This window comes from Terrilactibacillus laevilacticus (assembly GCF_006517395.1).
Classification (GTDB): Bacteria; Bacillota; Bacilli; order Bacillales; family Sporolactobacillaceae; genus Terrilactibacillus; species Terrilactibacillus laevilacticus.
Map to the genome: position 1 here is coordinate 288,358 of NZ_VDCY01000002.1, position 57,671 is coordinate 346,028.

At 37.6% G+C, this 57,671-nt stretch carries 52 protein-coding genes and 2 pseudogenes (1 of these 54 running past the window's edge); 19 read left to right on the plus strand and 35 right to left on the minus strand.

What is annotated here, in order from left to right; genetic code table 11:
- Positions 1-329: 329 nt before the first annotated feature.
- The 4 genes from FG390_RS04345 to FG390_RS04360 all read left to right on the plus strand — a co-directional run bounded on the left by FG390_RS04345 (position 330) and on the right by FG390_RS04360 (position 6,394).
- Positions 330-1,949, plus strand: a complete 1,620-nt coding sequence (locus FG390_RS04345) for a PucR family transcriptional regulator (protein WP_141189810.1) — start codon at positions 330-332, stop codon at positions 1,947-1,949.
- Between the two features lie 472 nt (positions 1,950-2,421).
- Complete coding sequence (allC, locus tag FG390_RS04350; RefSeq protein WP_141189811.1) at positions 2,422-3,663, plus strand: allantoate deiminase; 1,242 nt, start codon at positions 2,422-2,424, stop codon at positions 3,661-3,663.
- Positions 3,664-3,743: 80 nt separating this feature from the next.
- Positions 3,744-4,985, plus strand: coding sequence for a pyridoxal-phosphate-dependent aminotransferase family protein (gene pucG / locus FG390_RS04355; protein WP_141189812.1), 1,242 nt, complete (start codon positions 3,744-3,746; stop codon positions 4,983-4,985).
- A gap of 44 nt (positions 4,986-5,029) precedes the next feature.
- Positions 5,030-6,394, plus strand: a complete 1,365-nt coding sequence (locus FG390_RS04360; RefSeq protein ID WP_141189813.1) for an allantoinase — start codon at positions 5,030-5,032, stop codon at positions 6,392-6,394.
- Between the two features lie 220 nt (positions 6,395-6,614).
- Here the strand turns inward: FG390_RS04360 and FG390_RS04365 are convergent, their stop codons facing one another.
- From FG390_RS04365 to FG390_RS04380, 4 genes are all read right to left on the minus strand, one after another.
- Positions 6,615-7,901: an aspartate aminotransferase type Ic gene (locus FG390_RS04365; RefSeq protein ID WP_141189814.1), complete on the minus strand. Its 1,287-nt coding sequence runs from the start codon at positions 7,899-7,901 to the stop codon at positions 6,615-6,617.
- 550 nt (positions 7,902-8,451) lie between these two features.
- The gene (locus FG390_RS04370) at positions 8,452-9,600 is read right to left on the minus strand and encodes an amidohydrolase (protein ID WP_141189920.1); all 1,149 of its coding nucleotides are present in this window, start codon (positions 9,598-9,600) and stop codon (positions 8,452-8,454) included.
- A 338-nt stretch (positions 9,601-9,938) separates the two neighbouring features.
- Positions 9,939-10,865 (minus strand): TerB family tellurite resistance protein, encoded by a 927-nt coding sequence (locus FG390_RS04375; protein ID WP_141189815.1) that lies wholly within the window; start codon positions 10,863-10,865, stop codon positions 9,939-9,941.
- A gap of 246 nt (positions 10,866-11,111) precedes the next feature.
- The gene (locus FG390_RS04380) at positions 11,112-11,366 is read right to left on the minus strand and encodes a DUF4190 domain-containing protein (protein WP_141189816.1); all 255 of its coding nucleotides are present in this window, start codon (positions 11,364-11,366) and stop codon (positions 11,112-11,114) included.
- 311 nt (positions 11,367-11,677) lie between these two features.
- On the opposite strand from FG390_RS04380, the gene FG390_RS04385 reads away from it, so the two are divergent.
- On the plus strand, positions 11,678-11,866 hold the full coding sequence (locus FG390_RS04385; RefSeq protein WP_141189817.1) for a hypothetical protein: 189 nt from the start codon (positions 11,678-11,680) through the stop codon (positions 11,864-11,866).
- A 97-nt stretch (positions 11,867-11,963) separates the two neighbouring features.
- Here the strand turns inward: FG390_RS04385 and FG390_RS04390 are convergent, their stop codons facing one another.
- The 8 genes from FG390_RS04390 to FG390_RS04425 all read right to left on the minus strand — a co-directional run bounded on the left by FG390_RS04390 (position 11,964) and on the right by FG390_RS04425 (position 20,134).
- Entirely contained in the window at positions 11,964-12,980 is a 1,017-nt protein-coding gene (locus tag FG390_RS04390) for a PTS sugar transporter subunit IIC (RefSeq protein WP_141189818.1), read from the minus strand.
- Positions 12,981-13,443: 463 nt separating this feature from the next.
- A complete protein-coding gene (locus FG390_RS04395) occupies positions 13,444-14,040 on the minus strand; it encodes a DNA-3-methyladenine glycosylase (RefSeq protein WP_141189819.1) in 597 nt (198 codons plus the stop codon).
- 98 nt (positions 14,041-14,138) lie between these two features.
- Positions 14,139-14,909, minus strand: a complete 771-nt coding sequence (locus FG390_RS04400; protein WP_141189820.1) for an ATP-binding cassette domain-containing protein — start codon at positions 14,907-14,909, stop codon at positions 14,139-14,141.
- Positions 14,906-15,868: an ABC transporter ATP-binding protein gene (locus FG390_RS04405; protein ID WP_141189821.1), complete on the minus strand. Its 963-nt coding sequence runs from the start codon at positions 15,866-15,868 to the stop codon at positions 14,906-14,908. Before FG390_RS04405 ends, FG390_RS04400 begins: the two co-directional genes overlap by 4 nt.
- A gap of 14 nt (positions 15,869-15,882) precedes the next feature.
- On the minus strand, positions 15,883-16,761 hold the full coding sequence (locus FG390_RS04410; RefSeq protein ID WP_141189822.1) for an ABC transporter permease: 879 nt from the start codon (positions 16,759-16,761) through the stop codon (positions 15,883-15,885).
- Positions 16,762-16,775: 14 nt separating this feature from the next.
- A complete protein-coding gene (locus FG390_RS04415; RefSeq protein WP_141189823.1) occupies positions 16,776-17,780 on the minus strand; it encodes an ABC transporter permease in 1,005 nt (334 codons plus the stop codon).
- Positions 17,781-17,799: 19 nt separating this feature from the next.
- Positions 17,800-19,374, minus strand: coding sequence for an ABC transporter substrate-binding protein (locus FG390_RS04420; RefSeq protein WP_246092680.1), 1,575 nt, complete (start codon positions 19,372-19,374; stop codon positions 17,800-17,802).
- A 70-nt stretch (positions 19,375-19,444) separates the two neighbouring features.
- Positions 19,445-20,134: a M15 family metallopeptidase gene (locus FG390_RS04425; RefSeq protein WP_246092681.1), complete on the minus strand. Its 690-nt coding sequence runs from the start codon at positions 20,132-20,134 to the stop codon at positions 19,445-19,447.
- Positions 20,135-20,357: 223 nt separating this feature from the next.
- Here FG390_RS04425 and FG390_RS04430 point away from each other — a divergent pair, with 223 nt between their 5' ends.
- Entirely contained in the window at positions 20,358-21,029 is a 672-nt protein-coding gene (locus FG390_RS04430; protein WP_141189824.1) for an SOS response-associated peptidase, read from the plus strand.
- Positions 21,030-21,388: 359 nt separating this feature from the next.
- On the plus strand, positions 21,389-22,522 hold the full coding sequence (locus FG390_RS04435; protein ID WP_141189825.1) for a zinc-dependent alcohol dehydrogenase: 1,134 nt from the start codon (positions 21,389-21,391) through the stop codon (positions 22,520-22,522).
- Positions 22,523-22,626: 104 nt separating this feature from the next.
- Here FG390_RS04435 and FG390_RS04440 read toward each other — a convergent pair whose 3' ends face one another.
- Positions 22,627-22,854, minus strand: a complete 228-nt coding sequence (locus FG390_RS04440) for a YdbC family protein (protein WP_141189826.1) — start codon at positions 22,852-22,854, stop codon at positions 22,627-22,629.
- Positions 22,855-23,049: 195 nt separating this feature from the next.
- On the opposite strand from FG390_RS04440, the gene FG390_RS04445 reads away from it, so the two are divergent.
- The 4 genes from FG390_RS04445 to FG390_RS04460 all read left to right on the plus strand — a co-directional run bounded on the left by FG390_RS04445 (position 23,050) and on the right by FG390_RS04460 (position 25,875).
- Positions 23,050-23,499, plus strand: a complete 450-nt coding sequence (locus FG390_RS04445; RefSeq protein WP_141189827.1) for a MarR family winged helix-turn-helix transcriptional regulator — start codon at positions 23,050-23,052, stop codon at positions 23,497-23,499.
- An 11-nt stretch (positions 23,500-23,510) separates the two neighbouring features.
- Entirely contained in the window at positions 23,511-24,731 is a 1,221-nt protein-coding gene (locus FG390_RS04450; RefSeq protein ID WP_141189828.1) for an MFS transporter, read from the plus strand.
- A gap of 490 nt (positions 24,732-25,221) precedes the next feature.
- Positions 25,222-25,473: an AbrB/MazE/SpoVT family DNA-binding domain-containing protein gene (locus FG390_RS04455; protein ID WP_181406372.1), complete on the plus strand. Its 252-nt coding sequence runs from the start codon at positions 25,222-25,224 to the stop codon at positions 25,471-25,473.
- A gap of 6 nt (positions 25,474-25,479) precedes the next feature.
- The gene (locus FG390_RS04460; RefSeq protein ID WP_141189830.1) at positions 25,480-25,875 is read left to right on the plus strand and encodes a type II toxin-antitoxin system death-on-curing family toxin; all 396 of its coding nucleotides are present in this window, start codon (positions 25,480-25,482) and stop codon (positions 25,873-25,875) included.
- 98 nt (positions 25,876-25,973) lie between these two features.
- Here the strand turns inward: FG390_RS04460 and FG390_RS04465 are convergent.
- Positions 25,974-26,522, minus strand: a pseudogene (locus FG390_RS04465) (MFS transporter); the annotation flags it as partial.
- A gap of 96 nt (positions 26,523-26,618) precedes the next feature.
- Between FG390_RS04465 and FG390_RS04470 the strand changes: the two are divergent.
- Positions 26,619-27,107 carry a tetratricopeptide repeat protein gene (locus FG390_RS04470; protein WP_141189831.1) on the plus strand — a complete coding sequence of 163 codons (489 nt, stop codon included), beginning with the start codon at positions 26,619-26,621 and terminating at the stop codon, positions 27,105-27,107.
- Positions 27,108-27,204: 97 nt separating this feature from the next.
- Here FG390_RS04470 and FG390_RS04475 read toward each other — a convergent pair whose 3' ends face one another.
- The 3 genes and pseudogenes from FG390_RS04475 to FG390_RS16200 form a co-directional block, all read right to left on the minus strand.
- On the minus strand, positions 27,205-27,843 hold the full coding sequence (locus FG390_RS04475; RefSeq protein ID WP_141189832.1) for a DUF421 domain-containing protein: 639 nt from the start codon (positions 27,841-27,843) through the stop codon (positions 27,205-27,207).
- A gap of 296 nt (positions 27,844-28,139) precedes the next feature.
- Entirely contained in the window at positions 28,140-28,391 is a 252-nt protein-coding gene (locus tag FG390_RS04480; protein WP_141189833.1) for a hypothetical protein, read from the minus strand.
- A 36-nt stretch (positions 28,392-28,427) separates the two neighbouring features.
- Positions 28,428-28,508 (minus strand): annotated as a pseudogene (locus FG390_RS16200) (helix-turn-helix domain-containing protein); the annotation flags it as partial.
- A 366-nt stretch (positions 28,509-28,874) separates the two neighbouring features.
- Between FG390_RS16200 and FG390_RS04490 the strand changes: the two are divergent.
- The 3 genes from FG390_RS04490 (at position 28,875) to dsdA (ending at position 31,923) form a co-directional block, all read left to right on the plus strand.
- Positions 28,875-29,234: a Lin0512 family protein gene (locus FG390_RS04490; protein WP_141189834.1), complete on the plus strand. Its 360-nt coding sequence runs from the start codon at positions 28,875-28,877 to the stop codon at positions 29,232-29,234.
- A gap of 32 nt (positions 29,235-29,266) precedes the next feature.
- Positions 29,267-30,469 carry an MFS transporter gene (gene niaP / locus FG390_RS04495; protein WP_141189835.1) on the plus strand — a complete coding sequence of 401 codons (1,203 nt, stop codon included), beginning with the start codon at positions 29,267-29,269 and terminating at the stop codon, positions 30,467-30,469.
- Between the two features lie 104 nt (positions 30,470-30,573).
- Positions 30,574-31,923, plus strand: coding sequence for a D-serine ammonia-lyase (gene dsdA / locus FG390_RS04500; protein ID WP_141189836.1), 1,350 nt, complete (start codon positions 30,574-30,576; stop codon positions 31,921-31,923).
- Between the two features lie 34 nt (positions 31,924-31,957).
- Here the strand turns inward: dsdA and FG390_RS04505 are convergent, their stop codons facing one another.
- The 4 genes from FG390_RS04505 to FG390_RS04520 form a co-directional block, all read right to left on the minus strand.
- Positions 31,958-33,370 (minus strand): MATE family efflux transporter, encoded by a 1,413-nt coding sequence (locus tag FG390_RS04505; RefSeq protein WP_141189837.1) that lies wholly within the window; start codon positions 33,368-33,370, stop codon positions 31,958-31,960.
- Positions 33,371-33,776: 406 nt separating this feature from the next.
- The gene (locus FG390_RS04510) at positions 33,777-35,399 is read right to left on the minus strand and encodes a sensor histidine kinase (protein WP_181406373.1); all 1,623 of its coding nucleotides are present in this window, start codon (positions 35,397-35,399) and stop codon (positions 33,777-33,779) included.
- Between the two features lie 245 nt (positions 35,400-35,644).
- The gene (locus FG390_RS04515; RefSeq protein ID WP_141189839.1) at positions 35,645-36,031 is read right to left on the minus strand and encodes a hypothetical protein; all 387 of its coding nucleotides are present in this window, start codon (positions 36,029-36,031) and stop codon (positions 35,645-35,647) included.
- On the minus strand, positions 36,009-36,701 hold the full coding sequence (locus FG390_RS04520) for a response regulator transcription factor (RefSeq protein WP_141189840.1): 693 nt from the start codon (positions 36,699-36,701) through the stop codon (positions 36,009-36,011). The genes FG390_RS04515 and FG390_RS04520 overlap by 23 nt, the downstream gene beginning before the upstream one ends.
- A 299-nt stretch (positions 36,702-37,000) precedes the next feature.
- Between FG390_RS04520 and FG390_RS04525 the strand changes: the two genes are divergently transcribed.
- From FG390_RS04525 to FG390_RS04540, 4 genes are all read left to right on the plus strand, one after another.
- Entirely contained in the window at positions 37,001-37,549 is a 549-nt protein-coding gene (locus FG390_RS04525; protein ID WP_141189841.1) for a biotin transporter BioY, read from the plus strand.
- Between the two features lie 83 nt (positions 37,550-37,632).
- The gene (gene bioB / locus FG390_RS04530) at positions 37,633-38,631 is read left to right on the plus strand and encodes a biotin synthase BioB (protein ID WP_141189842.1); all 999 of its coding nucleotides are present in this window, start codon (positions 37,633-37,635) and stop codon (positions 38,629-38,631) included.
- Positions 38,632-38,739: 108 nt separating this feature from the next.
- On the plus strand, positions 38,740-39,972 hold the full coding sequence (pepT, locus tag FG390_RS04535) for a peptidase T (protein ID WP_141189843.1): 1,233 nt from the start codon (positions 38,740-38,742) through the stop codon (positions 39,970-39,972).
- A 133-nt stretch (positions 39,973-40,105) separates the two neighbouring features.
- Entirely contained in the window at positions 40,106-41,215 is a 1,110-nt protein-coding gene (locus FG390_RS04540) for a 5-methyltetrahydropteroyltriglutamate--homocysteine S-methyltransferase (protein ID WP_141189844.1), read from the plus strand.
- Between the two features lie 120 nt (positions 41,216-41,335).
- Here the strand turns inward: FG390_RS04540 and FG390_RS04545 are convergent, their stop codons facing one another.
- From FG390_RS04545 to FG390_RS04610, 14 genes are all read right to left on the minus strand, one after another.
- On the minus strand, positions 41,336-42,325 hold the full coding sequence (locus FG390_RS04545) for a C-terminal binding protein (RefSeq protein ID WP_141189845.1): 990 nt from the start codon (positions 42,323-42,325) through the stop codon (positions 41,336-41,338).
- A 35-nt stretch (positions 42,326-42,360) separates the two neighbouring features.
- Complete coding sequence (hisC, locus tag FG390_RS04550; RefSeq protein WP_141189846.1) at positions 42,361-43,470, minus strand: histidinol-phosphate transaminase; 1,110 nt, start codon at positions 43,468-43,470, stop codon at positions 42,361-42,363.
- A 47-nt stretch (positions 43,471-43,517) separates the two neighbouring features.
- Complete coding sequence (locus FG390_RS04555; RefSeq protein WP_141189847.1) at positions 43,518-44,306, minus strand: ABC transporter ATP-binding protein; 789 nt, start codon at positions 44,304-44,306, stop codon at positions 43,518-43,520.
- A 3-nt stretch (positions 44,307-44,309) separates the two neighbouring features.
- Positions 44,310-45,179, minus strand: coding sequence for an ABC transporter permease (locus FG390_RS04560; RefSeq protein ID WP_258311552.1), 870 nt, complete (start codon positions 45,177-45,179; stop codon positions 44,310-44,312).
- Between the two features lie 108 nt (positions 45,180-45,287).
- Positions 45,288-46,298, minus strand: a complete 1,011-nt coding sequence (locus FG390_RS04565; protein ID WP_141189848.1) for an ABC transporter substrate-binding protein — start codon at positions 46,296-46,298, stop codon at positions 45,288-45,290.
- A 398-nt stretch (positions 46,299-46,696) separates the two neighbouring features.
- Positions 46,697-48,022 carry an amidohydrolase family protein gene (locus FG390_RS04570; protein ID WP_141189925.1) on the minus strand — a complete coding sequence of 442 codons (1,326 nt, stop codon included), beginning with the start codon at positions 48,020-48,022 and terminating at the stop codon, positions 46,697-46,699.
- Positions 48,022-49,296 (minus strand): Zn-dependent hydrolase, encoded by a 1,275-nt coding sequence (locus FG390_RS04575; protein WP_141189849.1) that lies wholly within the window; start codon positions 49,294-49,296, stop codon positions 48,022-48,024. The genes FG390_RS04570 and FG390_RS04575 overlap by 1 nt, the downstream gene beginning before the upstream one ends.
- Complete coding sequence (hutI, locus tag FG390_RS04580; protein ID WP_141189850.1) at positions 49,271-50,572, minus strand: imidazolonepropionase; 1,302 nt, start codon at positions 50,570-50,572, stop codon at positions 49,271-49,273. The genes FG390_RS04575 and hutI overlap by 26 nt, the downstream gene beginning before the upstream one ends.
- A gap of 7 nt (positions 50,573-50,579) precedes the next feature.
- Complete coding sequence (hutU, locus tag FG390_RS04585) at positions 50,580-52,610, minus strand: urocanate hydratase (protein ID WP_141189851.1); 2,031 nt, start codon at positions 52,608-52,610, stop codon at positions 50,580-50,582.
- A 53-nt stretch (positions 52,611-52,663) separates the two neighbouring features.
- Positions 52,664-54,178 carry a histidine ammonia-lyase gene (gene hutH / locus FG390_RS04590; protein ID WP_141189852.1) on the minus strand — a complete coding sequence of 505 codons (1,515 nt, stop codon included), beginning with the start codon at positions 54,176-54,178 and terminating at the stop codon, positions 52,664-52,666.
- A gap of 150 nt (positions 54,179-54,328) precedes the next feature.
- Complete coding sequence (gene hutP, locus FG390_RS04595) at positions 54,329-54,778, minus strand: histidine utilization transcription antiterminator HutP (protein WP_141189853.1); 450 nt, start codon at positions 54,776-54,778, stop codon at positions 54,329-54,331.
- 180 nt (positions 54,779-54,958) lie between these two features.
- Complete coding sequence (locus FG390_RS04600) at positions 54,959-55,384, minus strand: aconitase X swivel domain-containing protein (protein ID WP_141189854.1); 426 nt, start codon at positions 55,382-55,384, stop codon at positions 54,959-54,961.
- A complete protein-coding gene (locus tag FG390_RS04605) occupies positions 55,381-56,586 on the minus strand; it encodes an aconitase X catalytic domain-containing protein (protein ID WP_246092685.1) in 1,206 nt (401 codons plus the stop codon). Before FG390_RS04605 ends, FG390_RS04600 begins: the two co-directional genes overlap by 4 nt.
- Positions 56,587-56,984: 398 nt before the next feature.
- Positions 56,985-57,671 carry the 3' portion of an SDR family NAD(P)-dependent oxidoreductase gene (locus FG390_RS04610; protein ID WP_141189855.1) on the minus strand. It continues 84 nt past the right edge of the window, so the window shows 687 of its 771 coding nt (coding positions 85-771); the start codon falls outside the window, past its right edge — the gene reads right to left on this strand; the stop codon is at positions 56,985-56,987.

Sequence of the window (57,671 nt, forward strand, 5' to 3'; positions counted from 1 at the left end):
TCACGCTCCCTTCATTTAATTCAGTATATTCTGTATTATAAAATTATACATCTTTTCCTTTTGTTAATAAAGTGATAACTTCAATCGCAAGGATCTTACTGCTTACCTAAGCGGATAAATACATTATTATCTTTCATCAGAAGGATTTTTCTGTCGTTTTGACTTGCTCTCATAATTTTTACTTTTATATCTAGAGAGCTAAATAAATGGCGCTCTGTTATTAAGAATTTAACAGAAGAAGTGCCTGCTTTCATTGTGTTAATTTACAAAATTATCTTAAATTATTGTATAATATAACCTAACAATCTATTTTTTACTGAGGTGCTGAAATGAAAGTAGCCGATCTATTACATATTCCTGCTTTTAAAAACTTTGAAATTGTTGCGGGTAAAACAGGTTTGAACCGCGATATTAACAATATAAACATGATGGATGCCCCTGATATTATTGATTATTTAAAAAGCGATGATTTACTCGTAACGTCGGGTTATCATTTGCGAGGTGACCCACAGTTCTTTGTTCTTCTTGTCAAGAACATGGCTAGACTTGGATGTTCTGCTATTGGTATAAAAACCGAACGTTTCTTATATGGTATTCCACAAGAGGTATGCGAACTTGCAGACAAATTAAAATTCCCTATTATCAATATTCCTACGGAGATCCCACTCGTCGAAGTCGTCAATGAAACATTAAGTTTACTTCGAGATAATCGATTAAAAGAGTTAAAGTTTGCGATTGATGCTCACGAGCAATTTACGATTCATATTATGAATGGAAAAGGCGTTCAAAAGTTATTAGAGAATCTTTCAAATATTATAAAGCTGCCTCTGTTACTATTAGATCCCTATTTTAGACCTTTAATTCCAAAAAAACTAAGCGGTGAGAATCATAAAATTATTCAGTCCTGTGCATTAATAAAAAATGATTTCTTCTTAGAAACATCCAACTACACGTCGTTTTCATTAACTGATCCTCGCTGTACGTTGACTATTTTTCCAGTATATACAGCTGGTAATAAGCAATGTTACCTGATCGCTTTAGGTGAAATTTCGTATTTCGATCGTCTCCTCATCCTAACATTAGAACAAGCGGTTAATGTGATCGCCTTTGAACTAATGAAGGAAGACGCACTTAAACAGAATGATCGTAAAATAAAACAACTCTTTTTTATGAATTTAATTAATAATGCCTTCTCTTCCGAAAAAGAGATTACTCATCGAGCCAAAGAATTTCATTTAAAAACAGATCAAAAATATGTTTGCATCGCTGGCCAGCTCGACATGCCTGACCAAACATCTAGTTTTATTCAGTACCAAATGGAGACAAATACGATCTATGAATATATGGAAGATGAGGTCAACAGCTTTCCTTTTGCTTCTCATTTCTTTATCGAAGGGCAACAATGCATGATCTTATTAGAAATTGAAGATTCCGTCTCGCATAGTTATGAACAGGTATCTCCTTATCTTAATCAACTTCAAAATAAAATCCAGCACTTTTTCAACCAGTCCATATCATTTGGATTAAGTACGATTTGTCATCAACTCATGGACGTTCATGCGATTTACAAAGAAGCTTTAGATGCTCTTGATACCGGAAGACGAATGGGAAAAACAAACTTTATTGAGGGTTATGAGGTGAAAGATATTGCAGATATGCTTCGAATGATTCCTGTTGAGGATTTGAAAGCTTTCTACAAGAATACCCTTCAACACCTCTTTCAATATCCAAAAGATGAGGCCGAAACATTGCTGCATACCTTATTTGTTTTCTTGGAATCGCATTGTCAGATTTCCGAAACAGCAAAAAAACTTTTTGTTCATCGTAATACCGTTATTTATCGCTTAGAGAAATGTGAAACGGTTTTTGGCTGGGATCTTAAAGATCCAGATACGACTTTTCGATTGCGATTAGCCATGCGTATCAGACCGTTATTGAATCTTTCATGAATAAATTGAACAACACCACTAATAGAGGTTGTTCAAAAAGTCACCAAATGATAAGCTACGAGTCTCGGCGCCCGCTTGTTTTTCCGGTCCTCATGTAGCAAAAACCTACATTCCGGTCCTCAAAACAGCGCCGCCTTGATCTTCTTGCTTCTAATTTGTCACCTTTTTGAACACGCACTAATAAAGACCTGTACACATATTTTAGTTAAGCTATTTTCACAAACATTGTTGTTTTTGGTTTTTGTAGAAACGTGAAGCGTGGAAGAACAAATAAATTCCTCATGTTCTTAAAAGCCAAAAACATCTAGCCACAATCTATTAGAAAAATTTCTTTAGTTAAAATAACCAATCAAGTCCATATCATTTGTTATATCGCATAATGGCATTCCGTCTTTCCTCTGCTAAAATAAAGGCATTCACGATAATGGGGATATTCCATTATTTAAGTATGAATCAAAGAGGAGGCCGTGCAATGAAAGTAAAAACCCCTTATGCGATTCAAGATGAGCTCAGCAAGATGCTAGACTTTCTTGCCTCATTTGGTGCAACGGAAAACAATGGCGTCTCACGCCTTTTATATTCTTCACCATGGATACGTGCTCAGCAAGCCCTTAAAGAAGTGATGCATTCCTTTGGATTTCAGACACACTTCGATGACGTTGGCAATTTATTTGGCCGAATGGAAGGTACTGTTGAACGTGAACAAGTTATCCTGACAGGGTCACATATTGACAGTGTTATTGAAGGCGGAAAATATGATGGGGCTTATGGGATTGTGGCAAGTTTACTTGCTGCAAAGGAACTTTTTCAAAAGAATGGAAAACCTAAGAAAACCATTGAAGTTGTTTCCTTATGTGAAGAAGAAGGAAGTCGATTTCCTCTTTCCTTTTGGGGATCTGGAAGTATAACGGGAAAACATCATTTTGACGAAATACATTCTCTAACTGATGATGATGGCATCCCTTTCAAAAAAGCCATGGCAGCAGCAGGGTTTGGTCTTAATAACTATCCAAATCCTAGACGAAAGGATATCGCTTGTTTTCTAGAAGTTCACGTAGAACAAGGCATCATTCTTGAAAATAGTAGGCAAACTCTAGGTGTGGTTAGTCATATTGTCGGACAAAAACGATTTACGATTACGCTAACGGGACAAAGCAATCACGCAGGTACGACGCCTATGAATGCAAGAAAAGATGCGCTAGCAACCGCCTGTGATTTAATCCACCATTTGACGAATAAAGCAAAACAACAAAGTGATCTCGTCGCCACCGTGGGTAACATTCAAGTTAAACCCAATGTTGTTAATGTTGTTGCGGGTGAGGCGACGTTTACATTAGATGTTAGACATCATCAAAAAGAGACGTTAACGACTTTTTGTTCGGAAGTATTTGATTATTTCCATAAAACGACAGATGAGCAAAATATAAAATTGAACATTACGCAATGGATGGATGATGAACCTGTCAAAATGGATGAGACGCTCATGTCAAAAATGACTAAAATGATTAAAAAAGAAAAAATTCCATTTAGACAGATGGTGAGTGGTGCAGGTCATGATTCGCAGGTCTTTGGTACATTCTGTCCAACAGCCTTACTCTTTGTTCCAAGTCACCAAGGCATCAGTCATTCACCTAAAGAATATACAAAACCAGAAGATCTGGCTACGGGTGTAAACATTCTTACATCTTTCTTGTATGAACTCGCTTACACCTAATAGGTTATTAAATTCATAATCGATCTTCTCTAATTAGTCTATCAATCTATTCTGAGCTAAGAAGAAATGAGGTAAAACAAATGAATGAACTAAACACTCCCCTCCGAACGATTATGACGCCGGGACCAGTAGAGGTTGACCCCCGCGTCCTACGTGCCATGAGTACGCCTATTTTAGGTCAATTCGATCCAGAATTCACAAAAATCATGAATGAAAATATGGCTATGATCCGTGAGCTATACCAAACTAAAAACCACTGGGCTTATCCTATTGATGGAACCTCTCGTTCGGGTCTTGAAGCCGTCATAGCAAGTCTTATTCAACCTGGGGACAACGTTCTCATTCCCATTTTTGGACGGTTTGGACATCTATTCGCTGAGATCTGTGAACGCTATGGTGCCTTGATCCATACGATCGAATGCCCATGGGGAGAAGTATTTGATCCAGAAGACATCATATCTGAAATTGATCGGGTCAAACCAAAATTCGTGACGCTAGTCCATGGTGAAACATCAACAGGACGCATGCAGCCTTTAGAAAAAGTCGGCCATGCCTGCCGTGAACGTGATGTTATCCTCATTGTTGATGCTGTGGCGACGATCGGCGGTGCGGATGTCAAGGTTGACGACTGGTGTCTAGATGCTGTTATAGGCGGAGCCCAAAAATGTCTTTCTGTTCCTTCTGGAATTGCTCCAATTACGTATAATGACCGGGTAGAAAAAATCATTTTATCTCGAAAAAAAGTTGAACGTGGCATCGCAACAGAGGATGATAATAAACAATTCACCTCTTCCCCTATTCGAAGCAATTATTTTGATTTAAGTCAACTGCAAGACTACTGGAGTGAACGCAGGTTAAATCACCACACTGAAGCTACGACAATGAATTATGCCTTAAGGGAAGGTCTCCGTCTTATCCTAGAAGAAGGTCTTGAGGCGCGCTTTCAGCGACATAAACTCCATGAAAAGGCATTGGTAGCTGGTATTGAAGCTATGGGTCTTACTCTATTTGGGGATCCAACATGTAAAATGCCAACCGTAACCTGTGTGAATGTACCAAAAGGTGTTGATCCTGATGCTGTACGAAATACGTTGCTAAATGAATTTGGGATTGAAATCGCGGGCTCTTTCGGGTCACTTCAAGGAAAAATATGGCGTATTGGTACGATGGGCTATAGCTGCCGGAAAGAAAATGTCCTCTTTGTTCTTGCAGGTTTGGAAGCAACCCTTATACAACAAGGTTTTGCGGTTAAGCGCGGAGAAGCTCTTCAAGCCGCTCTACAAGTCTATGCATTGCAGAAGAAACAGGAAGTCATTGGGTAATTATTCGAGACCGAGGATGATAGATTGATAAGGAGTGAGTAAAAATGCCGTATGATCAAATTATTAAAAATGGACACGTTGTTTTAGATTCAGAAATTAAAAAAATGGATATAGGCATTCAAAATGGTGTTATCGCATCAATTAGCGATCAACTCACAGACTCTAATAACATTCTTGATGCAGAAAGTCATTATATTTTCCCAGGGATGATTGACACCCACGTTCATTTTAATGAACCTGGTCGAGAAGTTTGGGAAGGTTTTAAAACCGGTTCTGAACTCCTCGCTGCGGGTGGTTGCACGACCTTCTTTGACATGCCACTAAATGGGATTCCTTCAACGGTGACAAGAGAAGCCCTTTATGACAAAGCAGAGATAGGTGAATCGAAATCGATGATTGATTTTGGGTTATGGGGAGGTCTTGTCCCAGGACATCTTGATGATTTGGAGAAACTTGCTGAAGGTGGTGTCATTGGTTTCAAAGCCTTTCTATCTCCTTCAGGTAACGTTGAGTTTGAGGCAGCAGATGATTTCACCCTTCTCTCTGGCATGAAAAAAATCGCCCAATTAGATCGTATATTAGCCTTACATGCCGAGAGTGGTCCACTTGTTACTTTTCTTGCTCAAGAAAAAGCCAGGAAAGGGCTCACTAGCTGTGATGATTATTTAGAAACTAGGCCTATTCAAGCAGAAGTCGAAGCGGTCTCGCGCGCCATTTATTATGCAGAGATCACAGGATGCTCCTTACACTTTGTTCATATTAGTAGTCCTGAAGCGGTTGGGATCATTCAATCGGCTAAACGAAAAGGCTTAGACGTCACTCTCGAAACATGTCCTCATTACCTGCTCTTTAATCATGAAGACTTAAAACGTCTGGGACCGATTGCGAAATGTGCCCCTCCGCTTCGTTTGCCTGAGACACAAAAGTCATTAATTGAGGAGCTCATTAAGGGAAATATCGATATGATGACATCCGATCACTCCCCTTCACCTTGGTCAGATAAAGATAAGGAAAATATTTTTGAGGCATGGGGCGGAATTAATGGCGGACAATTTTCTCTCATGAGCATGATCGAGCTGGCTTTAAATCACCGCGTCCCATTGCAACATGTGGCTAAATGGACCGCGAAAGCACCTGCTGAACGTTACGGTTTAAGTCCTAAAAAAGGTAGCATCCAAATTGGTGCTGATGCTGATTTTGCTATCGTTAGTTTAAAAGAATCACATACCATTACAAAACAAGATTTATTTGCTAAACATAAATATAGCCTATTCGAAAACCATACCTTCCCATGTAAAATAAAAACTACAATCAGTCGTGGTCAAGTGGTATATTCAGACGGAAGTATAAGCAATGAAGAGGTCCGCGGCCAGTGGTTGAAACATAATATTTTTCAATCAAGTAAATAAAGTGACGATTTCATCTATCAATTCTTTGATATTCCGCAGAACCAAGCATAAAGCCCCAACCACTAAAGGTTGGGGCTTTATGCTTATTAAGAGACTGGATAATATATTAACCTTTTCAATCACTCTACATACAATTAATAAGTTGCCAAGATTAAATGGCGCGTTATCTTTATCCCGTCCTGTGCGTCGAAAAACCCCCACTGATGGAAGTTTCACTTTATCATTTTGATGCCAAAATCTTTTCTACACTGATTAATTGAATGCAAACACAAAGAACTTGAATCGCAAGTTCCAACTCTTCTAAAGATGGAAATGTTGGGGCTATACGGATATTTCGGTCTTTAGGATCCTTACGATAAGGGAAGGTTGCGCCGGCACCCGTCAAGGTTACCCCTGCCTCAGCTGCCAATTCAACAATATCCTTTGCTGTACCATCAAGCGTGTTTAGACTGATAAAATAACCACCATTTGGTTTACTCCATGTTGCAATGTGCTTACCCTCTAATTCTGAATCAAAAAGCTCTAAAACTTTATCAAACTTAGGCTTAATAATGTCGGCTTGTTTTTTCATATGATCCTGAAGACCCTCAAAATCTTTGAAGAAAAGAACATGTCTAAGTTGATTAATTTTATCCGGACCAATTGTTTGTGCTGACAATTGTTTTTTAATATATTGGATATTTTCCTTACTTGATCCCATGACGGCTACACCAGAACCTGGGAAGCTAATTTTTGACGTGGAGCCAAATAGGAAAGGACGATTTGGATGACCCGCCTCTTGACATGCATGAAGGATATTTTTCAATTGGTCTGGTTTATCCGTTAAATGATGAACGGCGTATGCATTATCCCAAAAGATTCGGAAATCTTTTGCTTTTGTTTCCATTTTAGCCAGTCGATCAACCACTTCATCTGAGTAGGTTACACCTTCAGGATTACTATATTTTGGTACACACCAAATACCTTTAATTGTTTCATCCTCACTCACAAGTTTCTCTACTTGTTCCATATCTGGACCATCTTCTAGCATATCGACAACCACCATTTCGATATCAAAAAACTCGCATAAGCTAAAATGGCGGTCATAGCCAGGACTTGGGCACAAAAATTTAATTTTAGGATATTGGCCCCAAGGTTGTTCTCCACCTAATACCCCTTTAAACATGGCTCTAAAAATCGTATCATGCATCATATTCAGACTGGAGTTACCACCAATAATGATTTCATCCGTACTGACCTCAAGTAAAGGAGCTAATAATTCTTTTGCTTCTACAAGTCCATCAATGCCACCATAATTTCGACAATCGATGCCTTCTTTCGATATTAAAGATGAATCAGACCTTATTGTATCTAGCATGCCCATCGACAAATCTAGTTGTTCTGGGCAAGGTTTACCTCTTGCCATATTTAATGACAACTTCTTACTCTTATATTCTTCATATTTTTCTTGCAATTTCGCTTTTAGTTCATTCAATTCAACAACGCTTAACGTGTTGAAGTCAGTCATGTTGCGGCCTCCTTGTCACCAAACACAAAAATATTAAATAACATTTTAACTATACTTATATAATCCTATCATACAAGGATACTATTCATTAAACAACTTCATATTGAATGAGTTTTTTGTAAAAATCGATCTTTTTGAAGTTTAATTTCGATATAAACATATGATTATGATTGAAAATATGTTAATAATGTGAAACTTCCATCAGTGGGGGTTTTTCGACGCACAGGATGGCAAGTAGCAGGCGCCAGCCAGGACGTAGTGTTTTTAGCCTGCTTCATCCCCCACTGATGGAAAGCTTGAACCAATCGGACCTTTACGGGCAGTTGATCCCCACCTATCTTCTTTGAATACTCAGAATCATGAGGTGGGGGGGTCTTACTGCCCGTTAAGGCGGGATAAAGGGATAGGTGTAAAAATCGTGACTATCCAAAACAATAAAAATCCACTGTAAATAGCGTGGTGAATCAATCACTCTATCATATTCTGAAAATAGCCTTTCACTGAATTTTCATATCTTCTTTCAATGAGCTTTCCGTATGGGTCTTTAGGATTAATGATCTAATCTTTCAAGAGCACGTTCTGCGAGTAGTGCAAAGAATTTGGCGCTTGGAAGTAAAGCAGCATCGTCAACCGTGAATTTAGGATGGTGTAAATTATATGGCTGTGAAGTCCCGATATCTACAAAGGTTCCTGGTATTTGTTGTTGATAAAAAGCGAAATCCTCTCCACCTGCAGATGGTTCAATTTCAACTGTACTAAAACCACTTTCCTTTGCCACACCAAACGTGAAAGGTGTCCAGTCTTTATCATTAACAACAGATGGCGGACCTGGGTGCCATGCAAGGGTTGCTTTTGCTCCAAATGTAGCTGCAATCCCTTCAATGATCGTTCTGATACGTTTTGGAATTTCTTCTCGAATGGTTTCGCTAAACGTTCGAACGGTTCCTTCTAGATAAGCCGTACTCGGAATAACATTCCAAGTATTTCCGCTTTGAATGTGCGTGACACTAACAACTACACTATCTTGCCAATCAATATTTCGGCTAACAATGGATTGTAAGGCCGTGATGATATGGCCTGTAACCAATATAGGATCTATACCCAAGTCAGGATGAGCCGCATGGGTGCCAATCCCCTCCACATGAATTTCAAATCGATCGACACCAGCGGAAGATGGACCGATTCGGGTACCTAACTCTCCTAACTTCAGTGAAGGTTTATTATGTAAACCAAAGATCGCTTGTACATCTTTCAAACCTTGTGAATTCAAAATGGCTTTAGCTCCATGCCCTGTTTCTTCAGCAGGTTGGAATATAATACGAACCGTTCCTTTTAGGAAGGATTCCTTTTGTTTGAGAAGATAGGCCGCTCCTAGAATCGCTGCTGTATGGAAATCATGACCACATGCATGCATTATTCCATCATATTTTGAACGGTAGGACACGTCGGCTTCCTCATGGATAGGTAAAGCATCAATGTCCCCACGAATAGCGATGACCGGTCCTGTTGGATTTCCTGATACTTCCGCAATCAGTCCTGTTCTTAATGGAACATCAAGAATACGAATATGAGCTTTATTAAGCCAGTTTCTTAGTTTCTTTGTTGTTTCAAATTCTTCGTTTGAGAGTTCAGGTTCCGAATGAAGATTATGCCTAACGGAAACAAGTTCTTCCTCCAAATTTTCAATAATATTGATCAATGTACTTTGGGACATGATTAATCCCCCTTTATTTTTTCGAAGTTCTCTTAATCGATTTCGCCATTTCTATCAAAATTCCTTCTTAAAGTGCGTGTTCAAAAAGGTGACAAACGAAAAGGGTTACTGGCTAAGTACGCTGGCATCCTGCCAGAACGCCAGTACTAGCCCATCCTAGGCGTCGGAAGATCAAGGCGGCGCTGTTTTGAGGACCGGAATGTAGGTTTTTACTACATGAGGACCGGAAAAACAAGCGGGCGCCGAGATTCGCACTATCATTTGGTGACTTTTTGAACAACCTCTTAAACAAATCTACACTATTAATACTTGGCCATTATTTATCAACTTCTCGCCGCCACTATTTTTTCATAGGCCTCTTTAATCTCTTTAATTTTCTTGTTAGCCTTTTCAACGACCTCTTTAGGGACTTGTTTGCTCATATATTGATCTGGGTGATTCTCTTTGATTAATTGTCGATATCTCTTTTTTATCGTTTGTAAAGAGTCACCCTGACTGCATCCTAAAATACGATAGTAGTCATCTAGACTTTGTTCCTTTTCAGCTGTATATTGATTCTGTCCTTGACCAAGACCAAATTGCTTAATCGCAAACGAAAGAATTTCTTCTTGTTTCGGATGGATAGAGCCATCTACCCTCGCAATTTGAAGAAGTGCTTCGACAATATAGGCTAATGTATTGATATCTTGATATAACTCTTGATAAAGTTCCCTAATGATCGTCACATACGTTTCAGGTGATTTTTTTGCCAAATTAAATGTTTCTCTAATTAACCGAAGATCCGTTTCACTCGGCCTCAAGCTTGTCTTAATAATTTCATCCACCTTATGAATCTCTCGTTCACTAACAACATCGTCCGCCTTCGCCATTTTCGCAAACAATTTGACAATAAGCTCCACGCTATAAGGGAGTGATGGTGAATATCCCGTTTGATCTTCCTCATCATATCGAAAATCATGGTGGCAATGTGGACATTGCCAAATACCTGAACTTGTCACCATCACATTTGTGCCACAATGTGGACATACAACCCAAATTCGTTGATGGTTTTGATTTCCTGTATATTTCTGCTCCGTATTGTAGCCGCGAGATTGCCTGGACTCTCCAACAGTTGGAAGAAATAATAAAATGATGACACCAAAGATATTTGTAATAAACCCAACAGCGAACCAAATGACAACATTTCTATTTTTAAAGGATGCAATGACTGAAGCAATGACACCCATAAGTATCATATAAAAAAAGCCCATCTTATAAACACCTTTCTAGAACCATAAATAAAGTAAAACTTCCATCAGTGGGGGTTTTTCGACGCACAGGATATACTAGTGCAGGGTTTGCGACAGGATGCCTGGTTTTTAGCCTGCGTTCTCCCACCTATCTTCTTTGACTACTCAGAATCTTGAGGTGGGGGTCAATGCTCTCCGTTAAGGCGGGATAAAAAGTCAATACGGTTAAATTCATCGATAATCATTGTAGTTCATCAAACCATATGATTAGAAGTTTGAAAATGTGATATACGAAGATACCATCATTAATACTACAAAACTCTGCACAATAAAACCAACCAGACTACAAATAAACCCAGCGATAGACAATCCGCTTAAAGGTTGTCTCATTTCCTTTGCCATTTTTATACTTCTATATGTAAAAATGAGTCCTAACACAGCTAATATTAATCCCAGAATCGGAATAAATATAGATAATATTCCTAACGTGAAAGAAGCAATCGCATAATAATGGCTTTTCAATTAACTTTCACCACCTTAAATAGTTTACGATATTGAGATATATAAGTTTCAGTCTAAACGCCATTTGGTTTATAAAAACTTGATACTTACATATAATCATATAATTAGATTAAAGTGAAAATTATTTATCTCAATCTTTTTGCTACATAAGGACCGGAAAAACAAGCGGGCGCCGAGATTCGCACTATCATTTGGTGATTTTTTCAAGCAACCTCTTAAGGTGAAAATCATTTATCTCCATTACTATCATAATAATATGCTGTCTTTAATTTAATCTGAACGAAAATATTGTGAAGGAGATGGTTTATCAGATGAATGAAGAAAAGATTGAAAGAATTGAAAACAAGTTGAAAGAGTTACATACAAAACTTGATAAACTTGAACAAAAAATGGATTCCTTGCCTGAAAAACAGTCAGTTTCAATTATTTTAGCCAGAAATATTTGGGTCCTCGTTCCTATCACAGCCATCATTATGGGAGGTTTAAAAATTATTTTGTAAATCCATATGAAAGACATGAAAAAAATAATAATCTAACGGAAAAAGTCCTCATTGATGTATAAAGTGTAACATCAATGAGGACTTTATATTTATTTACCTACTGTATTTTCATATGCAAATCGCCAACTTTTGCCCATCCCAAGCGTTTAATAACAAAATAAAGAGTAAGCGATAAGACTAATGGGAGAATGACACCGATTGAAATATAAATTGTAAATCCACTAATACCTTGTGTAGCTAGGATATGAAGAGGAGCTATTAATGAATTTAGTCCTAAGCCAGCAAGTTCATAAGATGACTCAAAGTTAAAGGCTAGTGTAGCTATAGGTGCACAAATCATCGCCGTAACAAAGGTTGGTATCATAAGGAGTGGATTTTTAACGAGATTCGGAAATTGTACTTTCGGTGTAACAACTGATTGGGCTAAAAATCCACCGATATCGTTTTGTCTCAATGACATTGCCGTAAAGCCGACAAATTGAACTGTACATCCAATCAACGCAGCAGCACTTGAAACTGGGTCCATTTGAAGCGCAATGGCCAAAGCAACAGATGATGCAGGTGACATTAACAAGATACTCCAAACAAGGGCAATAACAATGGAACCAAGAAGGGGTGAGCCGGTCACTGATGAAGTGATTTGTCCACTTAACCACTGTAAAAATGGCGTTGTTACAGCATTTAAGCCAACACCGGCAAGTCCGCCAACAAATACAGAAGCAAACGGAATAGCCATCATATCTAACTTCGTTTTGCCCGTGATCCAATTACCGACGATCGTTGCAAGTACTGCTGCAAGGAGAGCACTGATGGGTTGTCCAGACACTATCGTGAAAGCTCCACCATCCACGGCATGAATGGCGCCCCCTCCAACCGCTGCACAGACAATGGCACTAAACATAACAAGCGTATTGCCCTTGAGTTGGTGGGCAATTCCAGCACCGATGGCAGGGGCTAATAATACTTTAGCAGCGGCACCTATCGTTAAGAAGGCCGCAATGCCTGTAAATTTACCTAATGTTTCAAATAACAATCCAACACCTAGAGTCACTAATACCGCGTTTGCAACTCCTGTCGATACTTTATACATTTGATCAATTATATTTTTCTTCATGTTTCTGTCTCCTCTAATGACTATTTATACTCATTGACATTATGTTTTTTCAAAAATATCTGATAATTTCAGGGTAATAAAAAACCCTCCTAGTTCGGATGGGCGCAATTATTCTAACCTTAGAGCGCCATGTTTTTAGAAGGGGCTCTAATTAGACCATATTCGATTATGGATTATTTAGAGTCCCTATATAATTGATCGATCATTTATAATTCCCAGATAATTGACTTCAATAATTTGAATCAGGTTCATTACATTCACCTCATTTGTTGTGTTGGTAGTAATATTATCAGAATTTTTATATTTGGTAAACAAGAAAAATTCTATAGATAATTATTTTAATTATCGGATTTTCTTTTTTAATAGAGATTAAGAAAAGAAGTCCAAAAATACTAGAAGGAAAAAAGCGCCTTCAAAACCGTCTAAATAATCATCAAGAAAAGAACCTCCACTGATGGAGGTTTCATCTTGTTTTAGATACATATGGATTTCCTGATACCCAGAATCTCCAAGGATAAAAACGAGCTTCACCTGTATTTTTAATACCAATCCGGGGCCCTGTTTCTATTTTTTCTGGTTTGTAGCCCTGTGTGATATAAAGGGGTGGTTCTGTAAAATGATGACCATAATCGGCTAAAGTAATTCCCATCGCTTTCGTCAATTTTCCTGGTCCATTTGTCCATTCACGCATAGGTCGACCCTTTCGCCTTTCTTCCATCAGCGAGAGTCCTTCTATTGGATCAATTGCACGAATTAAAACCCCATGTGGAATCCCTTTTTTATTACTAACAACATTTAACAGGACATGCGTATGCATTGTATAAGTATAGGCATGACCCGCATCCGAAAACATGATCTCTGTTCGCTTTGTACGCCTGTTTCCAAAACTATGGGCTGCACGATCATTGGCTCCCATGTATGCTTCGGTTTCTACAATAAATCCCGAACATCTTCCTTCTGGCGTTTCTTTGACAAGTAAACAACCAAGTAGAGATTCCGCTAAATGCAACGTCGATTGTTCGTAAAAGGTTTGTGGTAATGGTATTAAATCGATTTTCATAAAAAAACTCCCTTGATTAACTATCCTTAGGCGATTTAAGTAGCATTATACATAAATCGTTTTCAAGATGGAAGAAAAGGGAGATTTTTATCATGGGGTCAATTCACTTTTAACATTGAGGATAACAACATTTTTGTATAGTCGTGTTTAGGATGGTTAAGCACGTTTTTGGTTTCATCAATCTCAACTAACCCCCCTTTATACATGACCGCAATACGATCACACATATAGCGTATCACCGACATATTGTGAGATATAAACAAAAAAGTTAGCTGGTTTTCTTGCTTAAGTTCTTTTAATAAATTCAAGACTTGGGCTTGTACGGATACATCTAATGCTGATGTTGGCTCATCAAGCACTATGAAAGAAGGCCCTGTAATAAGTGCTCTTGCAATCGCAATTCTTTGCCTCTGTCCACCGCTAAATTCATGTGGATAACGATCGAGATGTTCGACTTTTAATCCCACACGTTTCACAAGTGCATGTAACCTTTCTATGGAGCCTTTTTCTTTTCTTTCTTTAAGTGGCAGGGCGCTTAACGGTTCAAATATAATTTGTTTAACTCTCAACCTTGGATCAAGTGATGATTGAGGATCTTGAAATACCGTTTGAATTTCACCTGGTCTTGGTCGCATAAACCTTTTCTTTTTCCACAGTACTTTATCTCTATAAGTAATTTCACCACTCGTTGGTGCCTCTAATCCTATGAGTAATTTCCCAAGCGTGCTTTTACCTGATCCAGACTCTCCAACCAATCCTAGAGTTTCCCCTTCATAAACTGGCAATGAGATATCTTTGACAGCTTCAATGACATCCTTCCTGTTTCCGTATATTTTGTTTATATGATTGATTTGGACAAGTGGAGTCATACTTTATCTCTCCTTAGCCAGCAAGCTACATAATGATTGCCTTCACAAATCTCTAGTTTCGGATCATGCTCATGACAAACCGGCATAGTATGCTTACAACGAGAATTGAACGGACAGCCAACAGGTGGATTTCTTAAATCAGGGACTTCACCTTCTATAGCTTCCAATGGCTGGTCTTGTTTTTTTAGATCTGGTAGAGAATTTAACAAAGCTTTCGTATATGGGTGCTTTGGGGAATGCAATACATCAAAGGTTAATCCTGTTTCCACAATTTGACCTGCATACATTACAATTGTACGATCACATAACTGAGAAACAACTCCTAAATCATGTGTTATCAAAAGGATGGATGTATTCCTTTTTTGATTAAGTTCTTTCATTAAGTTTAGGATTTCTGATTGAACAGTTACATCAAGAGCCGTTGTTGGTTCATCGGCTAATAACAATTCGGGTGGACTAGACATCGCTAAGGCGATGACAACACGTTGTCTCATACCCCCACTTAATTCAAATGGATATTGTTTGGCGACTTTTTCAGGATGATGAATATGAACATCCTTTAATGCTTCGATGGCAAAACGATCGGCCTCTTTTTTATTTACCTTTTTATGCTGTCTGATCACTTTCATTAATTGTTGTCCAATCTTCATGGTTGGATGGAGAGCTGTCATCGGTTCTTGAAATACCATACCAATTTTTTTACCTCTTAGAGATTGGATGTCTTTTGGATTCATTTCTAATAAATTTTGATCATGATATGTAATACTCCCATTTGAGATATGTGCATTTTCATCCAGTAAACCCAAAATGGAAAGAGCCGTTACTGATTTACCTGATCCCGACTCTCCAACAACACCTACAATTTCTCCCTGCTCTATGTGAAAATTTATATTCCTTAACGCTTTTACTTTACCGTTAAGATCATTAAATTCTATAGATAGATTTTTAATATCTAACATGTATCACACTCTCCCTACCTATTTGACTTAGGATCTAGAATATCTCTAACACCATCGCCAATTAAGTTAAGTGCACCTGATGTTAAGAAAAGAAAGATTCCAGGAAATGTCGGGTACCACCAATAATCAAGCAAGTATTTCCATCCAGTGCTTATCATTGACCCCCATTCTGGAGTAGGTGGTTGTGCCCCTAAACCTAAAAAGCCAAGTGTTGCAATCATTAATATAGCGTTACCTACATCCAGTGTTGCTTGAATAATAACAGGAGAAACGGCATTTGGAATAATATGTTTCAATATAATGGGAATAGGTTTAATACCGAACACGACAGCAGATTTAACAAATAACTTTTCTCTTAATACTAGCGTTTCACTCCGAGCAAGGCGAACATAAATGGGAATTTCTACAATAGCAATAGCCATCATAGCGTTATGTAAACTAGGACCTAATGAAGCAGTAAGAGCCATAGCTAAAATAAGTGTTGGGAAAGCCAATAACATATCCATCACTCTCATGATAATCTGGTCAATTATACCTCCAAAATAACCAGATACGGCACCTATGAATATACCAATGCAAGCTGCAACAAAAATAACAAGTAATCCAACACCCAGAGATAATCTAGCCCCAAATAAAATCCTGGTTAAAATATCTCTTCCTACCTCATCAGTTCCAAATAAGTGTTGTAATGATGGTCCTTGAAATTTCTCAGCAACATTTATTTTTGCGGGATCATAAGGCGTTAAAATAGGAGCCAAAATAGCTAGACAAACTATCAGAAATAAGACAAGAAAGCCAATAGTCGTCATTTTGTTATGTTTTAACTTGAACCATATAGGATGTGTTTTAGTATTTTTCTCCTTTGCTTCTGTAACTATTTGTGGATTAATCATCGTATTCTCCTTTCCTACTCTTTCATCTGTGGATTGAGAATGAAATATGTTACATCCACCATCAAGTTAATCAAGACATAACCAATTGATATAAAAAGTGTGAATCCCATAATAGCAGGAAAATCTAAGTAAGCAATGGAATCAACTACATATTTCCCCATTCCTGGCCAATCAAAAATGGTCTCTGTTACAACGGCTCCTCCTAGTAGAGCACCAAACGATGTACCAATAACAGTTACTGTGGGAACTAAGGCATTTCTTAGAGCATATCGAATTAGCAGGTTATAACCATGAATACCATTCGCCCTAGCCGTTCGAACATACTCCTGACTTAAAACCTCTAACATACTTGCTCTAACTTGGCGCGTAATAATTGCAAGCTGAGCATAAGACAGAACTAAAGCTGGGAGAACGATGTGTTGTAGACTACTTGTTAAAGCGATCATGTCTCCACTTAACAAGCTATCAATAATATAAAAACTTGTTATCCGAGTCGGCGGATTAATGTTCATATCGATTCGACCATTAGCCGGAAACCAATTGAGATAGCCATAAAAAATTAATATAGCAATTAATCCACTAAAAAATACAGGAATAGAGACACCACTTATTGAAAAAATACGACTAGCATGATCCCAAAATTGATTCTTTTTCACTGCTGACACGATTCCTAAAGGAATGCCTATCAAAATAGCTATAATAAAAGCAGCTATAGCGAGTTCTAGGGTGGCTGGGAAATAGTTAGCTAAATCATCTATGACTGGATTTTGTGTCCGAATCGAAGTTCCTAAATCACCTGAAAGAAGCCCCTTCATATACTCAACATATTGGATCCAGATCGGTTGATCTAGACCCAATTGCTGACGTATATGTTCTACAGCTTGTTTACTTGCATGTTGACCCGCCATCATACTAGCGGGATCTCCTGGAATGATATGCGAAAGTATAAACGTCACTAAAGACACCCCAAAAATAACAAAAACAAGAAAAACCATTCGTCTCATAACCATTTTCATCATGCTGCATCACCTCATAAGGTTATTTAGACATATCTTGTAAATTGTAAATACCTTGTAACATTGGATTAAATTCAAATCCCTTAACATTTTTGTTCATCGGTAGTAAGTAATCTTTTTGATAAAGCAAAATATATGGCGCATCGTCAATAACAATTTTTTGAATATTTTTGTATAGTACTTCACGTTTTGACTGATCATTTGACGTAGCTGCTTCAGCTAATAATTGGTCTACCTTTGCATTTTTATAAAATGCACGGTCTCCGGCTAAACCAAAGTTTTTCGAATCATACCAGAAATTCATGAAAGCAAATGGGTCGGCGAAGTCTGGACTCCAAACACCTAAAGCTAAATCAAACTCACCTTTATCCATCATGTCTCGTGAAGTTGCGTAGGCCACTTTATTTAATTTGACCTTTACACCAATATTAGCCAATTGAGATTGAATAGTTAGAGCTTCCGTTTCCCACCAAGTATTATTATCCGAGTACAGAAGGTTTAACGTTACATTAGAAACCCCAGCTTCTTTTAATAAAGATTTGGCTTTATCGGCATCTAGTTGATATTGTTTTGCATTGTTATCGTAACCCCAAAGTCCTTTAGGTATAGGCCCACGACTTTGCGTAGCGTACCCCTGTTGAACAGCTTTAATAAGTGATGGATAGTCGATGCCATAATTTAATGCTTGTCTCACTTTTTTATTTTTTAAAGCCTCGTTTCCTTTACTAGAATTAATATAAACATAATCTACTAGCAAACTAGGTTTTTGAAGCAATGTCACATTTTTAACAGATTTAAGAGATTCTATTTGATCAACAGGAACACCTTCTGCAATATCGACATCGCCTTTTTGTAATTGTAGTTTTTGAGCAGATGAATCACTTACAATTTTAAAGGTTACCTTTTTCAGAGCAGGTTTTACAGTTGAATGTGGGTTTAATCCTAGTTGGATATACTCTCCTTTTTTCCACGTTGTTAGTTGATAAGGGCCACTTCCCATCGTGTGGTTGGCAAGATAACCTTGCCCCATATCTCCGTCTTTTTCTTTATCCATTACTTTTGGATTCACGATATTGACATAGTTAGCCGCTAGAGTTGACAAAAATGGAGGAAAATTTTGTTTTAGAGTGAATTCAACAGTATCAGAGGTTGGAGCCTCTACTTTTGAGATTTCACTATAAACACTTGCCGGTCCTTTGGCCACTTTTAAAAGCCGTTCGAAACTAAATTTAACAGCTTTAGCGTCTACTGGTGTGTCGTCAGAAAATTTATGGCCACTATTTAAATGAAATGTCCATGTCTTCCCATCTTTACTCACGGACCAGTCTTTTGCTAAGCCCGCCTTCACATTTGTACTTTCACCATCAAAATCGACTAATCTTTCATATGCAGGGTATGTTATTTTCCATGCCGAGTTATCCATTGTAACTGCAGGGTCTAGGGTACCTTGATCTGCACTGATTGCTACGGTCAGTGATGAATTCACTTTATATTTTGAATCTTTTTTTGAAGACGGTGCATTAGAATTCTTAGCACAAGCCGTAGTGATGGAAAATAACATGATAATCGATATTATCAAAGTTAATGTTTTTTTCAAAGTAAGCCCCCCATATTCATTTGCTTATGTAAAATGACTCAATATGATAAGTAAGGTATATCCCGCAGGATTATTCCAACGGCCATTTAGAAATACCTGAATACAACATGCTCTGTTTTGTCTTCTCTGACCAAGGTCTATTTCCAAAATCATAATGCCACCATTCTGATGGATTGACGGTAAAGCCTTCTTGAGTCATGATGGCTTTTAGAAGTCTTCTATTATCTCTTCTTACCGTATCTTGTTCTGTAAGGTTTTCGCAGTTCTCATAATAATCAAGATAGGCCTTGTCCGAAAAGTCATCAAAGTCAGTTCCCATATCAAGCCATTCCATATCTTTTGCAATCGTCAGATCAATAGCTCCACCCGTAAAATGAGGGGCTGGCTTTTCTGGGTCCTTTGAAGGATAAGCGACAAAGGATCCTATGTCTCGTTTTATTTTCTCATCTGTATATCCCATTTTTTTAAATTCATAAATGGTTTTTTTATAGATATACAATTGCGTTTCATACGACCTCCATCCATCCAAAAGAACCAAAGATAAGCCTTCTGGCAGCTGATTTGCAGCAGAAATGACTTTCCTAGCAACACCTTCTCTTAAAAACAAATCATCTGAAGTTCCGAGTATATTCTTTTGATAATAGATAGGATGAATCACTATTTTAGGTGATCGATTTCGCATTGATACAAGCGGTTCATCTTTTTTAGAAAATATAACACCGAGTTTCTCGTGCTTTCCATCATTCATGGTTTGTCCCATCCACCACCTTTTTAATTTTTAATTTATGCATTATTATAAGATTAATGTTCACAATATTGTGGGATATTGTCATATTTCCTAACAATGTTTTTTATTTATTTTGAACATTTTAGATGATTTTCCATCCCCATGTCATTTTAATTTAGTTGAAAATTTAAGAAGCACTTTGTATGCTGTATAAAAATAGATCTAAATTGGAAATGGTTTAAAAGGAGGGGTTAATGTGTGTGGCCGGTATACCCTTGTGACAGATTTAGATATTTTGAAGGAACGTTTTCTGTTTTCTAATGACGTGCTTATTGAGCCCCGATATAATATTGCACCAGGTCAAAATATCTTGACAGTCGTTAGTGATCAAACAAATAGAAGAAGAGCTGGTTTATTAAAATGGGGGCTTGTTCCGTTTTGGGCTAAAGAACCAAAAATTGGATACAAAATGATTAATGCGCGTGCTGAAAGTATCGATGAAAAACCTTCCTATAAGACTCTTTTATCCCGCCGACGATGTCTAATTTTAGCTGATAGTTTCTATGAATGGAAAGCAACAGAAGAAGGCAAACAACCGATGCGGATATTATTAGAAGATAGCACTCCATTTGCTATGGCCGGGTTATGGGATAAATGGCAGCATAACGATCAAACGCTGACAACATGTACGATCATTACGACTGCCGCAAATACGTTAATGAAGGAAATTCACCATCGAATGCCTGTGATCTTAACAAAAGAAGCTGAAACGATTTGGCTTGATCGGTCAATAAAAGATAGCCAGCTACTTAAATCTCTATTAAACCCTTATAAACCTGATCAAATGACGTATCACCCCGTATCAACTCAAGTCAACAATGTTCGTCTAGATGACGTTTCTTTAATTAGTAACATCAATTCGCTTTAAAGTGATGCTTGTCCTTCAAACGTTTAATAAGGTCTATTTAATAATATTTGAGAACTTCAATCTAAACTTGAATAATTGCATAAGAACATTGAAATCTTATTAAAGTGCGTGTTCAAAAAGGTGACAAATTAGAAGCAAGAAGATCAAGGCGGCGATGTTTTGAGGACCGGCATTCCACACGATGTGGTAGCTTCAACGTTGCTCACAGGACGTGAGCGATTTTAGTTGAAGATCCTCTTGTATCCGCTACATGAGGACCGGAAAAACAAGCGGGCGCTGAGATTCGTAGCTTATCATTTGATGACTTTTTGAACAACTTCTTAAAGATGCAAGTATTTCAAGGATTGGAGTAGGTAGACGTGAAAGCAGTAACTTATCAAGGTCCGAATAACATTGAAGTTCAGAATGTAGAGGATGCAAAGTTAGAAAAAAAGGATGATGTCATTGTTCGAATTACATCTGCTGCCATCTGCGGATCAGATAAACATCTCTACCAGGGTAATTTCCCACTTAGAAAAGGATATTTACTTGGTCATGAATCAATGGGAATTGTTGAAGAGGTTGGACCTGATGTGACTAAAGTAAAAAAAGGGGATCGCGTGGTCATTCCGTTTACCGTGGCTTGTGGGCATTGCATTTATTGCCAGCATGGATTTGAAAGCCAATGTGATCACTCAAACCCACATTACGATTCTGGTGGTTATTTCGGTTATACTGAGAAATTTGGCGATCATCCAGGCGGCCAAGCAGAATATTTAAAAGTGCCTTTTGGCAATTTCACACCTTTTCGTATTCCGGAATCATGTGAACTTGAGGATGATTCTCTCCTTTTTCTATCTGATGTTCTACCAACGGCTTTTTGGAGTGTTCAACATGGTGGAGTTAAACCGGGAGACACAGTCATCATCTTAGGTTGTGGGCCGATTGGATTAATGGCTCAAAAATTTGCTTGGATGGCTGGTGCAGAGCGAGTGATCGCCGTTGACTATATTGATTATCGGATGAATCATGCTAGAAAAACAAACCAAGTCGAAGTGTTTGATTTTACTAAATATGATGATATGGGTGAACATTTAAAGGAAATCACCCAAGGCGGCGCTGATGTTGTTATTGACTGCGTCGGTATGGATGGAAAAAAATCTCCGCTTGAGTTCATCGAACAGAAATTAAAATTGCAAGGTGGTACTCTTGGACCTATTCAAATCTCGACAAAAGCCGTAAGAAAATGTGGAACCGTTCAAATTACAGGTGTTTATGGTAGTAACTATAATATGTTCCCACTCGGTGCCTTTTTCACAAGAAACGTCACCTTAAAAATGGGACAATGTCCTGCTGCCCACTTGATGCCTGAACTTTTCAATAAAATTATCCATCAAGAAATCGATCCTACCGATATTATTACCCACCATATTCCCTTAGAAGAAGCGAGTACTGGTTATAAAATCTTTAATAATTTTGAAGATGGTTGTATTAAAGTTGTTTTAAACCCTTAAATGGCAAAACAACCCTTCGTCTGTTTTAAGACAAGGGTTGTTTTATGTTTATAAGGTCATTGTTTTTTAGAATCTTAACTAAATAACAATATATGATAAAAGCTTTAATCTAATCCATCCATTTGATTAAAAATAGCCTTAAGTGCCTTTAAATCCTCCGTTGACAATGTAACACCTTTTCCCATTTTAGTACCATCTGGAGACCAGTCACGAAGGTCATATTTTGGTTCTCTTCCATTCCAACTGATGAGGTTCAGTTGTTTTTTCCAACCCTTCGGCGATTCCGATAATTCTCCAATCGTTTTAATTATCTCATATTTTATGTCTGCCAAATCATCACCACCCTATTTACTTTTTCTTTTTAGAATATCTCAAAAAGTATGGATAAACAATAAATTACATCTATAAATAGCCTAGTATCCAATTTAAGATTTTACTTAATATATAGTTAGTGTACTAATTATATTTACACATATTAATTTAAAGAGTACAATATAAAGTAACGCTTTACAAAAGGAGGAGCCATTTTGCACTCATTAGATGACACGATTGGTTTTAATACAGCTAAAACAGCCCGCAAAATTACACGCATACTTTCAAATCATCTCAAAGAATCCCAGCTTACGGCTGAGCAATGGGGCGTTTTAAAACGTTTAACAGAACAAGATCATGTAACTCAGAAACAGTTAGCCCTACGTTCAGATAAAGACCAACCCACCTTGACAAAAATTCTTGATTTATTAGAAAAAAACGGTTTTATTAGCCGGAAATTAAATCCGAACGATCGTCGTTCCTTCTTAATCGCGATCACAGAACAAGGCCGAAAGTTGGTAGACGATCGCTATAATGAGGTTGAATCCCTTTTTCAAAATATTGTCAACGACATCCCAAAAGAGGACTTAGAGACTTTCCAACATGTTCTAGAACAAATTCAGAAGAATATTGATCTACTTCATGATTTACAAAATAACAAATAGGAGGTTAAATTTTGCAATCATCAACATCACGATTATGGACGGGTCAATTTATTATGATTATTTTAACATCTTTTATTTTCTTCTTAGCCCTTCAAATGCTGACGGCTGGTTTCCCAGCTTACATTACAGAGATCACCCAAAACCCAACTAAGGGGGGTATAATGACAACAGCCTTCATGTTGGCGGCCATTATTTCAAGACCAGTCATTGGGATTATTATGCACAAAGTTAATCTGAAGAAAATCCTGTCTTTTATGTTAATAGGCGTTCTTTTTACACTCGTCATTAGTTATAATCAAAGCTCTATGACCTTTCTTGTTGTCTTAAGGCTATTACAGGGGATAAGCTTTGGCGTAGCAACCACGCTTCTTGCTACAATGGCAACCAATATCATCCCGAATCATCGTATTGGAGAAGGTATTGGTTACTTTGGCATTTCAACAAGTCTTGGTACGACACTAGGTCCAATGGTCGCTCTCACACTCCTTCATCATTTTACATTCAACACATTGATCTTTGTGAATATCGGTTTACTCGTCTTAACATGTCTTTTTAGTTTTATTATTAAACAGGAAACACCTGTTGTTCCATTGGAAAAACCTATGAAAAAAACAAATCAACATTCATCCATATGGCAATATGCCTTTGATAAACGAGCATTACTCCCTTGTTTCCTTGTCTTTATCTTTTATATTACTTTCTCAGGTATCGTGAATTTTATTAATGGCATTAGTAATGAAACACACTTAGCTGGAAAAGTCTCTCTTTTCTTCTTAATTAATGCCATTGTTACGCTAGCTATTCGACCTTTTTCGGGAAAAATTTATGATCAAAAAGGACATAAATATCTCATTATTCCAGCCAGTATATGCGGTATTATTGGACTTATTTTAATCTCAATAACACAACATTTTTCTTTACTCTTTGTTGCTGCAGTGTTCTATGGCATAGCCTATGGCATTATGCAACCCACCTTTCAAGCCTGGGCGGTTAGTTTGGTTTCACCAGATAAAAAAGGTACGGCCAATGCAATGGCCTTCAGTTTTATGGATTTAGGCATGGCTTTTGGAGCATCGACTCTTGGAGGAGTGGCTGGTCAAATCGGTTATCGATCCATGTATGGTTTCTCATCTATTCTCATTGTTTTGTTAATCATTCTTTATCTCTTGGCACTCAAAAAACTCTCCCATAGAGCAAAGGGAGAGCTATCAATAGGGAAACAGAGAGCTTAGAAAAATATTTCTATCTATGAAAAGAACCACAATTCCCTTTTTATATAGGATGTTGTGGTCTTTTTTATTCAATCTTTTTTTAAGGTAAGATCAGCAGCATAAATTATCATTTATTTAGGTGTTCATAAAAATAAATGCAATAGTTGTTGAAAAACGAAGTATTGAATGCACTTTCAATTTAAAGAGGTTGTTCAAAAAGTCACCAAATGATAAGCTACGAATCTTGGCGCCCTCTTGTTTTTCCGGTCCTCATGTAGCAAAAACCTACATTCCGGTCCTCAAAACAGCGCCGCCTTGATCTTCTTGCTTCTAATTTGTCACCTTTTTGAACACGCACTTAAAGTTCATTTTTATCATTATTAAGCTTAATATTCCATATAATTGTAATAACAGTTATAACAATATATAATTATTATAACAACTATTACTGATATACATTTTAGAGCATATGATCATACTACAGGGAATTAATAAAAATGGTGGTGGCAAAATGGAAAGAAAAATTACAAAAGTAGGTAACAGTCTAGGTATCACATTACCTAGTGAAGTTTTAAAACACCTCAACGCTGATCAGGGTGATGAAATTAAATTTGTTTTAGAAAGTGACGGCAAGGTAACCTTCAAGAAAAGCCAAAACTTAAATTTCGATGGGTTAGAGGGCATTGATCAAGAATTTTTAGATGGTGTTAAAGATCTTTTTGATAAATACGACTATACACTTAAAAATTTAGTTGATAGATAATAGCCTATGGTTCGATTTATTTCAGATAAAGAGATTATTTTCTTAAATGCCCTCATGATTAACAAGTATTCACCCGGAGAACAAAAGGGAGTAAAAGATGAGAAACTCCTTGATAGTGCACTAAAAAGACCACAATCAAGTGTTTTTGGACAGGATGCTTATCCTTCAATTTTTGAAAAAGCCGCAGCATTATTTTCAAGCGTCTGCCAAAACCATGGTTTCCATAATGCAAATAAACGGACAGGATTTGCTGCGACCTTTTTATTTCTTAAACTCAATGGTTTTATTTTGGACACAAACGAAACAGAAGCAGAGGAATATACACTATTTGTTGTAAACAAAAAACCACCAATAAAAACTATTGCACAGTGGCTAAAAAGAAATTCAAAAAGAAGACCGTAATGGCCTGTGATGCACCAAAGATCACCCAATACTAACATAATAGGTGATCTTTGGTTGAACAAGGATATTTATCATCTAATTATCAATATTTCATCCTTCTATATTTTAATCTTATGATTTATTGGCTGAACATAACGAATGACTGCAAGGGAGGCAATAATAGCTAATCCGCCTGCAAGAAGGAAAGCAATGGTGAATGTTCCTGAGGTTTGAACGATATATCCTGTTAAAGTCGGACCGATAATACCGGCAATATTGGCTAAGAAATGCATAAATCCGCCAACAGATCCAACGTTATGTTTGTCTACAACGTCTTGAATGATGGCCCAGTATATCGCACCTGTTAAGTAGAGAAAAAAAACAGATAATGCGACTAAGGTAACGGCACTTGGGATGGTTGTTACTAGACCAGCAATGCCAATACAGACTGCCGATATAAATAAACAAATAACAAGGACAATTTTACGAGAAAACAATATCCCTTTACCGGCAAACTTTTTAAAAACCCAATCTGAAACTAACCCACCTACAGCTAAACCAATAAATCCAAAGACCCAAGGAATAACCGAAATAATACTCATATCTTTGATACTCACCCCCCGTGCTTTTACTAAATAACTCGGGAACCATGTTAAAAAGAAGAATAGGAACTCCTAAATTTAGGGGGCTATCCCCGTTTTCGTTATAATTTGAGAATTGAATGTATAAAATAAATTTATTCACTTAAAGAGGTGGTTTTTTAATTGGAGAAGTTTATATGCTTAAAAATAAAACACGCACAAGAATTAATAAAAAATAGTCATGAAGATGACGGGTTACAAATTTTAGAAAAATTATGTAATCAATATTCAGCTAATGTGTATATTCGATTAAAATATGCATTGTCGCTTGATGGATTATCAAAAGAAGAACTTGCTATACCAAATTATCAAAAGGCAATTCAGCTCGGCCTAAGTAAAGATCAAGAAAAAGTCGCTTTAATTTGTTTAGCATCGTCTTTTAGAAATATCAACAAACTTGAGGAAGCATTAAATATAATTAATGAAGCACTAAAAAAGCATCCAAATAATGTAGTTGCAGAATGTTTTTATAGTCTCATTTTATTAGACTATCATTGCCCATCACAAGCATTAAAAGTTCTTGGATTAGCGATGTTAAAAAATTCAGAACTAGCTTTATTTGAAGGATTTAAAGATGCTCTTTATGAAAAATACATGGATTTATCGGATTAAGCGGTTTGGAGATCATGTTACTTATATATTTGTTTTTAAATAGGGTTCGAAGTTCCTTAATTAATTTTACGATGGGAACCCCACGGAATCGGGTCTTCTATCCTTTAGTCTTTTCACTCATACTCTTGATGTAAAAGCCGTTTCTTTTTGACCATTCCACACAATATAAGTCGTTGACATTATCGTAACCCTTTTTGCTGAGTTCTTTCCTTAACCATTCTTTATTTTGGTCGATTCTATGTAATTGTTCCTCAATAATTTCGCCTTCGTCCACTAATAAAGCAGATAAGTTAGGATCTTCCTTTTTAACCACTGTTAGAGACCCATCAATTTCTAAGATGGCATGTTTGACATCAAATAAGGAATAAACACCCTGCTCTCGAAGCAAAATTCGTAATTGCTCCATTTCTAAATTGTTTTTTTTGAATTCTTTTATGTTGATATTCCCATTGTGAATTAACGGTGATGATTGCCCATAGATAATTTTTCTGCCCTTCCTTTTTCTAGTTAAAAATTCAAGTAAATAAATCAACACGGCCCAAAAAGCAATAGCATAAATTAATCCTAATATATTCGGTGGGGTATTTAAATAGTTTGCAAGCATATTTGTGACAATAAACAAATGAATAAAATCTAAAGCTGTCAGTTGCCGCATTTTTTTATTACTCTGGATTCTAACAAACACCCACAAACAAACAAAGACAACTAGTAATTTATAAGTAGTCGTTAAATACACGGGAGTTCACTTCCTTTTCTATCGTGTTTGTATGGATTGTGTCCCGTTTTCTCTCCTATTTCCTTTTAAACATTGAAAAAACCTACGTCACTATTCCCTCCCCGCTTCGAACATAAACAAGGCATCCTTCACAAACTATATAAAATTGTATCCTTTCTGTTGTAACTCGTGATCTTTTCATGAAGTTATATTGGCTGATTTTTTTTGAAGTAAACTCCCTACTCTCATTCATTTATATAGATTTATATAAGTTATTTCATTCAACTTATATAAATCTCAAAGATGCTATAGCAAGGTCAAGGATTTTTCCCCTTAAAATCTTGTATTATTTTTTTAAAAAGGTTAATTATATCTTTATAAAAAATCATTATAACTAACCCTATTATCATAAGAATATCCGAAAGTGTTTCCCATTTATCATCGATGCAACTACTAATAAGTACCATAGCTAACCCTATAAAAAAACCTGGATCAGACGAAAGTGATTCGTCATCGTCATCATCTTCTACTTCATCATTTTTCTTTTGATGACTAATATTATTTTTCAATAACTCATCAACTGTAATATCATAAAGATTACTTTGCTATATAATGTTATCGAGATCAGGATTCCCCTTATTACTTTCCCATTTATAAACAGCCTGACGGGAAACATTCATCATTTTAGCTAACTCCTCTCACGATATGCCCCGTTGTTCCCTCAATAACTTTAAACGCTCACACCTAACTCCATTTGAGCACCTCAATTACAGCTTACATGAAGAATCAATTTTGGGAAATAAACTTTCTATACTTTCATGTTAACCAGCAGTTGTCATCAAAATAAAGCACCTAATTCACGCTTATCTACACGTATTTAAATGTATGAAATAAGTTTTTCCTCTATTCTCTTGCTATAATAAGGAAGAAAACATGATAGATCGTCTGGATTCAAATACACTTGATAAAAAGCTATTAGAAAGAATGGTTTTCAGTAAGCATTGGCTTTATAATTTAGCTAATCTATCAAACATATGGAGGGTGAACGATTCGTGGAAAAGTTAATGTTTATTCAAACAGGTTTTGGTGTGGATGTACATGGACAAGACGTGACAAAGGCAGCTATTAGAGCGATTGTCAATGCGATTCATACTAATTCAATGCCTGGTATAACCGAAGTATTACCTAACCATGATCTGAACAACATGAAAGTGAATATTAAATTAGCCGTTCCTTGTGACAAGGACAAATTAGATATTGAAAAAGTTAAAGCTGCCATTCCATACGGAACCGTTACTGTTGAAGTAATGGATGGTGGCATGTTAACCCGCAGTGGAATTTTTCTCGAAGATAAAGAAGATAAAAATGATTTGATGTACATTGTCAATGCATCGATTGAGACAGGCTATTGACGGAATAAAACTATTAGGAGGAACTTTTGTCTATGAAAAATGCGATCACAGAAAGAAAATTGCTTGGTATTGCTGGACTGGCATGGCTATTTGATGCCATGGATGTGGGCATGCTGTCTTTTATTATTGCGGCTTTAAGTGTGGATTGGCATTTAAATGTGGTGCAAATGGGATGGATTGGAAGCATTAACTCGATTGGGATGGCTGTAGGTGCTTTTCTTTTCGGTCTTTTCTCCGATCGTGCAGGAAGAAAATCCATCTTAATTATCACCCTTTTATTATTTTCACTTGGCAGCGGGTTATCTGCATTAACAACCACCCTTTCACTATTTCTGATTTTTCGTTTCATTGTTGGTATGGGGCTTGGCGGCGAACTTCCAGTGGCATCGACACTTGTTTCAGAAAGTGTTCAGCCAGAAAAACGCGGCCGAATCGTTGTCTTGCTTGAGAGTTTTTGGGCCATCGGTTGGCTCATTGCTGCTCTTATTTCTTACTTTATTATTCCACATTTCGGTTGGCGAATAGCTCTTATTCTCAGCGCTATTCCAGCGTTATATGCGATCTATTTACGAATTCATATGCCTGACTCACCAAAATTTCAATCCGCTAAAACAGAAACGAATAGACCTTCTTTTATAAAAAACATGCTAGATGTTTGGTCTAAAGAATTTGTACGCCCAACTATCATGCTATGGATTTTATGGTTCTGTGTGGTGTTTTCGTATTACGGTATGTTCTTATGGCTACCAAGTGTGATGGTCATGAAAGGATTTAGTTTGATCAAAAGTTTTCAGTACGTCTTAATTATGACCTTGGCACAGTTACCTGGATATTTTACAGCCGCTTGGTTTATTGAAAAATGGGGACGTAAATTCGTTCTCATTACGTATCTCATTGGTACAGCATTAAGTGCTTATTTCTTTGGCTCTGCAGAATCTCTAACTGCCCTTCTTATTTCAGGCGTCTTTTTGTCATTTTTTAACTTGGGTGCATGGGGTGCATTATATGCTTACTCTCCTGAACAATACCCAACCAGTATCCGTGGAACAGGATCAGGGATGGCTGCAGCTATTGGTAGGGTAGGCGGCATTTTAGGTCCGCTCCTTGTTGGTTATCTCATCACTCAGCATGTATCCATCAATACCATCTTTATTATTTTTTGTATATCCATCCTTATCGGTGCACTGGCCGTTCTGTTATTAGGTAAAGAAACAAAAAATCGTCAACTTTTATAAAATGAAACTTCGGACCTATACGGGCAGTTGATCCCCACCTACCTTCCTTGAAACAGGTGGGGGTCTTTACTAGCCGTTAAGGCGGGATGAATTGGAGTGACCTTATGTCTACAAATGATGGCAAACACACATGGGGAAAGAATGATCCATTAATTAGAAAACTGTTAACTCTTGAAGAAATACTTTGGACAAACCCACATTATTCCAGGAATAATCAACCGATGAAAAGGAGCTCGATAACCAAGGAAGACATTAAAGAGGCAGACGATCGGTTGAGACGTTTCGCTCCTTATATTGAGAAAGTCTTCCCAGAAACCCGTGTAGCCGGGGGACTCATTGAATCGGAACTAACAAGTATTCCTAAGATGAAAGATCTCTTAGAAAAAATCTATCATGTGTCAATCGATGGCCGTTTGTTACTCAAACGTGATGATCAGCTCCCGATCTCTGGTTCAATTAAGGCTAGAGGTGGTATATATGAAGTGCTTAAGCATGCAGAGTCACTCGCTATCCGCCATGGACTTTTAAAAACAGAGGATAACTATGCCATTTTAAATAGTGAAAAATTCAAAACCTTTTTCTCGAAATATTCCATTGCTGTTGGTTCAACGGGCAATTTAGGTCTAAGTATCGGTATTATGAGTGCACAGATTGGCTTTTCAGTAAAAGTTCACATGTCGCATGACGCAAAACAGTGGAAAAAGGATCTGCTAAGAGAAAAAGGCGCCGAGGTCGTTGAATATAAAACAGATTATAGTCTGGCTGTTGAAGAAGGGAGAAAGGAGGCAGAGAAAGACCCCACATGTTATTTTATCGATGATGAAAATTCTAAAGACTTATTTCTAGGGTATGCCACTTCCGCACTTCGACTAAAAAAACAACTAGAGGATTCAAATGTCGCCATTGATGCAAATCATCCCCTTTTTGTCTATCTGCCTTGCGGAGTTGGTGGGGGACCTGGTGGAGTCGCTTTCGGTCTAAAAACGCTTTATCAAGAGCACGTTCATTGCTTTTTTGCTGAACCAACACACTCCCCTTGTATGCTTTTAGGACTATCAACAGGACTACATGATAAAATTTCTGTCCAAGACATTGGATTAGATAACAAAACAGATGCAGATGGACTTGCTGTTGGTCGGCCTTCTGGTTTCGTTGGAAAATTAATTGAACCTTTTATTAGTGGGTGTTATACCGCTCGTGATACCACACTTTATCAACTGTTAAGTACGCTGATTCAAACTGAAGGCATTTATTTAGAACCATCTGCACTAGCCGGTATGTTCGGACCGATTCAACTTTTAACAAATGGATCATCTTACCTTAAGACTAATGATTTGATGAACAAAATAGAAAAAGGAACTCATATCGTATGGGCAACAGGTGGGAGCATGGTTCCAGAGGAAATCATGAAGGAGTATGATAAAAAAGGTCGGGCGTTATTAGAAAAAAAATAAGAGAACTCGCTAAAGTGAGTTCTCTTTCTATTGATTAATGAACGGTAGCTGGTTTTGAGTTAGGATCTTTTTTATCATCATCAACTAGACTATATTTTTGCCAAGCTCCATTTTTCCAACGAAAATGCATCGTAATAGCACGAATCCATTCGTCCGTTGCATTCGCTATCCAAATTCCTGACAAACCCATGTTTAAATGAAAAACAAGAAAATAACCAAGCGGTAAGCTGACACCTACCATCGAGATTAGCCCCATATAAAGAGGGAATTTGGCATCTCCCGCCGCCCGCAAGGAATTAATCATGATAATATTGCCTGTGCGTCCTGTTTCTAGCAAAATACTATAGAGGATCACTTCAGAACCAAGTTTAATAATATCAGCATTTGTTGTGAACAAACCAAAAAGTGGTTCTCGTGCAGCTATGATGATGATATCCATCACTATGGTCACTAACAAAGACCATTTCACACTTTGCCTTACTCGACGGTAAGCTTCAACCGGTTCTTTAGCTCCAACTAATCTTCCAGTAATGATGGCTGTTCCCATGGAGACGGCCACACTGAATAAATAGATGTACATCGAAATATTCACAGCATATTGTCTAGTCGCTATGGCTTCTGCACCAAGATAAGTCGCATAAAAGAAAAACATGAGCTGACAGCATTGATAAGTGATTTGTTCAACCGCAGATGGAATACCAATATTAAAGATCTTCTTTACATAACTTTTTGTTAAGGTTAAATAATCCTTGATTTTTAGTCTAACATCCATGAGTTGATAAAACAGAATGAAAAAGATAATTAAACAAATAAATCGACTACCGATATTTGATATGGCTGCCCCTTCGACACCCATAGCTGGAGATCCAAAATGCCCGAAGATGAACATATAGTTAAACACTAAGTGAAGGATATTCAGTAACACTGAAACGAGCATCGTATGTTTGGTATAACCATAGGTACGAATAATGGCAGCTAATATATTAATCAGTGCCTGTAAGAAGATGCCTCCACCAACAATCATCAAATAGGTTTTTGCATAGACATAAATATCGCCATGTAGGTTCATGGCTTGGAGCATTAATCCCCCAAAAGCAATGAAGATCAGGCTAAGAGAGACACCCACCATTAAATTTAAGGTAATAGCGACTGCAGAAATTTTAGCTGCTTCATATAATTTCTTAGAACCAATGTATTGTGCTATAACGATCGCTGCACCATTTCCGATCACCTCTAAAACCAAGATCGCAATCGTGATGATCTGATTGGATGCTCCTACCCCGGCAACAGCATCATCAGAAACACCGCTGATCATAAATGTATCAACACTACCCACTAACATAAATAAAAAGACCTCAAGAAAAATAGGCCACGTTAGACGAATAAGTTTTAAATCATTAGGTACAGACTGCTTTGAAACAGCTTGTTTCTTTTGCACTCTCGTCACCTTCCTCCTTTAAGAGGTTGTTCAAAAAGTCACCAAATGATAAGCTACGAATCTCGGCGCCCACTTGTTTTTCCGGTGCTCATGTAGGGATATAAGAGGATCTTCAACTAAAATCGCTCACGTCCTGTGAGCAACGTTGAAGCTACCACATCATGTGGAATGCCGGTCCTCAAAACAGCGCCGCCTTGATCTTCTTGCTTCTAATTTGCCACCTTTTTGAACACACACTTTAATAAAAAATTTGTTAAAAGCAATACGTATCGTAGCACATTAATCATGGTAATGCACGTACTTTTTACCAAAAAAAACTTTTATTTTTTTACCCTATTTTTAGCCTTACCCAACCAATGATTATCTAATTCACTATTATAAAAAGCCTTATCCATTAGGTTAAGGCTTATACGTTCTATATATCCAATTTTACAGTAACTTTAAACAAATCCCCATCTAATTCAATGTCAAACTCACCATGATGAAGATCAATGATCGATTTACTAATCGCAAGACCAAGACCTGATCCTTCGGTATGCCGAGAAGCATCTCCTCGTTTGAATCGCTCAAAAAGTTCATCCATATTGCCGCCTAGTTCATATTTGGTGACATTTTTAAATGTGATAATGGCTTCGTTTTTTTCTGCTCTCAAATCAATATAAACACGTGTATTTTCTAATGAGTATTTAACAACGTTCCCGATTAAATTATCAAAGACACGCCATATTTTTTGTCCGTCTACAATTGCATGAACAGGTTGGTCTGGTTTTGTTACTCGAAATTGAAGCTTTGAATCTTGAATAATGTCATCGTACTCTGCTAAAGCTTGCTGGAGAAGTTCATTTAAATTCACTTGCTCTAAGTTAAGTTCGATATTGCCACTCGTCATTTTTGTGACTTCAAATAAATCATCGATAAGTACTTTCAAGCGCTTGGCTTTTCGATCAATAATCAGAACGTAACTATTGCGCTCATCATGTGAGAGGTCAGGTGTTTTTAGTAATTCCGTATAGGTGATCACGGAAGTTAACGGTGTTCTTAGGTCATGACTCACATTAGTGATTAATTCGTTTTTCAATCGTTCACTTTTTGCTTGTTCCTTCTGGGATGTTTTTACCCCATGCTTAAGTGAATTAATGTCTTCTGCAAGTTTTGCGAGTGGCGTTAAGCCCTTAACAGGAAGGTCTTGGACAGTTTCACCACGAACAATTTGTCTAGCATTGATCATGATTCGTTTCAAGTATCCAACGTATCTTAAGACCACAATGAGAGTTGGTAATCCAACTAATAAGAAAGCTAGTGTAATGGGAATAAGAGATCCTGTAACATAATAGGATAATGCAGCCACAATTCCAAATAAAAAGATAAGAGTTAGGAGAATAAAGACAGAAAGCTGCATACCAACACGATTTTGCAATGCTTTTGTTATTGTGATATAGATGAAATAAATCACACTTTTTTCCCATTGAAGACTTCGATTACTATTTTTTACGATATCAATTAAAAAGATCAGTTGAATAGCAAGTGTCGCCATAGACAAAATAGCCATTCCTTGTTCCCAAAAAATATCAAAACTATAAAATGTATAATCGACATAAGTCCAGCTCGTACTGTAATTTATATAAGCTATAACAAAGATAAGGTTCAATAAAAAAAGCACGAATCGTACATCAATGGGTATTTTGTCATATACGTTAATAAAATGTGTTTTGACGATTCTTTGCCATACATTTCGTTTCTTATATAAATAATAGCTGAGGATTAAAGCAATTAAACCGAAGACAAAACAGATGATAATGATGACTTTTTTAACCTGATATTGATGATATTGATCCATAATAAAGTGATTTTTGGGTGCTGAATGTAATATAAAAATTTGCCCCTCAAATTTTTTTGCATTTTTTCTCAGTACGTTTACGATGGTTACACTAGGTGCCTGTAGACTCTCGCTCTCTGATGTTGTCTGAAATCCAACTCCAACTCCTTCATCTGGTATATTTATAAAATTTGCCGTATTAAATTCTGTTCGTTTTGACACCGAAAACTTGTCATTAAATAGCATATCATTTTGGTTAATATCTTTGTCTTGACCTGATATGTTCGTATAAATTTTATCCGTCTTAGTATCCCTGAGGTAATATTTGAATACTTTATTCCCAAAATTCAAGTTTTTTCGATTATATTTTTCGATATTTCGGTAGTATTTATCAATTTGTTCTTCTTTCGCTTTAATAATTTTATTTTTTACATAGTCATCGCTACTAAAGTTTTTGTTTATTTCCTCTATTTTTTTATCGCGTTCTTTTTTATATAGTTTTCTGCATCTTTATTTTTATTCTTCTTTGCCTCGTTAATTTTGCTTTCATATTGTTCTGTAATATTTGAGACTTGCGCTATTAAATCCCCATATTGATATCGGTAATCATGAATTTCTTGATCAGTGACCGTCATACTTTTTTTGACCTCTGATGGACTAGGATGGTTTAACTCGAGTGTTGCTAAGGCTGTTTCAAATTCATTTAATTCACTTTGGAAATTTGGTGTTTGAAAATAATTGCCTCTGATATACTGCGTGCCATGACTAAATACAGTAAATAAACCATATACTCCACTGGCTAGAAGTAATATCCATATGCCTATAAACAATCTATTTTTCAATTTTGTATCCAATCCCCCATACCACCTTTAAATATCTTGGATTTTTCGGATCAATCTCGATTTTTTCTCGAATTTTCCGGATATGTACTGCGACCGTATTTTCTGCGTGATAACAAGGCTCATTCCATACTCGCTCATAAATGTCATGAATTGAAAAAACCCGTCCTGCATGCGTCATTAATAATTCACAAATTTTATATTCAATCGGAGTCAGCTTAACTTCCTCGCCATTAACTGTGACCCGTTTTGCTGATGGTTCAAGAGTCAACCCGCGGATATCAATGACTTGCTCCATTCCGTCATATGTCCCTAGTTTCACATAACGTCTCAGCTGTGATTTGACTCTGGCAATCAATTCAAGCGGATTAAAGGGCTTTGTAACATAATCGTCTGCCCCTACTTGTAAACCAAGAATCTTATCCGTATCCTCACTCTTTGCGCTCAAAATAATAATGGGGATATTCTTTTGTTCTCGAATTTTAAAAGTCGTGGAAATACCATCTAATCTAGGCATCATGACGTCTAAAATAATAAGATGAATCTCGTGTTCATTTAGTTTATCTATCGCTTCAATCCCATCTTTTGCTTTAATCACAGTAATTCCTTCATTTTTCAAATATATTTCAATCGCATCACGAATTTCTTTTTCATCATCGACAACTAACACTTGGTAATCATTCATCACTCTCACTCCTTTCTCTCGAGTATATCATGTCAACCTTTCTATCACTGCTTATAGTCTAATTCATAAATCTTAACAACTTCCTATCATAAAAATGAAGATTTTCTTAAGAAATGATGAGTTGAATGTAAAAAACTCAATTTATTTAATTAAGGTTAGTAGGAATGTCCAGTCATTTTCTTCTAAACCTTTTTTAATTGTTTACTCATAAGTTAAATCGTTAACCAATTAAAATATCGTGTTGACAAATAAACAATGTAAACCTATCATTATTCATAGTTAACAAAAGGAGGATTATCATGAAAACGAAATCATTAACTCTTATTTCATTATTTGTGGCTGTTATGATCGTATTTGGAACTCTTCCTACGATTCAAATTCCATTTATCCCTGTCCCATTCACCTTCCAGATGATCGGCGTTATGTTGGTGGGCAGTATTTTAGGTGCTAGAAAAGGATTTATTGCCATGTTGGTCTTCATCATCCTCATAGCTGCTGGATGCCCATTTTTATCCGGTGGAAGAGGTGGTTTAGCCGTATTGTTTGGACCGACTGGAGGCTACATCCTTTCATGGCCGATCGCTGTTTTTGTCATCGGACTTATTACAGATCATATTAAAACCATGAAATTTGTCGTGGCCCAGTACTATTTCGCTATTTTAGTAGGTATCTTCATTATTTATTTTTCAGGCATACTTTGGCTATCCATTTATAATCACTTACCACTTAATAGTGTCATAGCTGGAAATTCCATTCTATTTGTTTTGGATCTTGTAAAAGCCGCTTTATGTGCAACTTTAAGCAGTCAATTAAGAAGCAGACTTGCTATCTCTGGTAAATTATCTTAAAAATAAATTTCTTATATTAAGTGAAGACCACTTTTATTTTTTATTTGAATGAACCTAAAATACTTAGAAAAGAGGGTACGACAATGAAATGGTTTAGTTTAGCTCAAAAAGTGATCAATGGTTATGAATGTACCAAGGAAGATGCCTTAGATATATTAAATACTCCAGAAGATGATACGTTAGGTCTTGTTTATGGTGCGTATCAGATAAGAAAACATTATTATGGCAATAACGTTAAATTAAATATGATTATTAATGCAAAAAGTGGCCGTTGTGCGGAGAACTGTGGTTATTGTTCACAGTCTATCTATGCTAATACACAAATTGAAAATTATTCTCTTGTTAATGAGGAAACGATTCTCAAAGGGGCAAGGAAAGCAAAAGCAGATAACGTGGGAACATATTGTATTGTGATGAGTGGTCGCAAGGCTTCGCCAAGAGAAATACGGGCTGTCTGTTCAGCCGTGAAAAAAATTAAAGATGAAATGAATCTTAAAATCTGTGCTTGTCTCGGGCTTATTAATGAAGAACAAGCCAAAGAGTTAAAAGCAGCTGGAGTGGACCGGTTTAATCATAATATTAATACAAGTGAAGCCCATCATGATCATATTACAACGACGCATCACTACCAAGACCGTGTTAACACCATTGAAGCTGTTAAAAAAGCCCAAATATCACCTTGTTCAGGTATTATTTGCGGCATGGGAGAGTCTAAAGAAGATTTAATTGATATGGCTTTTGCCTTGAAATCCCTCGATGCTGACTCTATTCCAGTCAACTTTCTCCATGCTATCCCTGGTACAAAACTAGAAAACATGGATGAATTAACGCCGAATAAATGCTTAAAGATCTTAGCTCTTTTTCGTTATATTAATCCAAAAAAGGAAATTCGTTTGTCAGGCGGCCGTGAAGTTAATTTGCGCTCACTACAAAGCCTTGGTCTTTATATCGCCAATTCCATCTTTGTTGGAGATTACTTAACAACAGCAGGACAAGATAAAACCGAAGATTATAAAATGATCGAGGATCTTGGATTTAAGATTGAATCAAATGCATTTGAAACCGAAGCCCAAAAACTCTAATAATCAAGTTCCTTCTTTACGAATGCTCCTTTAGGTATGAATTTGGATAATTATGATATTATAAACCTATACATACTTATATGTTTATTCAAAGGGAGATGTTGAAACGTGAAGAATGAACTCATTGAACGATTCACTTCATATGTAAAAGTCGATACGCAATCAAATGAAGATATTGAAACTTGCCCGTCAACTCCTGGCCAATTAACCCTTGCCAACAGTCTTGTTGAGGAACTTAAGTCTATTGGTATGGAAGAAGTGACAATAGACGAGAACGGCTATGTTATGGCTACTCTACCTGCAAACACATCAAAAAATGTTCCCACTATTGGTTTCTTGGCACATGTGGATACGGCAACTGATTTTACTGGAAAAAATGTCAATCCTCAAATTGTTGAAAATTACGACGGGAAAGACATCGTTCTAAATGAAGCTTTGAAAGTTGTTTTATCACCAACGACCTTCCCTGAACTTGCCAAATATAAAGGTCATACCCTGATTACAACAGATGGTACGACACTACTTGGCGCTGATGATAAATCTGGTATTTCTGAAATTATGACCGCCATGAATTATCTCATTCAACATCCAGAGATCAAACATGGCCGAGTTCGCGTTGCCTTCACACCAGATGAAGAAATAGGACGTGGACCGCATAAGTTTAATGTTAAAGCTTTTGATGCTAAATATGCCTACACGATGGATGGCGGGCCTCTTGGCGAGTTACAATATGAAAGTTTCAATGCTGCTCAAGCCAAAATAACGATTAAGGGAAGCAATGTCCACCCTGGATCTGCAAAAAATAAAATGATCAATTCCATGAAAATCGCATTTGCCTTTAATAGTAAATTACCAGTTAAAGATGCCCCTGAATATACCGAAAACTATGAAGGATTCTATCATTTACTTTCGATCGAAGGGGACGTTGAACAAACAAAAATGATCTACATTATCCGTGATCATGACCGTGAGAAGTTCAACGCTAAAAAAGAAACCGTGAAAACACTAATTAATGAATTTAAAGAAACATATGGTGAAGACAACGTCATTCTTGAATTAAAAGATCAATATTTTAATATGCGTGAAAAAATAGAGCCCGTTAAAGAAATTGTGGATATTGCACATCAAGCCATGGAAAATCTTGATATAAAACCGATTGTTGAACCCATCCGCGGAGGAACCGATGGATCTCAACTTTCCTACATGGGTCTACCTACACCGAACATTTTTACAGGCGGAGAAAATTTTCACGGTAAATATGAATATATATCCGTTGATAATATGATCAAAGCAACGAATGTCATTATTGGGATAGCTAAATTATTTGAAGAAAGAGCTTAATAAGAAGAGGTGCGAGATATTATCGCACCTCTTTTCCTTTAATCCCAAGCTAACTTATCAAAATTAGGACTTCCCTTTTTTCTAAATCATTGATATCATTCAACTACTCTAAACTAGAAAGGAACATCAACCAGTGAATCAATCAATCAAAAGAAACTTTCCCCCCTTCAGAGCAGATCAAGTTGGAAGTTTACTCCGTACTGATCGTATAAAACAAGCACGTCAACAAAAAGCTCAAGGTGAAATCACTTCAGCACAATTACGTCTTATTGAAGATGAAGAAATAAAACGTATAGTAGCTAAACAAAAAGAGATAGGATTACAAGCTGTAACAGATGGCGAATTTCGCCGAGCATGGTGGCACTTCGATTTTCTAGAAGGTTTGGATGGTGTTCAAAAGTTTGTCTCAGATAGCGGTATCCAATTCCATAACGTAACGACCAAAGCCCGTGGAATAAAAGTTGTCGATAAAATTGACTTCACCAATCATCCCATGTTAGAAGATTATAAGTTCCTACATCGTATTGCAGGAGATCATGTCGCAAAAATGACCATCCCTAGTCCTAATATGCTTTTATTTAGAGGGATTGTAGAAGATGGTGTCTACCCCTATAAGGAAGACATGTACCGCGACTTATCTCATGCATATAAAAAAGCAATAAAATCTTTTTATGATGCTGGTTGTCGTTATTTGCAACTCGATGATACAGCTTGGGCTCATTTATGCTCTGACGAACAAAAAGAAAAACTACGTTCGCGAGGATTTGATCCTGAGGAAATGCGAGCAACATTTACAAAGACCATTAATGACGCTGTAGCCGGTCGTCCAGAAGATATGGCGATTACCATGCATATTTGCCGAGGTAACTTCCAATCAACTTGGTTGTTTGCTGGTGGATATGAGCCGATAGCTGAGGATATTTTCGAAAAATTAAATGTAGACGGTTTATTCTTAGAGTATGACAATGATCGATCTGGCGGATTTGAACCTCTTCGTTTCGTTAATCGTTCAGATCTTAATATTGTCCTTGGACTGATTACATCAAAATATGGTGAACTTGAAAATGCAGATGACGTTAAACGCCGTATTGAAGAAGCTTCAAAATACGTTAATCTAGATCAACTTTGCCTCAGTCCACAATGCGGATTCGCCTCTACTGAAGAAGGTAACAAACTAACAGAAGAGCAACAATGGGACAAGCTACGCCATGTTGTCAATATTGCAAATGACGTTTGGAAATAAAAAGCAAACATACAAGGGAGAAAATTTCCTTCCTTGTATGTTTTAATACTTATATAGGCACTAACCTCGATTGAAGGTGCTGATCTTCATCAAGATGAATGATAGTCCACTTTTTTAAGACTATTGTTGAACGGATTCAACTTGATTCAATGCATAATTTAATTTCCTACCCTGCACGACATCAATAATAACCTGGCAAGTTCTTTCCTTCAGCTCTCGAAGTGACTCTTCCGTGACGTAAGCTGAGTGAGGCGTTAAGAGTATTCGATCACACGAGAAATAGGGATGATTTGATGCAGGCGGTTCCCTATCTAGGACATCGATTCCCGCCCCCTGTATCCTTCCAGATTCTATCGCATCAAGTAAATCCTCTTCGTTTATGACTGCTCCCCGGCACGTATTAATCACATAAGCCCCTTTTGGCATCATGGCGAGCGTTTCTTTATTAACCATATTCGTTGTTTCTTCTGTTAAAGGCACATGCAAGGATAATATATTTGACGAAGAAAATAGCTCTTCAAGTGATACTGGTTCAACTCCATGATTTAGAATCTCATCATCTGACACATATTTGTCGTATGCAATCAATCTTACTCCAAACATTTGAAGCTTGCGTGCGACAAGCCTTCCTATACGGCCAAAACCAAGAATCCCCACGGTTTGATTCTTAAACCGATAAAGTGGAAGAACATCTAATGGATCCCATTTCCCATTTCTAACCTTTTGGTCATAGTCCTTTAATTGACGAGAGAGTGCAAACATAAGGGCAATTGAATGATCTGATACTTCTTCCGTACAATAATCCGGAATATTAGCAACAGGAATTCCTCGTTCTGTAGCCGCATCAATATCAACATGATTGTAGCCAACGCCAGAGATGGATATGGCTTTACAGGCTGGTAATTGCTCGATTAACTGCCTTGGGCATGGAAATCCAATTTGTGCGACGACCCCGTCAGCATAGGGACCATACTTTTTTAAATCTTCTTCTAATGTTTCTGAACGAGTGACTTTAAATGTAAAATCGTATTTGTCATACACTTCTTTTTCAATCGAATGATCTGTCCATTCATCATCTAAGATCCAAACAAACGGTTTTTGATTAAGCATTGGGTTCACCCCTCTATGACTATGATCCTTCTAGATTAATTCAATTGCTTCATGTTTGCGACAACTTCAGACAAGCTTTCCATAAACTTTGTATTTTGATCATGTGAACCAATGGAAACACGAATATGAGTGTTATATCCCCAGCCTGAGCAAGGTCTAATGAGCACGCCTTTTTCCATTAATTTTTGAAAGACCTCACCTGCATCCATCTTGACATCAACGAAAATAAAATTAGTATGAGAAGGTGTAACATCAAAGTCTTGTTCTTCAAAGAATTCAACCAATCGTTTTCTTTCGGCTGAATTTTTTTCAATTGTTTTGTCTCGATGTGCTTGATCTTTTAATGCAGCATGAGCTCCAATATGGCCGACTCGATTGACACTAAATACTTCTCTTACTTTTTTCATACGATCAATGAGTGGTTTTTGAGCCATAGCATAGCCTACCCTGTTTCCTGCGAGTCCATAAAGTTTAGAAAACGTTCTTAGAACAATGACATTGGAGTATCTCTTAATAAAATCTACGCCCGTTGTATAATGTTCTTCTTGAATAAATTCAATGTAAGCTTCATCAAGTATCACGAGAACTTGTTCTGGAACCTTATCTAAAAATGATGACAAACGTCCTTCTTCGAGAAGCGTTCCCGTTGGATTGTTTGGATTACAGACAAAGATCATTTTAGTTTTATCGGTTATTTGAGTTAGTAATCCATCTAAATCATAGACAAACCCATCAACTAATGGAATTTCAACAGGTTTTCCTCCCATAAGTAGCGTACTAGAACGATAGGCGGCAAATGTCGGCGTACAATAAACCACTTCGTCTCCTTCGTTTATAAAAGCCTGACCTAATTGATTAATCAAATTATCGGCACCATTTCCAGTCACAATTTCCTCTGGTTTAATGTCATAATAATGTGCAAGATCTGAAACAAGCTCTCCGCACGTTGCTTCGGGATATAAATGGACCTCCCTAACAGCCTCTACCATTGCCTCAATCGCTTTTGGAGAAGGACCCAAAGGATTTTCATTCGACGCTAGACGAATCACTTCGTCCAAATGATAGTCCTTTTTTACTTCTTCAATGGATTTTCCGGGTATATATTCCGTTAGAAGATCTGTGTATTTCCGGTGATATAGGGTCATAAAAATCCTCCTTTAAAGACTACTTGTATGATTAAGAGTCTCCTTACTTACTTTTGAACTTCAAGTTCAATCGCTTTTAAACTTTCTTCACGTATAAGTTCCGTTAAGTGGTCTTTAATTTTTATGAAAGCCGGATCAGATTTGACATGATAGGTCCTAGGGTGTGACAATTCAATTGATATATCTTCCTTGATTTTACCAGGCCTTGACGTCATAACGAGGACACGACTTCCTAAAAATATGGCTTCTTCAACATCATGTGTGATAAACAGAATGGTTTTCTTTTTCTTTTCCCAAATATTAAGTAATAGTTCCTGCATGATGAGACGTGTTTGGCTATCTAAAGCTCCAAATGGTTCATCCAGCAATAAAATTTCAGGATCGTTGGCGAGTGCTCGTGCAATCGCCACACGTTGCTTCATGCCACCGGATAGTTGATTAGGGTAATGTTTTTCAAATCCTTTTAACCCAACGAGTTCGATATAAGAATCTGAAATTTCTTTCCGTTCGGCTTCTTTCATCCCTTTATTTTTGAGACCAAATTGAATATTTTTTTCAATTGTAAGCCAAGGAAATAACGAATAGGCTTGGAAGACCATACCACGGTTGGATGAGGGACCAACTAATTCTTGATCACCTAAATAAATATGACCCGATGTTTGTTCTTCAAGGCCACCCACCATCCTAAGTAACGTTGACTTTCCACAGCCGGACGGTCCAAGTATGGTGATAAATTCATTCTCCATAATGTTAAAGTTAATGGTGTCTACCGCAAGAACATCGGTTTTTCCCTTATATACTTTTTGTATATTTTGTATGGTCACTTTAGGTTTCATGACTTACCTCCCGTAATTCCAAGAAAAGAGTTTTCTTGTCACGATTTTGAGTACGACATCACAAATGAGTCCTAAAATACCGATAACAATGATGCCAAAGATGATGTTGCTTGTTCGTATCATTCGTTGTGATTCAATGATTACGTGCCCAATACCTGAAGGCGCAGCTATCAATTCAGCAACAATGATATAGGTCCAAGCCCAGCCTAATACGAGTCGAGTAATTTCCATTATCCCCGGCATTGCAGCGGGCAAGATAACGGATTTTATAATGCCGAAATTCGTAGAACCAAGCGTGTAAGCAGCTTCGAGAAGTTCTTTTCTCACATTTCCAACCTCTACGGCAATCATCAGAACTAAAGAAAAGAAGCTTCCAACAAAAATAACAGCAATTTTCTCAGGTTCTTCAACACCAATCCACAAGATAAATAATGGGATAAAAGCGGAGACTGGCATATATCGGACAAAGGAGATAACAGGTTCAAAAAAGGCTTCAACAACTTTAAATGTACCGATGAGGATTCCTAACGGTAAGCCAATGATCAGAGCAAGAAGGAAACCGACAAAGACACGTGATATTGTGGCTAAGATATCTGTCGCAAAACCTAATTCTGTAAATAACGTGACAGCTGAATGAATAATGTCTGTTGGTGTAGGTAAAAATAACGGATCCACAATCTGTGTATACGTGAGACCTGACCAGACAAGTAGGATGAGGATAAAACTACTAACACTTAATGATAAATAAAGTTTCTTCGAGATCGCTTTTTGTGGCTGAAGCCAGGATATTCTGCGTTTCGTTTCTTTCTTATTTTGTTCTTTGTACATCGGAATGGAAGTGTCATTCACGGCTGTTTTTGGTTCCTGCATCATTCGACCTCCCTAAGATTAGTAAGCTAATAGGCGGAGAGCCTCTCTCCGCCCCATACATAAAACGTGTTTTCTATTATGATTTTTACATAAGGCCTACTCGATAAAGCATTATTTAATAAATGAATAGTTGATAAGTGAATCTGCACCGGGATCTTTTTTAATGAGATCTTCTTTCAACCAGAACTTTGTGGCTTTCTCGGTTAATTCCATTAATTGACCTGGAGACTCTTTTGTACCAAAGTAGCTTTCATTTTTGGCTTGATCATAATAACGGACCCCGCTAACAGCGCCTTTGAATTCATCACTTGTTTGACTTGTTGATTTCGCCATAATACTGATCGCGTCAGCTTCATGTGTTTTATAGTAGTCGACAGCTTGGTACCAAGACTTTACAAAAGCTTTCATTGCTTTAGGGTTTTTCTTAATGAAATCACTCCGGAAAGCAACGGTATCCTCAATAACCCCTGGCGTTGCTTTACTGTCTAAAAGAACATGACCGAAACTCGTTTTCTTAGCGTTGGTTAACCAAGGTTCCCAAGTTACAGCAGCATCTAATTTCTTAGCAACAAACGCTGACCCTGCATCACCTGCAGACATGTTTTGAATTTTAACATCTTTAACATCAATATTGTTTTTATCAAGCATGTAGAGGAACCAGAAGTAACTTGCCCCTCCATCTGTTTGTACACCAACCTTTTTCCCTTTCAAATCTGCTAAACTTTTAATATCTTTCTTTGCGACCATTCCATCTCCGCCGTATGAATCATCCAAAGCAACAACTTGTTGAACAGGGATGCCCGCAGCGGCTGTCATCACGTGAGTATCTACTGTAGACGCAAAGCCTTGAATAGTATTAGCAGCGAGGGCACTTCTTCTGTCTGCTACGGCTTCCATTTTAATCAATTTAACATCTAATCCATTTTTCTTGAAAAAGCCTTTTTCCTGGGCAATATATAACGGAGCGTAACCAACCCAACTGGATAAAGCGATAGCCATCTTCGTCGTTTCTTTGCTAGAAGAAGAACTGTTACCGCTAGTCTGATCTTCCTTTGATCCACATCCAACGAGACTGATTAACAAAATAACTCCTAGAATACTAGCTAATAGCTTTTTTTTCATCTGAATACCCCCACCATATTTTTTTTAAAGAGGTTGTTCAAAAAGTCACCAAATGATAAGCTGCGAATCTCGGCGTTGGCTCGTTTTTCCGGTCCTCATGTAGTAAAAATCTACATTCTGGTCCTCAAAACAGCGCCGCCTTGATCTTCTTGCTTCTAATTTGTCACCTTTTTGAACAGGTAATTAAATTGTTTTTTATCTTCAATTAACGCTTGTCCTATTATTCTAGTGTCCAAGAATTTAGAAGAGCCTTCAAGCTTCTAAGGCACTAGATACGGTGACTATTCTAAGATGAAATATATTCCAAATTTTTTAATATATAAAAAATTGAAACAATAGGATTAATTTTATTTTCACATAACTAAAAATAAAACTCAACTATTAAATCAAGAATTGATTCAACGTTTCTTTATTTCCCACTTTTCAAATAACTGGTCAACTTTCCGAACAATTTGCTTCTCTGACATGGTCACGAGTTCGCCATCTTTCATAATTTCTTTCCCATCAACTATGACATTTTTTATGGCATTGGGTTGCAACGAGTAAACCACATTTGCAAAAAGTTCGGTTTTTGGTGATAATGACAAGTCGTTTAGATCTAAACAAATGAAATCTGCCTTCATACCGGGTTTGAGTTCTCCAACAGGTAAATTCAGCATCTTTGCGCCATTCTTTGTACCCATATCAAAAACTTGCTTAGCCGTGATACACGTACCATCGAGACGACTGACCTTCTGTAACAACGCACACATTCGCATTTCTTCAAGCACACTAATTCGATTATTGCCGCAAGCTCCATCGGAACCTAATGAAATCGTAACGCCTGATTGTGCGAGATCAGGAATTCGAGTGATCCCATCAGATAAAAACATATTGCTGGATGGACAATAAGCAAGGTTACAGTTACGTTCACCAAGCAGCTTAATCTCGGAGTCATCGAGCCAAACAAGATGAATGGCAATCATTCTTTCATCAAGTACACCGAGTGAATCTAAATAATGAACAGGCCTCAAGCCATATTTATCCTTAATTTCATTTACTTCAAACATCTCTTCAGCCACATGAATATGAAAAGGGGTATCAAGCTCTTGAGCTAATCGGTGACCCGCTTGAATCATTTTTGGTGATGCCGCATGTGGACTGTGTGGTGCAGGTTGAATGGTAACCATCGGATCTCCCTGATACTTTATGGCTAGGTTTCGCGTACGAGCAACCGCATCATCAATAGACTCTCGGTACTGAATGGGGGCTCCTTCCCAATCATACATCGTTCGGGCCATCACAAATCGGATACCCAAATCCTTAGCGGCTTGAATAACTGCTTCGTCATTTTGCAAACCGTTATCATGGATATAGAAAAAATCACTGACGGTAGTCGCACCGTATTTTAGCATTTCACCAAAAGCAAATAATGCCCCTGTATAAATAGCTTCTTCATCCATCAAGGGTGTACATCGGTATAACGCTTCATCTCGCCACTCTAAAAAAGGACGGTCAATCGCCATGCCACGTAGTAAACTTTGAAAGGAATGATTATGGGCATTAATGGTCCCAGGTATGATGGCCTTATCTTGGTAATCAATTTGCCGAATTCCGCGATACTTTTCTTTCATTTGTTTAACCGTGCCGATCTCTTGAATGACACCATTCTCGACTAACATGGCCTGGTCCTTTTTAAAATGATCATCAATATACATTTCACTTGCTATATATAACTGGGGCATCATAAGTCCTCCTTATCATTTAGAGACTGATCAAGTAATAGTAAGGTATGGAGCATTGTATTAGCTGCTATTTCTATATCATCCATACTCGTAAATTCATCCGGGCAATGGCTCTTACCCTTTCTACTGGGTACGAATATCATTCCACTTCGCGTGATGGTTGCCATATGGGTAGCATCATGGCCCGCCATGCTTCCGAGGTGCATGAATTTATATGACAGTTGCCCTGCTGCAGATTCAATAGCACTTATCACAGCCGTATCCATAGGAGATGGAGGTTGATTAAGAAAAACATGTCTTTCCAATGTCATATGTTTTCTATTTTGGAAAACTCGTTTCAAGGCACACTCCCAAGATGAAACAACTTGCCTTATCTCCTCCTCCGTTTTCCCGCGAATTTCAACGGTCAATTCCACTTCCTCTGGAATGATGTTGGCTGCATTTGGCTTAATATGCAGTTCACCAATGGTCCCAACTACTTCATCAGATGGATGGTCTCGGCAAATCGACTCAAGGAGAAGGATGCATTCGGAAGACGTTGTTAGCGCATCTTTCCGGTCGTTCATCATGGTTGTACCCGCATGATTGGCTTCTCCAATAATGCGGATTTTTTCGCGATAAATACCTGTAATAGATGTTACAACACCTATTGGAATTTGATTTCTTTCTAACCGTTTACCTTGTTCAATATGTAACTCTAAAAAAGCTGCAATCGTTTTTGGGTCGATTTGAGCACGTTCAATATGGTCAAAATCACCTCCAGCTGCATTTAAAGCGGATTCAAGTGATAATCCTTCTTGATTTTTAACCTCTTTAATGTCATGCGCTCGCAGCCTTTTTGTCACAATTCTACTTCCAAAGGTTGATAAACCAAAAGGATTCGGTTCTTCAGCTGAAAATGAAACACATGTAAATGGATGTCTTGTTTCTTTTCTTATTTCATGTAGTCGAGTCATAATTTCTAAACTAATTAAAACACCAAGGGCCCCGTCATACATCCCTCCATTCGGTACTGAATCAATATGAGAACCAAAGACAATGTGGGGCAAGGTCTTCTTTCCTTCCCTTGTGGCCCAAATATTCGCTGCTTCATCGACTTTCACTTTAAGTTTAATAGCTTTAAATTGTTCAATTAACCACTCTCTCGCTTCAAGTTCTGCTTGGGTAAATGTCGTTCGATCAATACCACCTTCTTCGTTCTTACCAAATTGCGCTAGCCTTTTAAGTTGGTTTTCCAAACGACCTCGGTTAATTGATAGATTGGCTGTAATCAAGGATTCCCCCCTCCTGTACGACAACCTGGCCTTTTTTGATTACCGTATGAACGAGGTTAACACCATAGTTATATTGAAGAATTTGATAATTCTTAGCATCAAATATGACCACGTCTGCTTGCTTCCCAACTTCAAGACTACCAATAGTATCAGCTTTATCTACCGCATGAGCCGCATTAATCGTACAAGCTGTTATTACTTCCTCAGGTGTCATTCCCATCGTGAGACAGGCTAAATTCATGACAAGTAGGAGCGATTCAGTTGGCGAGGAACCAGGATTACAATCGGTTGCCAAAGCGACCGCCAAACCGCTATCAATCATTTTACGTGCTCTTGCAGGTGTCGTCATGAGGAAGAACGCTGTACCAGGCAGGAGAGTCGCAATAACTTCTTTATTGGCCATATCTTGAATACCTTGATCGGATGCTTTTAACAAGTGATCTGCTGACACCGCTTCTAACTTGGCGGCAAGTTCGGCCCCGCCAAATGCCTCAATTTCATCTGCGTGAATTTTAGGTTTTAAACCAAATTTAATCCCTGCATTTAATATTTTTTCAGATTGCTCAAGTGTAAACACGCCGTCTTCACAAAATACATCGCAAAATTCAGCTAATTTTTCTTCTGCTACCCTCGGCAACAATTCTTGTATTAGTAAATCGATATATCCTTCAGAATCTCCTTTGTATTCCACTGGTACAGCATGAGCTCCCATAAAAGTTGAAACGACGTCGACAGGGTGCCTTTCATTTAATTGCTTAGCTACACGTAACTGTTTTAACTCATCATCAACATTCAGACCATAACCACTTTTAGCTTCAACGGTTGTGACACCGTGTTTCAGAAATTGATCCAGCCTTTTAGCGGATTGATCGAATAACGTTTTCTCCGATGCTTTTCTTGTTTCTGTCGTCGTGCTTAAAATACCCCCGCCTTGTTTATGAATTTCAATATAGGTGGCCCCTTTTAATCTCATTTCAAGTTCATTTTCACGGCTGCCTGCATAAACAAGGTGGGTATGTGGATCGATGAGTCCTGGTGTGACTAGCTTTCCGCTCGCATCTATCGTTAAAATATCTTCCTTTTTGCCATGCTGATCTAGATATTGCACAGCCTCTTCATCTGTACCAACAAATGTAATAACTCCTCCCTCTGCTACTAAACTTCCATTCTCAATCAAACCAAGATCGTTCATAGATGGACCTGATCTTGGTTCTTTACTTTGACTACTGAGTGACAAGAGCTGGGTTGCATGTTTAATATAAACGATTTGATTCATTGTCCATTCATTCCTTTTCCTGTTTTGATAGATCTAAGTTTGCAAGAAGGGCATTATCTACCAAGTAAGGCATTGTGACATGATTGTCACCTTTGTACTTATCATTAAATTCAGCTATTGTTTCAATGGAATGCTCGTTCCTTGCCCAGCTTCTTCTTGCTACGCCTCCGATAACATCCCACAATATCGCACTCTTGATAATTTCATCAACTCGTTCACTACCGTCTAAAACTAAACCAAATCCGCCATTAATCGATTTGCCAATACCTACACCACCGCCATTATGCAAGGCAACAAGGCTCATTCCTCTTGCTGCATTTCCTGCAAAACATTGAATAGCCATATCAGCCATGACATTACTGCCATCTTTAATATTAGCTGTTTCTCGGAAAGGAGAATCTGTCCCGCTGACATCATGATGATCGCGACCAATCATGACGGGGCCAATTTCATTATTTCTTACCATCTCATTAAATTTAAGAGCAATATTCATACGACCTTCTGCATCTTGGTATAAAATTCGTGCCTTTGTTCCCACTACAAGTTCATTTTTCTCTGCGTCCCGAATCCAATTATAATTATCTCGATCTTGGTATCTTCTTTCGGGATCAATACAACTCATGGCTGCTTTGTCGGTTTTTTGTAAATCTGAATCTTTACCGCTTAGACATACCCATCTAAATGGCCCATAACCGTAATCAAATAATTGCGGACCCATGAGATCTTCGACATACGAAGGAAGCGTAAAACCGTCCTTTTCATCAATACCATTCTTTGAAATTTCTTTCACACCCGCATCATATACTGCCTTTAAGAATGAGTTCCCGTAATCAAAGAAATAGGTTCCCTTTTGTTTACATGCTTTAATTAATTCATAGTGACGATTCAAGCTTTTATCTACGAGTTTCTTAAACTTGGCGCGATCCTCGCTCAATAAACGTGTTCTTTCTTCAAATGTGATCCCCTGCGGACAGTAGCCACCTTCATAAACAGCATGGCAAGAGGTTTGATCGGACAATAAATCGATTTTAATGTCATGCTCTACGGCATATTCTAACAAGTCAACAATATTTCCTTGATAGGCAATAGAGATGGTCTCCCCTTTATTAAGATGTTCTTCGGCTATCTTGAATACAACTTCAAGATCTTCTGAAGAAACATTGACCCAACCTTGATCGAGGCGAGTTTGAATTCTTGATGGATCAACTTCTGCGATAATACCAACACCATTGGCAATTTCAACCGCTTTTGGCTGAGCACCACTCATTCCTCCAAGACCCGAGCTCACAAAAAGGTGTGAGGTTAAATCCCCGTCATTTGGAATATCGAGTTCAAGTCTTCCAGCATTAAGTAATGTATTATACGTCCCATGTACAATCCCTTGAGGGCCAATATACATCCATCCTCCAGCCGTCATTTGACCATAGTTAGCAACTCCCATTTGTTCAGCGATTTCCCAGTCTTCTAAATTATCGAACATCCCCACCATCATGGCATTGGTCAAAATGACTCGCGGTGCATTTTCTCTTGTTTTAAATAACCCAAGAGGATGACCTGATTCAATAACTAACGTTTGATCTGCTTCCATTATTTCAAGATACTTTTTTATTAAACGATATTGCATCCAGTTTTGACATACACTTCCTGTTTCACCATACGTCACGAGCTCATACGGATATAGAGCAACATCAAAATCTAAATTATTGTCAATCATCACTTGAAATGCCTTACCCTCTGTGCACTTTCCTTTGTACGAATCAATTGGTTTTCCGTAAATACGACCTTCAGGGCGAAAACGATAACCATAAATTCGACCACGTGTTTTCAATTCATGTAAAAATTCAGGTAGTAATTTAGCATGATGTTTTTTAGGAATGTATCGAAGGGCATTTTTTAACGCTACTTCGGTTTGTTTTTCATTTAAAGAGTACCCTCTATCAGGAGCTCTTCTTATACCCCTGGCAAAAGCAGGCATATCAGGCAACTCATCATCCAATGTAATATGCATCGCTGTCATCATTTTTTGATTGTCATCCATTTTTATTAACTCCTTTAACTTCAATATTTATATTTACGATTTAAATGCTGTTTTCACGACACACCTTCATTAATATAAGTTTTCCACTCTTCCTGAAGGATTCCTTTTTCAATATTTTGAATATCCTTAGAAAACTCACGGTCTTCTGTAATGGTTGGTGCTTTTGATCTGATGAAATCATAAATAGATTTTGTATAAGAAGCTAATTTCTCTGAACCGCGAACATCCGCTGCTTGGGCGGCGCAAAGGGCTTCTATTGCAATGACACGTCTAGTGTTCTGAATAATTTGGTGTGCATGTCTTGCAGCTGTTGTCCCCATACTGACATGATCTTCTTGATTTGCAGAAGATGGAATCGAATCGACACTTGCTGGATGGGCTAGAGTTTTATTTTCAGACACAAGGGATGCCGCAACGTATTGTGTAATCATTAAACCCGATTGAAGGCCCGGATCGATGCTTAAAAAAGGTGGTAAATCATTCAATTGCGGGTTAACGAGTCGCTCTACCCGCCGTTCTGATATATTCGCTGTTTCAGCAAGCGCAATTCCAAGAAAATCCATGGCGAAAGCAACCGGTTCACCATGGAAATTACCACCAGAGATAACATGCCCGCTATCTGAAAATACCAGTGGGTTATCTGTTGCCGCATTGACCTCAATAGCTAAGGTATCTTCCACATAACCCAAAACTCGGTGAATTGCACCATGAACCTGAGGAATGCACCTAAGTGAGTAGGCATCCTGCACACGGATATCTCCTTGCCTGGTTGTTAATTGGCTATCATCAACAAATGATAAAATACGTCTGGCTACATCCTCTTGCTCTGGATATGGTCTAACTTGATGTGAATCTGGTAAGAAAGGGTCAGTAATACCTCTGAGTGTTTCTAAAGTTAAGGCTGCGATACTATCAGCAAAGTAAGCAAGATCTTTCGCTTCTAAATAGCTGACAACGCCAATCGCGGTCATAGCTTGTGTTCCATTAATCAATGCAAGCCCTTCTTTTGCCTGTAATGTAATCGGTTTTAGACCGCATTTATTTAACGCATCAAGTCCCGACATTTTTTCTCCTTTATAAATCGCCTCTCCCTCACCAATTAGAACAAGGGCAAGATGAGATAATGGAGCTAAATCACCACTTGCACCAAGGGAGCCTTGACTCGGAATAACAGGGTGGATGCCATAATTTAGACAATCAACAAGGATCTGAAGAGTTTCATGCGTCACACCTGAATATCCTTTTGCTAGTGCATTTGCACGGAGAAGCAGCATACCCCGGCTGACTTTTTCTGAAAGAGGCTTTCCTACACCACATGCATGGCTACGGATTAAGTTGATTTGTAATTGGCCGATATCCTTTGATGAAATTAAGGTATCGCTCATCTTTCCAAAACCTGTATTTACGCCATAAACCACATCTCCTCGGGATATGACGGTTTCAATCGTTTGTCTGCTTCGACTAATTTTTGTCCAAGCCGCTTTATGAATTTCAACTTTTTCCTTTTCTTCGATAACATCTTTTATTTGATCTAACGTTAACTGTCTTCCATCAAGATACACTGTCATACATTTCCACTCCAAACGTTTATTAAATACAAAAAGGAGGTCATACCAAAAAAACTCGGTATAACCCCCTAAATAATTACTATATGACTATGGGCTATTCAATATTCTTAAATTTTCATGTTATGATCTATAAGTCTTTCACTAAAATTCCTAAATGTGGTTAAATCCAAACCCTAAAACATCATGTTCATAACCTTTTCTTGGGGCTCCAATCGTCCCACTTAAACAGACACTAATCCACTCATCCTTATGATGTGCAAACTCTGCTTCACCCCGAACAATACAAAAAGTTAACCCTACCGTGCGAAGAATATCACCAAATTGAACTGTTCCTCGCCCAATACCTTGTATGGCTTCTATGATAGCATGATAAAGAGCATGAATTTCCCGGTATGAATTGGGATCTATAACCTGTTTTGCTTTAGCACTTGTTTCTACTGCTGCCACAATTTTTGATAAGTCCATTGCCCCAACTTTCCCTATGGTAAACTTATAACCACGTTCCTTCATTTCTGCTTCAATGACATGCTTCCATTTGTGATTATGCAGCAATGTACATAAAGTCGTTAACTGTCCCATGGTAAACTGAGATTCTGACATGATATTTACCCCTCTCAATAGGTGCACTAGTTTATTTAGGCTAAATTGTTGTAAAAGAGTGGGCTACGTTATTCATATAATATTTTATATTTTTATTATTTTCAATCTCCTTGTAAGGTTTTCTGACATTGTTTTTTGAATACTATGTCATTTGTTGGATACATATGGTTAGAAAGGGGCTTAAACATGGGATACTGAAATGACTTCGATTGTACCAGCTTCAGTATTTAATCTCACACTTTCGCCATTCTTTACACATTGATAAAAAGCCTCATCAACTTGATCAACCATGGGAATTCCTAAAATAATGCATGTAGACACTAGGACTGTGTCTGGATGTTCGACAATCACTGCCTTTGGGGCATTATTTTGTTTTACTAATTGATACAGTCCATCCGTTTGAACAACGGAACTGCCTTTACCACTTGGAAAAACAAGAATTTTTTCAGAAACACTTTGCCCATTCAGACAGTGATTTTCTTCTATTACCTTTCCTGTCACTGGATCGCATAAATAAAACATCATATCATCCTTTGAGAATAATACTTCACCAGCACATACCCCTTCAGAGATTTTATGGCATGGGTAAACTTGTTTTGTTGTCATTGTATTTCCCCCTTTAATGCTCCTTGAATACATTGTTCAAATGGTCTAATCACAAAATTCAATTGTCTTCGCTTTGCATAGTAAGAACATTTCGGTGATTCCGTTGCTCCTAATTTTCCCTCTAAATGATGCCAAATCGGCTGATCAATACAGGTATCTTTCACAACGTGGCCACCAGCTGCCTCAATAACTTCTAAAAGCCCCATACGCTTAACAACATCTTTGGTATGTGCTGATGTATTAATCCATAACTCTGATTTCAATTTTTCTCCTTCTACCATATGGGCTATCTTAATCACTTGATCTAAAGTGACATGTGGACATCCTAAGAGAACAAAATCAATTTTCCCTGCTCGTTCCGAAATTTTTTCGTGTACTTCTTGTAAATCTTCATTCGTTATTTTTATAATTTCATAATCGCGCTTTCCAAAAGCTTCTTCTAACGTTTTCGCTTCCGGTGTCACACCTAGAATATGAAACATTGGTACAGCACCGGCCGTATTCAGTTCAGCGCATAAATACATAATCGCTTCTGGTGAAATCATCTGTGGAAGATTTGAGAAAACAGGTATCTTATGCCCAATCTTCTTTGGAACAGCATAACCTAACAATTGATAATCAAAGTCATTGGTTAAATCAGCTTCAACCTCGACCAATATTTCACCTTTCCGATTTTCATCTAACAACAAACCATATTCTGGAACAACTCCAGTAATTCCGGCACATAGAGCACTTAAGGCCGATTCGCGATTACTCTTTGCTCCGTAGATGGCGTTCATATAAGGTGTTGCACTTGACTCTGAAAATGCACAGATTTCATTTTGTCTTGGAATATTATCATACAAATAAGGTGTACAACTGAAATTTAATATAGCCCCTAATTTTTGATAGGCCATTAAAGTTCGATTCATTTGCTCCATATCAACAGGCTTCAAATCAACATGTTCATTAAAATATTCCACGTCAAAACCTGGATTTGTTGTCGGAGCAATACGACATTTCGCTCCCAATCCCGCTAATTTTTCTGCAAACCATACATCAGCATCTTGGTTACTCAAAGCCACATGAGCTCGGGTTATAGGTAACATTCTTTCTGCCCCAAACGCCTCACCAATTCCAACTTGAACCCGCATGGCAAGCGCCGTTCCCTCGCCATACTCTCCATCTAACATGCGTTTCTGTTCATCTGTTAAATACATCATACATTTCTCCTTTATGGTTTGTTAGCTATGTTAAATGACTCATGCTTCATCTAATGAATGAACATTTTTCCCGTGGGCAGTAAAACCCCCACCCTTAAGATCAAGAGTGTAAACGATCATGGCTGCCTACGTGGGGAGAAACTCGCTGTATAAGCCCGAATGGTTCAGACTAACAATCAGTGAGGAATGAAAAAAACCGACTGATTGAAAATTCACTTTATTGACGGCAGTATCTTTTAACATAACTTGATATATAAAAAAAGCCGGACTAATATAACGCAAGACAAACTAAGTCTTACTTATATCAACCCGACTTTCTACTAAACTATAATTATGACTAAACACTCGGATAGAATATTTAATTGTATGGCTACGTTAAAATTTATCAATATATACCTCTAGCTCGCAAGCCAGCCGCCATCAACGATAACGGTTTGACCTGTGATGTAATTTGAGGCTGGACTTGCCAGAAATATGACTGTACCAGCTAAGTCCTGAGCTGTTCCAACTCTTCCAATAGGGATTCGCTCTTCAATCCATTTTCGATGATCTTTATCTTCAAAAAATGGTCTCGTCATATCTGTAAGGAAATAGCCTGGTGCGATGGCATTGACCTGGATATTGTGCGGGCTCAGTTCAATTGACAATGTTTTTGTAAACTGCAGGATCGCTCCTTTTGACGCACAATACACACTAGAACCAGAAAGGCCAATATAACTTCCTAATGAGGCTATATTGATGATTTTGCCTCGCTTCTTCAAAATCATATGCTTGGATATCGCTTGAGATAGAAAGTAAGCGCCTTTCATATTAACTGACATAATAGCATCGTATTCTTCAGGTCTTACATCTACAAAGTCTTTAGCAATCTCCGTTCCGGCATTATTTACTAAAATATCAATGTGACCGAATTCAGAAATAATGTGGTCTATCGCTTTCTCTATGTTACTAATATCACTAATATCTAATGATAGAGCCATTGATTGTGGACTTATCTCCTGAATAAGTTCAATCGTTTCATCTAAAGATTCCTTCGCACGGCCAACACAGACACAAGTACATCCAGCTTTTGCAAGGGCTTCCGC

What these genes read in the sequence shown, in the direction of transcription:
- FG390_RS04455 (WP_181406372.1), top strand. Translation starts at nt 25,222, where the DNA reads ATGGAAAGAAAAATTACAAAAGTAGGTAACAGTCTAGGTATCACATTA.
- pucG (WP_141189812.1), top strand. Translation starts at nt 3,744, where the DNA reads ATGAATGAACTAAACACTCCCCTCCGAACGATTATGACGCCGGGACCA.
- FG390_RS04545 (WP_141189845.1), bottom strand. Translation starts at nt 42,325, where the DNA reads ATGCTTAATCAAAAACCGTTTGTTTGGATCTTAGATGATGAATGGACA.
- hutH (WP_141189852.1), bottom strand. Translation starts at nt 54,178, where the DNA reads ATGACAGTGTATCTTGATGGAAGACAGTTAACGTTAGATCAAATAAAA.
- dsdA (WP_141189836.1), top strand. Translation starts at nt 30,574, where the DNA reads ATGTCTACAAATGATGGCAAACACACATGGGGAAAGAATGATCCATTA.
- hisC (WP_141189846.1), bottom strand. Translation starts at nt 43,470, where the DNA reads ATGACCCTATATCACCGGAAATACACAGATCTTCTAACGGAATATATA.
- FG390_RS04410 (WP_141189822.1), bottom strand. Translation starts at nt 16,761, where the DNA reads ATGATTAATCCACAAATAGTTACAGAAGCAAAGGAGAAAAATACTAAA.
- FG390_RS04520 (WP_141189840.1), bottom strand. Translation starts at nt 36,701, where the DNA reads ATGAATGATTACCAAGTGTTAGTTGTCGATGATGAAAAAGAAATTCGT.
- hutU (WP_141189851.1), bottom strand. Translation starts at nt 52,610, where the DNA reads ATGGATGACAATCAAAAAATGATGACAGCGATGCATATTACATTGGAT.
- FG390_RS04375 (WP_141189815.1), bottom strand. Translation starts at nt 10,865, where the DNA reads ATGGGCTTTTTTTATATGATACTTATGGGTGTCATTGCTTCAGTCATT.
- FG390_RS04365 (WP_141189814.1), bottom strand. Translation starts at nt 7,901, where the DNA reads ATGACTGACTTCAACACGTTAAGCGTTGTTGAATTGAATGAACTAAAA.
- FG390_RS04600 (WP_141189854.1), bottom strand. Translation starts at nt 55,384, where the DNA reads ATGACAACAAAACAAGTTTACCCATGCCATAAAATCTCTGAAGGGGTA.
- FG390_RS04345 (WP_141189810.1), top strand. Translation starts at nt 330, where the DNA reads ATGAAAGTAGCCGATCTATTACATATTCCTGCTTTTAAAAACTTTGAA.
- FG390_RS04460 (WP_141189830.1), top strand. Translation starts at nt 25,480, where the DNA reads ATGGTTCGATTTATTTCAGATAAAGAGATTATTTTCTTAAATGCCCTC.
- FG390_RS04555 (WP_141189847.1), bottom strand. Translation starts at nt 44,306, where the DNA reads ATGAAACCTAAAGTGACCATACAAAATATACAAAAAGTATATAAGGGA.
- niaP (WP_141189835.1), top strand. Translation starts at nt 29,267, where the DNA reads ATGAAAAATGCGATCACAGAAAGAAAATTGCTTGGTATTGCTGGACTG.
- FG390_RS04525 (WP_141189841.1), top strand. Translation starts at nt 37,001, where the DNA reads ATGAAAACGAAATCATTAACTCTTATTTCATTATTTGTGGCTGTTATG.
- FG390_RS04385 (WP_141189817.1), top strand. Translation starts at nt 11,678, where the DNA reads ATGAATGAAGAAAAGATTGAAAGAATTGAAAACAAGTTGAAAGAGTTA.
- bioB (WP_141189842.1), top strand. Translation starts at nt 37,633, where the DNA reads ATGAAATGGTTTAGTTTAGCTCAAAAAGTGATCAATGGTTATGAATGT.
- hutP (WP_141189853.1), bottom strand. Translation starts at nt 54,778, where the DNA reads ATGTCAGAATCTCAGTTTACCATGGGACAGTTAACGACTTTATGTACA.
- FG390_RS04400 (WP_141189820.1), bottom strand. Translation starts at nt 14,909, where the DNA reads ATGACTCCACTTGTCCAAATCAATCATATAAACAAAATATACGGAAAC.
- hutI (WP_141189850.1), bottom strand. Translation starts at nt 50,572, where the DNA reads ATGAATCAAATCGTTTATATTAAACATGCAACCCAGCTCTTGTCACTC.
- FG390_RS04360 (WP_141189813.1), top strand. Translation starts at nt 5,030, where the DNA reads ATGCCGTATGATCAAATTATTAAAAATGGACACGTTGTTTTAGATTCA.
- FG390_RS04390 (WP_141189818.1), bottom strand. Translation starts at nt 12,980, where the DNA reads ATGAAGAAAAATATAATTGATCAAATGTATAAAGTATCGACAGGAGTT.
- FG390_RS04425 (WP_246092681.1), bottom strand. Translation starts at nt 20,134, where the DNA reads ATGGGACAAACCATGAATGATGGAAAGCACGAGAAACTCGGTGTTATA.
- FG390_RS04570 (WP_141189925.1), bottom strand. Translation starts at nt 48,022, where the DNA reads ATGCCCCAGTTATATATAGCAAGTGAAATGTATATTGATGATCATTTT.
- FG390_RS04605 (WP_246092685.1), bottom strand. Translation starts at nt 56,586, where the DNA reads ATGATGTATTTAACAGATGAACAGAAACGCATGTTAGATGGAGAGTAT.
- FG390_RS04405 (WP_141189821.1), bottom strand. Translation starts at nt 15,868, where the DNA reads ATGTTAGATATTAAAAATCTATCTATAGAATTTAATGATCTTAACGGT.
- FG390_RS04415 (WP_141189823.1), bottom strand. Translation starts at nt 17,780, where the DNA reads ATGATGAAAATGGTTATGAGACGAATGGTTTTTCTTGTTTTTGTTATT.
- FG390_RS04395 (WP_141189819.1), bottom strand. Translation starts at nt 14,040, where the DNA reads ATGAAAATCGATTTAATACCATTACCACAAACCTTTTACGAACAATCG.
- FG390_RS04560 (WP_258311552.1), bottom strand. Translation starts at nt 45,179, where the DNA reads ATGATGCAGGAACCAAAAACAGCCGTGAATGACACTTCCATTCCGATG.
- allC (WP_141189811.1), top strand. Translation starts at nt 2,422, where the DNA reads ATGAAAGTAAAAACCCCTTATGCGATTCAAGATGAGCTCAGCAAGATG.
- FG390_RS04565 (WP_141189848.1), bottom strand. Translation starts at nt 46,298, where the DNA reads ATGAAAAAAAAGCTATTAGCTAGTATTCTAGGAGTTATTTTGTTAATC.